The sequence below is a fragment of the Bombella sp. ESL0380 genome (assembly GCF_009725805.1).
GTDB lineage: Bacteria > Pseudomonadota > Alphaproteobacteria > Acetobacterales > Acetobacteraceae > Bombella > Bombella apis.
In genome coordinates this window covers 1-57,671 of the sequence record NZ_WNIH01000001.1, presented here as the reverse complement: position 1 = coordinate 57,671, position 57,671 = coordinate 1, and the positions used below count along the sequence as shown (strand labels likewise).

At 61.1% G+C, this 57,671-nt stretch carries 44 protein-coding genes, 1 tRNA gene and 1 riboswitch (1 of these 46 running past the window's edge); of the genes, 19 read left to right on the top strand and 26 right to left on the bottom strand.

Features of this window, described 5'->3' with window-relative positions; translation table 11 throughout:
* Nucleotides 1–228: the 3' end of a hydrogen peroxide-inducible genes activator gene (locus GM608_RS00225; protein ID WP_043559608.1), read on the top strand. Its footprint begins 720 nt before the window's first position; the window shows 228 of its 948 coding nt (coding positions 721–948); its start codon lies beyond the left edge, outside the window; the stop codon is at nt 226–228.
* A 147-nt stretch (nt 229–375) separates the two neighbouring features.
* On the opposite strand, the gene putA is transcribed toward GM608_RS00225, so the two are convergent.
* From putA to GM608_RS00200, 5 genes are all read right to left on the bottom strand, one after another.
* Nucleotides 376–4,011 carry a bifunctional proline dehydrogenase/L-glutamate gamma-semialdehyde dehydrogenase PutA gene (putA, locus tag GM608_RS00220; protein WP_333644792.1) on the bottom strand — a complete coding sequence of 1,212 codons (3,636 nt, stop codon included), beginning with the start codon at nt 4,009–4,011 and terminating at the stop codon, nt 376–378.
* Nucleotides 4,012–4,300: 289 nt separating this feature from the next.
* On the bottom strand, nt 4,301–5,377 hold the full coding sequence (mnmA, locus tag GM608_RS00215; protein WP_333644791.1) for a tRNA 2-thiouridine(34) synthase MnmA: 1,077 nt from the start codon (nt 5,375–5,377) through the stop codon (nt 4,301–4,303).
* Nucleotides 5,378–5,388: 11 nt separating this feature from the next.
* The gene (locus GM608_RS00210) at nt 5,389–5,703 is read right to left on the bottom strand and encodes a ferredoxin family 2Fe-2S iron-sulfur cluster binding protein (RefSeq protein ID WP_043559617.1); all 315 of its coding nucleotides are present in this window, start codon (nt 5,701–5,703) and stop codon (nt 5,389–5,391) included.
* Between the two features lie 32 nt (nt 5,704–5,735).
* Nucleotides 5,736–6,869, bottom strand: a complete 1,134-nt coding sequence (locus GM608_RS00205; RefSeq protein WP_333644798.1) for a cysteine desulfurase family protein — start codon at nt 6,867–6,869, stop codon at nt 5,736–5,738.
* Between the two features lie 7 nt (nt 6,870–6,876).
* A complete protein-coding gene (locus tag GM608_RS00200; protein ID WP_086431858.1) occupies nt 6,877–8,085 on the bottom strand; it encodes a cysteine desulfurase family protein in 1,209 nt (402 codons plus the stop codon).
* 324 nt (nt 8,086–8,409) lie between these two features.
* Between GM608_RS00200 and GM608_RS00195 the strand changes: the two genes are divergently transcribed.
* Together GM608_RS00195 and tyrS are read left to right on the top strand one after the other, a co-directional pair.
* Nucleotides 8,410–9,102, top strand: coding sequence for an alpha/beta hydrolase (locus GM608_RS00195; RefSeq protein WP_043559620.1), 693 nt, complete (start codon nt 8,410–8,412; stop codon nt 9,100–9,102).
* A 45-nt stretch (nt 9,103–9,147) separates the two neighbouring features.
* The gene (tyrS, locus tag GM608_RS00190; RefSeq protein WP_277129205.1) at nt 9,148–10,398 is read left to right on the top strand and encodes a tyrosine--tRNA ligase; all 1,251 of its coding nucleotides are present in this window, start codon (nt 9,148–9,150) and stop codon (nt 10,396–10,398) included.
* Between the two features lie 72 nt (nt 10,399–10,470).
* Here tyrS and GM608_RS00185 read toward each other — a convergent pair whose 3' ends face one another.
* A complete protein-coding gene (locus GM608_RS00185) occupies nt 10,471–12,114 on the bottom strand; it encodes a heparinase II/III family protein (RefSeq protein WP_052349005.1) in 1,644 nt (547 codons plus the stop codon).
* A gap of 3 nt (nt 12,115–12,117) precedes the next feature.
* A complete protein-coding gene (rpe, locus tag GM608_RS00180; RefSeq protein ID WP_081847690.1) occupies nt 12,118–12,792 on the bottom strand; it encodes a ribulose-phosphate 3-epimerase in 675 nt (224 codons plus the stop codon).
* Nucleotides 12,793–12,951: 159 nt separating this feature from the next.
* Nucleotides 12,952–13,066, top strand: a riboswitch (TPP riboswitch).
* A 250-nt stretch (nt 13,067–13,316) separates the two neighbouring features.
* Between rpe and GM608_RS00175 the strand changes: the two genes are divergently transcribed.
* From GM608_RS00175 to pnuC, 3 genes are read left to right on the top strand one after another with little or no spacing between them, the layout of a single operon-like run.
* Nucleotides 13,317–15,545, top strand: coding sequence for a TonB-dependent receptor domain-containing protein (locus GM608_RS00175; RefSeq protein ID WP_333644790.1), 2,229 nt, complete (start codon nt 13,317–13,319; stop codon nt 15,543–15,545).
* A 2-nt stretch (nt 15,546–15,547) separates the two neighbouring features.
* Entirely contained in the window at nt 15,548–16,672 is a 1,125-nt protein-coding gene (locus GM608_RS00170; RefSeq protein ID WP_333644789.1) for a phosphotransferase, read from the top strand.
* A gap of 3 nt (nt 16,673–16,675) precedes the next feature.
* Nucleotides 16,676–17,251, top strand: coding sequence for a nicotinamide riboside transporter PnuC (gene pnuC, locus GM608_RS00165; RefSeq protein WP_248630867.1), 576 nt, complete (start codon nt 16,676–16,678; stop codon nt 17,249–17,251).
* Between the two features lie 25 nt (nt 17,252–17,276).
* Here the strand turns inward: pnuC and GM608_RS00160 are convergent, their stop codons facing one another.
* From GM608_RS00160 to GM608_RS00145, 4 genes are read right to left on the bottom strand one after another with little or no spacing between them, the layout of a single operon-like run.
* Nucleotides 17,277–17,630, bottom strand: a complete 354-nt coding sequence (locus GM608_RS00160; RefSeq protein WP_052349007.1) for a hypothetical protein — start codon at nt 17,628–17,630, stop codon at nt 17,277–17,279.
* A gap of 26 nt (nt 17,631–17,656) precedes the next feature.
* Nucleotides 17,657–19,144, bottom strand: a complete 1,488-nt coding sequence (locus GM608_RS00155) for an efflux transporter outer membrane subunit (RefSeq protein ID WP_408863020.1) — start codon at nt 19,142–19,144, stop codon at nt 17,657–17,659.
* 2 nt (nt 19,145–19,146) lie between these two features.
* Nucleotides 19,147–22,290: an efflux RND transporter permease subunit gene (locus tag GM608_RS00150; RefSeq protein WP_043559643.1), complete on the bottom strand. Its 3,144-nt coding sequence runs from the start codon at nt 22,288–22,290 to the stop codon at nt 19,147–19,149.
* A gap of 6 nt (nt 22,291–22,296) precedes the next feature.
* The gene (locus GM608_RS00145) at nt 22,297–23,472 is read right to left on the bottom strand and encodes an efflux RND transporter periplasmic adaptor subunit (RefSeq protein WP_081562571.1); all 1,176 of its coding nucleotides are present in this window, start codon (nt 23,470–23,472) and stop codon (nt 22,297–22,299) included.
* 264 nt (nt 23,473–23,736) lie between these two features.
* On the opposite strand from GM608_RS00145, the gene GM608_RS00140 reads away from it, so the two are divergent.
* Together GM608_RS00140 and GM608_RS00135 are read left to right on the top strand one after the other, a co-directional pair.
* Entirely contained in the window at nt 23,737–24,366 is a 630-nt protein-coding gene (locus GM608_RS00140) for a TetR/AcrR family transcriptional regulator (RefSeq protein WP_333644787.1), read from the top strand.
* A 172-nt stretch (nt 24,367–24,538) separates the two neighbouring features.
* A complete protein-coding gene (locus tag GM608_RS00135) occupies nt 24,539–25,957 on the top strand; it encodes an amino acid permease (RefSeq protein WP_043559646.1) in 1,419 nt (472 codons plus the stop codon).
* 108 nt (nt 25,958–26,065) lie between these two features.
* Here the strand turns inward: GM608_RS00135 and phoU are convergent, their stop codons facing one another.
* The 4 genes from phoU to pstC are packed head-to-tail and all read right to left on the bottom strand — an operon-like array spanning nt 26,066 to nt 29,488.
* Nucleotides 26,066–26,791, bottom strand: a complete 726-nt coding sequence (gene phoU / locus GM608_RS00130; RefSeq protein ID WP_081562572.1) for a phosphate signaling complex protein PhoU — start codon at nt 26,789–26,791, stop codon at nt 26,066–26,068.
* Between the two features lie 20 nt (nt 26,792–26,811).
* A complete protein-coding gene (gene pstB / locus GM608_RS00125) occupies nt 26,812–27,618 on the bottom strand; it encodes a phosphate ABC transporter ATP-binding protein PstB (RefSeq protein WP_198027217.1) in 807 nt (268 codons plus the stop codon).
* Between the two features lie 20 nt (nt 27,619–27,638).
* The gene (gene pstA, locus GM608_RS00120; RefSeq protein ID WP_043559651.1) at nt 27,639–28,547 is read right to left on the bottom strand and encodes a phosphate ABC transporter permease PstA; all 909 of its coding nucleotides are present in this window, start codon (nt 28,545–28,547) and stop codon (nt 27,639–27,641) included.
* Nucleotides 28,544–29,488 carry a phosphate ABC transporter permease subunit PstC gene (pstC, locus tag GM608_RS00115; RefSeq protein ID WP_081562574.1) on the bottom strand — a complete coding sequence of 315 codons (945 nt, stop codon included), beginning with the start codon at nt 29,486–29,488 and terminating at the stop codon, nt 28,544–28,546. The genes pstA and pstC overlap by 4 nt, the downstream gene beginning before the upstream one ends.
* Before the next feature lie 255 nt (nt 29,489–29,743).
* Between pstC and GM608_RS00110 the strand changes: the two genes are divergently transcribed.
* Both GM608_RS00110 and dps read left to right on the top strand, forming a co-directional pair.
* Nucleotides 29,744–32,248 carry a glycosyltransferase family 2 protein gene (locus GM608_RS00110; RefSeq protein WP_333644786.1) on the top strand — a complete coding sequence of 835 codons (2,505 nt, stop codon included), beginning with the start codon at nt 29,744–29,746 and terminating at the stop codon, nt 32,246–32,248.
* A gap of 90 nt (nt 32,249–32,338) precedes the next feature.
* Nucleotides 32,339–32,845, top strand: coding sequence for a DNA starvation/stationary phase protection protein Dps (dps, locus tag GM608_RS00105; RefSeq protein ID WP_043559660.1), 507 nt, complete (start codon nt 32,339–32,341; stop codon nt 32,843–32,845).
* 163 nt (nt 32,846–33,008) lie between these two features.
* On the opposite strand, the gene GM608_RS00100 is transcribed toward dps, so the two are convergent.
* From GM608_RS00100 to GM608_RS00070, 7 genes are all read right to left on the bottom strand, one after another.
* Nucleotides 33,009–33,548, bottom strand: coding sequence for a hypothetical protein (locus GM608_RS00100; RefSeq protein ID WP_333644785.1), 540 nt, complete (start codon nt 33,546–33,548; stop codon nt 33,009–33,011).
* Entirely contained in the window at nt 33,545–34,798 is a 1,254-nt protein-coding gene (locus GM608_RS00095; protein WP_197981651.1) for a glycosyltransferase, read from the bottom strand. The genes GM608_RS00100 and GM608_RS00095 overlap by 4 nt, the downstream gene beginning before the upstream one ends.
* A 49-nt stretch (nt 34,799–34,847) precedes the next feature.
* Nucleotides 34,848–35,738, bottom strand: coding sequence for a hypothetical protein (locus tag GM608_RS00090; RefSeq protein WP_103765337.1), 891 nt, complete (start codon nt 35,736–35,738; stop codon nt 34,848–34,850).
* Nucleotides 35,739–35,872: 134 nt separating this feature from the next.
* Nucleotides 35,873–38,854: a glycosyltransferase gene (locus GM608_RS00085; RefSeq protein WP_333644797.1), complete on the bottom strand. Its 2,982-nt coding sequence runs from the start codon at nt 38,852–38,854 to the stop codon at nt 35,873–35,875.
* 2 nt (nt 38,855–38,856) lie between these two features.
* The gene (locus tag GM608_RS00080; protein ID WP_333644784.1) at nt 38,857–40,686 is read right to left on the bottom strand and encodes a tetratricopeptide repeat protein; all 1,830 of its coding nucleotides are present in this window, start codon (nt 40,684–40,686) and stop codon (nt 38,857–38,859) included.
* 22 nt (nt 40,687–40,708) lie between these two features.
* On the bottom strand, nt 40,709–42,199 hold the full coding sequence (locus GM608_RS00075; protein WP_081562579.1) for an HlyD family type I secretion periplasmic adaptor subunit: 1,491 nt from the start codon (nt 42,197–42,199) through the stop codon (nt 40,709–40,711).
* Complete coding sequence (locus GM608_RS00070) at nt 42,196–44,346, bottom strand: peptidase domain-containing ABC transporter (RefSeq protein WP_043559742.1); 2,151 nt, start codon at nt 44,344–44,346, stop codon at nt 42,196–42,198. Before GM608_RS00070 ends, GM608_RS00075 begins: the two co-directional genes overlap by 4 nt.
* A 393-nt stretch (nt 44,347–44,739) precedes the next feature.
* Between GM608_RS00070 and GM608_RS00065 the strand changes: the two genes are divergently transcribed.
* Nucleotides 44,740–46,224 carry a protein adenylyltransferase SelO family protein gene (locus GM608_RS00065; protein WP_333644783.1) on the top strand — a complete coding sequence of 495 codons (1,485 nt, stop codon included), beginning with the start codon at nt 44,740–44,742 and terminating at the stop codon, nt 46,222–46,224.
* A 35-nt stretch (nt 46,225–46,259) separates the two neighbouring features.
* Here the strand turns inward: GM608_RS00065 and GM608_RS00060 are convergent, their stop codons facing one another.
* The 3 genes from GM608_RS00060 to GM608_RS00050 form a co-directional block, all read right to left on the bottom strand.
* Nucleotides 46,260–46,811 (bottom strand): invasion associated locus B family protein, encoded by a 552-nt coding sequence (locus tag GM608_RS00060; protein ID WP_166651599.1) that lies wholly within the window; start codon nt 46,809–46,811, stop codon nt 46,260–46,262.
* A gap of 74 nt (nt 46,812–46,885) precedes the next feature.
* Nucleotides 46,886–47,407, bottom strand: coding sequence for a DUF5384 family protein (locus tag GM608_RS00055; RefSeq protein WP_152332660.1), 522 nt, complete (start codon nt 47,405–47,407; stop codon nt 46,886–46,888).
* 28 nt (nt 47,408–47,435) lie between these two features.
* A complete protein-coding gene (locus GM608_RS00050; protein WP_043559746.1) occupies nt 47,436–47,957 on the bottom strand; it encodes a hypothetical protein in 522 nt (173 codons plus the stop codon).
* A 242-nt stretch (nt 47,958–48,199) separates the two neighbouring features.
* Here GM608_RS00050 and GM608_RS00045 point away from each other — a divergent pair, with 242 nt between their 5' ends.
* From GM608_RS00045 to GM608_RS00010, 8 genes are all read left to right on the top strand, one after another.
* Nucleotides 48,200–49,456 carry an adenosylmethionine--8-amino-7-oxononanoate transaminase gene (locus tag GM608_RS00045; protein WP_154981313.1) on the top strand — a complete coding sequence of 419 codons (1,257 nt, stop codon included), beginning with the start codon at nt 48,200–48,202 and terminating at the stop codon, nt 49,454–49,456.
* Nucleotides 49,453–50,637 carry an 8-amino-7-oxononanoate synthase gene (locus GM608_RS00040; protein WP_086442222.1) on the top strand — a complete coding sequence of 395 codons (1,185 nt, stop codon included), beginning with the start codon at nt 49,453–49,455 and terminating at the stop codon, nt 50,635–50,637. The genes GM608_RS00045 and GM608_RS00040 overlap by 4 nt, the downstream gene beginning before the upstream one ends.
* On the top strand, nt 50,634–51,272 hold the full coding sequence (locus GM608_RS00035) for an alpha/beta hydrolase (RefSeq protein ID WP_333644782.1): 639 nt from the start codon (nt 50,634–50,636) through the stop codon (nt 51,270–51,272). The genes GM608_RS00040 and GM608_RS00035 overlap by 4 nt, the downstream gene beginning before the upstream one ends.
* Nucleotides 51,269–52,048, top strand: a complete 780-nt coding sequence (locus GM608_RS00030) for a methyltransferase (RefSeq protein ID WP_249109845.1) — start codon at nt 51,269–51,271, stop codon at nt 52,046–52,048. The genes GM608_RS00035 and GM608_RS00030 overlap by 4 nt, the downstream gene beginning before the upstream one ends.
* A 5-nt stretch (nt 52,049–52,053) precedes the next feature.
* Entirely contained in the window at nt 52,054–52,743 is a 690-nt protein-coding gene (bioD, locus tag GM608_RS00025) for a dethiobiotin synthase (protein WP_333644781.1), read from the top strand.
* A 122-nt stretch (nt 52,744–52,865) separates the two neighbouring features.
* On the top strand, nt 52,866–54,401 hold the full coding sequence (locus GM608_RS00020) for a glucan biosynthesis protein (RefSeq protein WP_154981317.1): 1,536 nt from the start codon (nt 52,866–52,868) through the stop codon (nt 54,399–54,401).
* Between the two features lie 5 nt (nt 54,402–54,406).
* Nucleotides 54,407–56,569, top strand: a complete 2,163-nt coding sequence (gene mdoH, locus GM608_RS00015; RefSeq protein ID WP_249090413.1) for a glucans biosynthesis glucosyltransferase MdoH — start codon at nt 54,407–54,409, stop codon at nt 56,567–56,569.
* 178 nt (nt 56,570–56,747) lie between these two features.
* Nucleotides 56,748–57,170 carry an organic hydroperoxide resistance protein gene (locus tag GM608_RS00010; RefSeq protein ID WP_043559686.1) on the top strand — a complete coding sequence of 141 codons (423 nt, stop codon included), beginning with the start codon at nt 56,748–56,750 and terminating at the stop codon, nt 57,168–57,170.
* Between the two features lie 377 nt (nt 57,171–57,547).
* Here the strand turns inward: GM608_RS00010 and GM608_RS00005 are convergent.
* A tRNA-Met gene (locus GM608_RS00005) sits at nt 57,548–57,624 on the bottom strand.
* Between the last annotated feature and the right edge of the window lie 47 nt (nt 57,625–57,671).

The following is a 57,671-nucleotide window of genomic DNA, read 5'->3' as shown; positions in this document are numbered from 1 at the left end:
GGAGAAGGTTTCTCCCTCATTCCCCGTCTGGCCCTGAACAACCGGCAGGAATTTGACGGCCTTGTGACAGTCCGGGAGCTGAGTGAGAGCGAAGCCCGCCGGACCATCAGCCTCGTCTGGCGTCCATCCGACCCACGGGCAACATCCTTCCGGGAGCTGGCCAATTTCCTGCGGGCTACCACACCAGATGGCTGCCTGCCGCTGCCCAAAACGAAGATCCCGACCTGAAGGGCTCTTCTCCCCGGGGCAGACTCCATATCCCAACATGAAAGAACGGGTGGAAGAGCATGGCTCCTCCACCCGTTCTTTCATTTACAGACACAACATGCCCGGAACACCGGGCTGACCCTGTCAGCCCGGCTCCCTTTCAGCCTGTCAGCTCAGTGTCATCAGCTCGGCATTGCCACCGGCAGCTGCCGTATTGACGCTGACCACCCGCTCCTGCAACAGGGCTTCCGGCTGCAACGTCACACTGTCAGCCCAATAGACCAGCGGAACAGGTGCATCCGGGTTCTTCAGATGGTCTGCAACGATCTGCCACAGCCCTTCATTGATGGTCTCCGTCAGGATGACGGAACATTTTTCCACATCCCCCAGAGAATCTGCTGGCTTGATCACCTCCCGCAGAACATCAGGCAGCGTATCCAGAGAGGCAATGACCGCAGGAGCAGCCAGCGCCACGACCTCATTCCCGCAGCTGATCGCATAGCTGATCATACGCTTCAGGCCGGTAGGTGTCTCTGCCACAACCAGCACACGGCCACGGGGCTCAAGCCTGTACGTATTCCGCTCACCTACAGGAGAAGGAAGCTCCAGACGGCAATCCAGCAGGCCATGATCCATCCATGGCGTCACCTCACGGACCAGCTCACGGTCATCCGTTCCCAGCCACAACAGCCAGGACCGTGCCATGGCAGGCATGGCGTCCGGTTTGGCCAGCAGCGTACGGGGCGCATGGGCGAGCTGCCGACGCAGGGCCAGAGGACCACCTGCCTTGGGGCCAGTCCCTGAGAGGCCATGACCACCAAACGGCTGGACACCGACAATCGCCCCGACAATGTTGCGGTTGACGTAGATGTTCCCAGCCTCGACACGCTCGACCAGATAGTCGATCCGGGACGGAACACGGCTATGCACGCCGAAGGTCAGCCCATAGCCGCCCGCATTGCTACGGGTGATCAGGGCCTCCAGCTCTTCACGCTGGTAACGCAGCACATGCAGCACCGGGCCAAAGATTTCACCCCCCACATCAGCGATCGCATTGACCTCGATCAGTGTCGGCGGAACAAAGGTGCCGTCAGCCGTTTCGTCCTTCACGACCGGCGCCTGGAAGACCGGATGGTTACGGCCACGCAGCGCCTCAATGTGATCGACAATTCCCTTGCGGGCCACTTCACTGATGACCGGCCCGACATCCGTGGCCAGCTTGGCCGGGATGCCGATCCGCAATTCTTCCATGGCGCCCTTCAGGAGGGAAATGATGCGATCGGCTGCATCGTCCTGCACGCAGAGAACACGCAGGGCGGAACAGCGCTGGCCGGCACTGTCGAAAGCGGAGGCAACGATGTCCTTCACCACCTGTTCCGGCAGGGCCGAAGAATCAACCACCATGGCGTTCAGGCCACCCGTCTCCGCCACGAGCGGCACAGGCTGCCCATTGCGCCCGAGACGGCCAGTCAGCTGGCGGGCAATGATCTGCGCCACAACCGTGGAACCGGTAAAGAGCACACCAGCGATGCGCTTGTCCGCCACCATGGCAGCACCGACATCACCCTCACCCGGCAGGAGTTGCAGGACCTCTTCCGGCACGCCAGCCTCATGCAGAAGTTTGACGGCCTCCATGGCGATCAGCGGCGTTTCTTCTGCCGGTTTGGCCAGAACGGTATTACCAGCTGCCAGAGCGGCAGAGACCTGCCCAAGGAAAATGGCCAGCGGGAAGTTCCAGGGGCTGATGCAGACAACTGTCCCCAATGGGAGGTGGGTCTTGCTGCTGAACTCACGCCGGACCGTCCCGCCATAGTACCGGAGAAAGTCGATCGCTTCCCGTACCTCAGCTACGGCATTGGGATAGGACTTGCCAGCCTCCCGGACAGCCAGCCCCATATAGGCGATGTAGCGTTCCTCAAGCAGGTCGGCCGCACGCTCAAGAATGGCGCCACGGTCATCAGGGGACCGGGCTGCCCACTCCTCGAAAGCTCCCTCAGCAACATCCACAGCACGAGTGACATCCTCTGGCACGGCGAATGTCACTGTCCCGACCTGGTCACTCCGCTCCGCCGGGTTCGTCACCGGGTGGACAGGGCGTTCGGCCTTGCCAAGGCCCGGAACCAGCGGAGCCGCCTCATAATGCTCCGGCAGTCCCTCAAGCCCCTTTCCAAGGCGGGCCAGAACGAGATCATCATTCAGGTCCATGCCCTTCGAATTGTGGCGGTCAGGCTCAAACATGTCGAGCGGCTTGCTGATCTCGGCATGAGGGGCCCCAACCGGAGTGTAGGACCGGGTTGTCTTGACCGGGTCCTCCACCAGCTTCTCCAGGGAAATCTTCGAATCTCCCAGAAGATTGATAAAGGACGAATTGGCTCCATTCTCCAGCAGGCGGCGGACCAGATAGGCCAGCAGCGTGTCATAGGTTCCGACCGGGGCATAAATGCGACAGGGGCGACCCAGATGTTTCTGCCCTACGACGCTTTCATAAAGAGCCTCGCCCATGCCATGCAGGCACTGGAACTCGTACTGCCCCTCGTGGAAGTCCCGGCCAGCCATGGCGTAGATGGACGCCACCGTGCGGGCGTTATGCGTGGCAAACTGGGGGAAAACGGCATCACCAGCGGCCAGCAGCTTGCGGGCACAGGCGATATAGCTGACATCCGTATGACATTTGCGGGTGAAAACCGGGAAATCCGGCACACCATCAATCTGGGCCTTTTTCAGCTCGGTATCCCAATAGGCCCCCTTGACGAGGCGGACCATGATGCGATGGTGCGTCTCACGGCCAAGAGCGATGATGTAATCCAATACGGCAGCGGCACGGCGACCATAGGCCTGCACAACAAAACCGATGCCATCCCAGTCGGCCAGCTCCGGGTCACGGCAGAGTGCGTCCAGAATATCCAGGGACAGATCCAGACGTTCGCTTTCTTCAGCGTCAATGTTCAGGCCGAGATTGTAATGCTTGGCACGTACGGCCAGTGCCTTGACCGTCGGCAGCAGCTCACCCATCACACGCTCACGCTTGGCACGCTCGTAGCGAGGATGCAGGGCAGACAGCTTGATGGACAGACCGGGGCGCTCATAAACCGTGTTGCCCCTGGCCATGGAGCCGATCGCCTCCAGAGCGGCATGGTAGGAGGCCTGATACCTCTCGGCATCGTTACGGTCCAGCGCTGCCTCACCCAGCATGTCGTAAGAGTAGTTGAAGCCCTGGGCCTGCCGCTTGTGGGAATCCTTCAGCGCCCCCTCGATGGTCTGGCCCAGCACGAACTGCTGGCCCATCATCTGCATGGCAAACTGCACGGCTTTGCGGACAACCGGCTCACCCCGTTTGCGCAGCAGGTCATGAATTGCCCCCATGCGCTTTTTGGGGGATACAAGACGGCTCGTGACATCAAGCCCCCAAGAGGCAGCATTGATGATCAGCCCACTGTCACGCCCCATATGGGACAGCCAGTCACCGACACTAACCTGATCCCGGATCAGAGCATCCCGGGTTGCGTGGTCAGGAGTACGCAGCAGGGCCTCGGCCATGCTCATCAGTGCCACACCTTCGGCGGAACCAAGGCTGAATTCCTGCACCAGCGTCTCAACCAGACCGGGCCGACGGTGATCACGCAGATTGCGGGCCAGAGCAAGGGCCACCTTGCCAGCCACGATCTCCTCGTCAGGTTTCAGTTCAGCGGCGGGAAGAAGCGCTTCCACACACTCCTGCTCTGGATACCGGATCTTCTCGGCGATGGCCTTCCGCAGAGCAGAACGTTCCGGCAATGAACCAAAATGACGTGCAAAATAAGCCATAGCAAACCTTCAAGCTGATCGCGTGACAACCACTTCCTGTTGTTAGAGGAGAAGGAACTTCTCTATCTCCAGCCAGACCATGAAACATGGGGTGTTGTCCATATCCAAAAATGCGATTCGCACAAATTATATTCGGGTTACGAAACGTTTCTGAATGCCAGAAAGGCAGCACGGCAAGGAATGTCCGTCCCTCCGCTTCAATCGACCGCTCCCGCGAGACGGAACAACCCTCCCGAAGGGCTGGATAAATATTGTGTGAAGGCTTGGGGAAACAGTGTGTTTCATCCCCTCAGGCAAGGATGAAACCACCCCCCAGAACACGGTCACCCTCATACATCACGCAGGCCTGACCAGGGGCTGGCAGGGCGGGTTCATCCAGCTGCACCTCGGCCCGGTTCCCCTCCAGGGGCCGCACCAGGGCCTGCCGCAGCCCTTCCCGTGCCCGCAGCTGTACACCACAGCGCACACCCTCTGCCGGGGCGTCAATCAACCAGTTCATATCCCGCAGGCGAACGGTCCGGCGGCCTTCATCACTGGTCACCTTCCGGCGGGGGCCAACAATGATGCGGCGGGAGGGCACATCAATGGCCGTGACCATCTGGCGCTCCCCCGTCCCCGTATGAATATCCCCCAGACGACGGCTCTGGCCAACCGTATAACGGGCAATGCCCTCATGACGGCCCAGCACGGTCCCGTCTTCAGCCACAATGTCACCCGGCCCTTCAATCTCCGGCCGCATCTTCTCCACCAGCCCGGCATAGGAGCCGTTCGTGACAAAGCAGATATCCTGGCTGTCCCGCTTGGTGGCCACATCCAACCCCAGCTCCTCCGCCAGAGCACGCACATGGGCCTTGTCGGGCATCTCGCCCAGCGGGAAGCGCAGGAACTCCAGCTGCTCACGGGTCGTGGCAAACAGGAACCAGCTCTGGTCCCGGTCCCGGTCCATCGGGCGGTGCATCTCCACACCTTCCGGGCCTTCCAGCCGACGTACGTAATGACCGGTTGCCATGGCCTCACAGCCGAGGTCCCGGGCCATGTTCAGGAGGTCCGTGAATTTAACCCCCTGATTGCAGGCCACACAGGGAACGGGGGTCTCCCCCCGAGCGTAGGAATCGGCAAAACTCTCGATCACACTTTCCCGGAAGCGGCTCTCCGCATCGATGACGTAATGGGGAAAGCCGATACGCTCGGCGACCATGCGGGCATCCATGATGTCCCGTCCAGCACAGCAGGCCCCGGGTTTCGCCGGACCGCTATGGTCGTAAAGCTGGAGGGTTGCTCCGATGACCTCATGGCCCTGCCGCTTCAGCAGGGCTGCCACCACGGAACTGTCCACCCCACCAGACATGGCCACAAGGATGCGCATGACTGGAAACCTCAGCCAGCCTTGGGAAGATGGACGACGAGACCGTCCAGCTCTTCCGTCATGACGATCTGGCAACCCAGACGGGATGTCTTCTCCAGCCCGAAAGCGAGGTCGAGCATGTCTTCCTCATCATCAGTCGGGCTTTTCAGCTTGTCCGCCCAGGCCGGGTCCACGATCACATGACAGGTCGCACAGGCGAGCGAGCCTTCGCAGGCCCCTTCAAGGTCGATATTATTCTCATGGGCGATCTCCAGCACGGAGAGACCTGCCTGTGCCTCCACCTCGTGGCGGCTACCATCACGCTCAACAAAAACCATCCGGGGCATAAGTCCCTACTCCCTGTATCCATGCAGCGGTCTCACCTCCCGGCAAGGCCCTGCCCAAAACGGGCCACTGCGCACTCCACATCACCTGCCGAGGTAAAACGTCCCACCGACAGGCGCAAGCTCCTGCGTGCCTCCGCCTCTGTCAATCCCATTGCCCTGAGGACATAGGATGGTGCCCCAGATGCCGCTGAACAGGCCGAACCGGATGAAAAAGCAACCCCCGGCACTGCTGCCATGACCTGCTGGGCCTCCAGCCCGGCGGGCAGGCACACATTCAAGACGCCCGGCAGCCGTGGGGCAGGCGCACCATTGAGACGCACCACCGGGAACAGCTGCCGCATACCCTGCCACAGCCTCTCCCGCAAGCCCGCAAGACGGTCAGCCTCCTCCTTCCCGCTCTCCACGGCCAGCCGGACAGCCTTCCCCATGCCGATGATCAGCGGGACCGGCAACGTGCCAGAACGCAGGCTGCGCTCCTGCCCGCCGCCTGAAAACAAAGGTAGCAGCCGCACACGGGGCCGCCGCCGGACATACAGCGCTCCCACGCCTTTGGGACCATATATCTTGTGTGCCGAAAATGAAGCGAGATCGACACCCTCCAGCGTGCAGGGCAGCTTGCCGAACATCTGGGCCATGTCCACATGCAGCAGGGCGCCGGCCTGCTTCACCAGCGGCATGAGGCGGTCAAGGTCCTGCACCACACCTGTCTCGTTGTTCGCTGCCATGATGCTGACCAGCAGCGCGGGTGTCTTCAGGGCCTCTGCCAGACGATCCGGTGACAGGCGGCCATCCGGCTCCACCGGCAGGATGACAGGCTCAAACCCCTCACCCTCCAGTGACAGTACGGCTTCCAGCACACATTTATGCTCCGTTGCCACGGTGACAAGGCGCCGTCGCCCATCACCCTGTTCCTTCAGGAAACGGGCGGCTCCCTTGATGGCCAGATTGTTGGCCTCCGTTGCCCCGGAGGTCCAGATCAGCTCCTGCGGGCTGACGGCGAGAGCCCCGGCAAGCTCCTCCCGGGCCTGCTCCACGGCCGCATTGGCCTTCTGCCCCGGCAGATGCAGGCTCCCTGCATTGGCGGGGTACTGTGTGAACCATGGCAGCATGGTCTCCAGCACGGCTGGATCACACGGAGTCGTAGCAAGGTAATCCAGATAGATCACATCAGCTTCAGGTTGCACGGCCACCTCCCTGGAGAGAACTGCGTTTCAGAAGGCCACGTCCGGCAAAACGCTGGGCCATGAGAGCATAAACCTGCCCAAATGCCCTGACAGCTCCAGCTTCGGCATTCCACGGCAGCGAGACACGGATGGCCTGCCCGGCTGCCTCCCCCTGCCCCATGGCCTCCAGCACATGGGATCGGGCCACCTTGCCGGATGAACAGGCCGAACCGGCTGAAACGCAATATCCCTCGATATCCAGCGCCATGAGCTGCATCTGGGCCGCCACACCGGGCAGGACCGCACTGATGGTATTGGACAGCCGGGCCACACCATGCCCCATGATGAGGGCTCCAGCCTGCACCATGACACCCTCCAGCTCATCCCGCAGCGCCTCCAGGAGGGTCCAGTCCTGCTTCCGGCTCTCCTCAAGGGCGGCGGCCATACCCATGTGGGATGCAAGGGCCGGTGTGCCACCCCGCCGTCCCCGTTCCTGCCCGCCACCGGGCAGCAGGGGAGCCAGGGGCCTGTCCTCCGGCAGCAGCAGGGCACCGGCCCCCTTGGGACCACCCATCTTGTGGGCGGACAGGGCCAGACTGGCCCCCGCCAGGGACCCGTCCTTCAGAGCCAGTGAGAACTCGTCCCGCTCCTGCATCCGGCCTGCAGCCTGTACGGCATCGACATGCAGAAAGGCACCATGCTGGCGACAGAGAGAGGCTACATCCCGCAGGGGAGCGTATACCCCCGTCTCATTATTCGCCGCCATGATGCAGACCAGCGGCCCCGGCCGATCACCTGTTCCGGGAGTATGGGCTGCCAGCATCTCCTCCAGCGCCATGCAGTCGATCACCCCCTGCCCGTCAACCGGAATGAGGGACGCCTCCGGGGCAGCTTTGCGGATGGCATCATGCTCGGTGGCACCAATGAGAATGGCACGGCCTTCCGCCCGACCAAAGCCATGCAGGGCAAGCGTATCCGCCTCCGTTCCCCCTGACGTGAACACACAGCAGTCAGCCTCCCTGCCAAAAGCGGAGGCCATCGTCTGGCGGGCTTCTTCCAGCATGATGCGGGCCCTGCGTCCTGCGGCATGGACAGAAGACGGATTCCCTGTCTGCTCCAGCCCGGCCAGCATGGCAGCCCGTGCAGCAGGCCGCAGGGGTTCGGTTGCATTGGCATCGAGATAGACAGGGCCCTGCTGCACAGCTGTATCCTGAACCATGAAAAAAACCTTCTGCTCCGCTCATGCACATCCGGGACAGTGCCTTTCCCGCAAGCCCCATGACAAACCCTGCCCAAACAGGATGATAGATACAATCTTCTTTACCATTTTGAAAAAACCAGCGCAGAAGAGTCGATTTTGGTAGAAATCACGAGGATGGAACCGATATACAACGCCGGTATGTTCTTCCCGGACTGGGGCCGTGCCTTCTGCCCGGGGCGTAAAATCATGCCCGGGCCCGGACAGGGACCCGGGCATTATCGGTTCGCATAACCGCTCTGGGCCTTCAGCAGGCAACGGGGTGGACAAAGAGATGAGAGACACATGCCTGAAGTCATGTTTGCCGGCCCGGATGGGCGGCTCGAAGGCCATTACCATCATTCTGAAGACCCTAACGCCCCTCTCGCCCTGATCATCCATCCACATCCGCTGCATGGCGGGACGATGAACAACCGCATCGCCTACACCATGTACCGCCGTTTCCAGACCATGGGCTTTTCTGTCCTGCGCTACAACTCCCGTGGGGTTGGCCGCTCCCAGGGGCGGTATGATGGTGGAATCGGGGAAATCTCCGATGCCGCCGCCGCGCTGGACTGGATGCAGATGATCAACCCCAACTCCTCGGAGCTGTGGATCGCCGGTTATTCCTTCGGTGCCTTCGTGGGGATGCAGCTGCTCATGCGTCGGCCAGAAATCCGTGGCTGGATCAGCGTCGCTCCTCCGGCTGACGATTACGATTTCAACTTCCTTGCTCCCTGCCCGTGCAGCGGCCTGATGATCGCCGGTGGAAAGGACAGCATGGCCCCCGAGCCCGTCATCCGCAAGCTGGTGGACAAGCTGAACACGCAGAAGAATGTCACGGTGGATTACCGTGTTTTCCCCGAGGCCGATCATATCTTCTCCCAGCAGGCAGAACTGATTGCCGATGCGCTGGAGGACCATGTAACGACCCGCCAGCGGAATCTCTTCGCCCCTGAAGACGCCATGATCCAGCCTGCGGCAGAGGCCGTGGGCTAAGCCCGCTCCGCCCCGACAGGACAGCCATCAGGAAAGATGCCCTTCATGACCGATACATCACTTAAAAGCCCATTCCTGCGGGAAGCCCAGGCCCGTGGGATGATCTTCCAGTGCACCGATTTCGAGGCGCTGGACGAGCTGATGCTGGCAGGTCCCGTTACGGCCTATATCGGTTTTGACCCCACGGCAGACTCCCTGCATGTGGGCAATGCCATGTCGATCATGATGCTGCGGCTGCTCCAGAAGCACGGGCACAACCCCATCGCCCTGATTGGCGGCGGCACGGCAAAGATTGGCGATCCCTCCTTCCGTGATGAGGCCCGCTCCCTGATGACGGACGAGACCATCACCCACAATCTTGCCGGGCTGCGGGCCTCTCTGGGACAGTTTCTGGATTTTGAGGATGGGGCGTGCCGTCTCGTCAACAATGCGGACTGGCTGGACAGGCTCTCCTACATCAGCCTGCTTCAGGATGTCGGGGTGCAGTTCTCCGTCAGCCGGATGCTTTCCTTCGAAAGCGTGAAGCAGCGGCTGGACCGGGAACAGGGACTGACTTTCCTTGAATTCAACTATTCCATCCTTCAGGCGTTCGACTTCCGGGAGCTGTACCGCCGCCACGGGGCCATTCTCCAGATGGGCGGGTCCGACCAGTGGGGCAACATCGTCTCCGGCATCGACCTGGCCCGCCGCACGGATGGGGCACGCCTGTTCGGGCTGACAACGCCGCTTGTCACCACCTCCTCCGGGGCCAAGATGGGCAAGTCCGCCAACGGAGCCGTGTGGGTCCGCAAAGAGCGGCGGCCTGTCTTCGATTACTGGCAGTTCTGGCGCAACACCGAGGATGCCGACGTGGGCCGCTTCCTGAAGATGTTCACGGACCTGTCCGTGGAGGAATGTGAACGCCTCGGTGCGCTGGAAGGGGCAGAGATCAACGAGGCCAAGAAGATTCTGGCCACCGAGGCCACGGCCATCTGCCACGGCCGTGAAGCCGCCGAGGAAGCTGCCGAAACCGCCCGCAAGGTGTTCGAGCAGGGCAGCGTCCAGGCCGCCCTGCCGGAAGTTGCCGTGCCCGCCAGCCTGTTTGCCGAGGGCGTGCCTGCCTTCAGGCTCTTTGCAGAGGCAGGCCTGGCCGCCAGCGGGGGCGAGGCACGCCGTCTTATCCGTGGCGGTGGTGCCCGGCTGAATGACGTCGTCATCAAGGATGAGAACCAGACCGTCACCCCCGCCGACCTGACGGACGGCACGCTGAAACTGTCCTCCGGCAAGAAGAAGCACATCCTCGTCCGGGTGGGGTAACATCCCCCCGGCAGGCGGAACAGAACAGACACGACAGCACGATACCTGTCGTGTTCAGCGTTCCTGACACCCTTATAGTGGGACATGCTCCAGCACCCAGTCCACCTTCTGCTGGCGTCTGGACGCTTTGGCGGCCCTGCCCCCGGCTTCAGTTGCCTCTTCCTCAGCAGGCGGCAGGGGACGGCCAGGGCAGGACTGGACGACAATCTGGGCTGTCTGTTCCGGCACGCCCCGTCCCATGTAAAGATCATCCTCCAGCATGATCACCCCACCTGTCTGACGGAAACGCCACAGCTCTGAGGGCGCATGAAGCAGGATATCATCATCCTCCCGCTCCACACGGACATCGGGATGGATGTGGAACCGCAGCATGAAAGACACATCCCGCTCCCCCTCCACCGTTTCACTGCCACGCAGCTCCTCCCCGGATGGTTCCAGAAACAGGGAACGGGACCAGAGGACACCGTAGGACGGGTAGTACCCATTATGCGACAGATGGAGTTCCTGAACACGACCCTGCCGTTTCTGTTCGCAGCGTACCTGTGAGGGACGGCGGGTCACGTGGCCATCATTCCCGAAATCGGACGAGGATTCACCATCCACGACCAGAATCGTATGCGCTGCCGAACTGCGCAGGGCCCGCCGCCAGGGGCCGCCCTCCGCTGCCCCACAATTGACGAACAGACGCTGCCGGTCGTGGGAGAACTCAAAAGACAATGTACCGGCATGGGCCATACCATCCATCCCCTGCGGCGGTGGTGCGGCGGCATCCACCAGCAGCAGGGCCCTTCCGGCTGTCAGGCGGGCAAAACCGCCCCGGCTCAGGCTGGAGGCCACTACCTTGTATCGCTCTGCCTGCTCCAGCAGAGCCTGCACGGCTTTCGCACCACGCTCCTGCGACCCATTGAACAGGGCCAGCCCCCCATCCCCATGGCAGAAGGCCCGCAACACGGCACAGGCCCGCCCCAGCATCACCGGGACACAGTCCGGCGGCATCCACTGCAACGTGGTGAACATGCCCTGAATGGCTGTCAGCTCCTGCACGCAACGATACTGGGCCTCCGGGCTGCGCTCGGCCACAATGCCCTCATCACCCAGCAGGCGCTTCAGCTCCAGCGGCAGCTGCTGCTCAAACCGTTTGAAGAACCCATCATAATACGGCACGGCCATATAGACGGCCAGCAAGCCCCGCAGAACAGCCAGCCCTTCCCACCCCATGGGAGGCAGAGGCAGCATGGCCGAAAGACGACGGGCCTCCTTCACGGCGGCATCCAGCACCAGCTGCTGCGTCCCTTCCGTAGCCGTGGAAAGGCAGAACTCATAATGCCCCAGCCAATTGGCCAGCCGCCGCCCCATCACGCTGCTTTCCCGGGCGACAGGGTCAGCCGGGGGGCGGTCTGCCCATGATGCCACCATGGAGCGCGCCAGAAGCCGGGCTCCATTCGTACCAAAGGTCCGCAGGTCCTTCAGCCAGTCAAACCCATAGAACCAGCGCCGGACATCCTCCGGCCAGCTATTGCTCTGCCAGACCCCCCGCAGGGGCAAGCTGTAGGTTTTCTGGGCAAAACGGAACACACCCCCCGTCAGCAGGGCGCCCTGGTCCACATCGCCCTCTTCCCTGTCCTGATAGAGACAGACAGGGCTTGTCCCCTCATGCTGCCGCTGGGGCAGGGAGACGAGCAGCAACCGGAAATACCGCCTGAAGGACCTAAACAACCATCATTCCCCTGATGGGGCCAGTGTGGCAGGCTTGGCCGCCGCACGCAGGCCCCGGATCGCTGCCGCCCGGTCATCCCTGCCGAAAATGGCTGAACCAGCCACCAGCATGGTTGCTCCGGCTTCTGTCACCAGTGGGGTGGTGGTCTCATCAATACCACCATCCACACCCAACACGATGTCACGGCCGCTCTGCCGGATCATCCCGGCAAGGGTCCGTATCTTGGCCAACTGGCCATGCAGGAATTTCTGCCCTCCGAAACCAGGATTGACCGTCATGACCAGAATGATGTCCACCATGTCCATGACCTCGGAGAGAGCCTCCGGCGGCGTGGCAGGGCAGATGGCCACACCTGCCTTGCAACCCAGCGCATGGATGCTCTGGAGAGTACGGTGAAGATGGGCATTCCCCTCCACATGCACGGTGATGTGGTCCACTCCCGCTTCTGCCATGGCAGCCAGATAGGGATCTGCCGGCTCGATCATCAGGTGGGCATCAAAGCGCGCCCTGCTGTGAGGGCGCAGCGCCTTGATGACGGGCATACCAAAGGAAATGTTCGGAACAAAATGCCCATCCATGACATCAAGATGCAGCCATGGTGCCTCCGCCACACTGCCCATTTCATGACGCAGATTGGAGAAATCGGCGGCAAGCAGGCTCGGTGCGATGATGGGCATGTAACCTCTCTCTGAAAACTGAAGATGCATATTTTCATCCGATATTGGCAGAATAAGGCTTTTTTACAAGAGAAGCCCATTTTGCGCCGGTACATGGCCATTCATTTGTACAGAGATGACAGAAAATGGACACGATCTGCCTTCTCTGCTAACAGGGGGCAATGTTCCGAGGGGTGCCTTCACCATACAAGGCTGAGAGGATGGGTCCGGCCCATCCAACCCTTTGAACCTGATCCGGTTCGTACCGGCGAAGGGACAGGAAAACAGCACGGAACGGGATGTCCCCGTCATCTCCCCTGAACTGACGCCTGCACAGCGAACCTTCACCATCGTGCTCCGAAGGCGAAGATTCCATGCGCTTGTTTTTTTCCAGCCACAAAAAGGCCCCTCTCTTTCTGCTCCTGTGCAGCCCCGGCTTGGCACTGGCAGACTCAGGAAAACCGACTCATCCGTCGGCGGCACACCACCACCCGGCCCAACAGCCTTCCCATGCCAGACCGGCCAAAGCCGTACAGGCCAAAAAGGTGGAATACATCACTACCCGGGCGGCCCCGGAAACCATGCAGCGGGGCGGCGGGCTGATCCAGCCCCAGCATGGCACGCAAGCCATCAGCGAGGTGGGCCGGAGCTACATGGACATACAGGCGCCTACGGCCTCGGCCTTCCAGCTCGTGTCCGTCCTGCCGGGTGCCAATGTCATGACATCCGACCCCTTCGGCATCTCGCCCAACACCAACATCAGCGTCCGCGGCCTGAACGGTGATGCCCTGGGCTACGTGCTGGAGGGCATGCCGCTCAACGATGTTGCCTCCTATGGCGGGTACCCCAACCAGTTCGCCGATACGGAGAATTACAGCAAGGTCGGTCTCCAGCAGGGGTCAGCCGATCTGGATAGCCCGGTTCTCAACGCCGCCGGTGGGCTGATGAAGCTCTCTTTCCTCGACCCGTCCCTGAAGCCCGGTGGGCTGGCCTCCTTCTCCTACGGGTCCTTCAATACAAGGCGGGGTTTCATCCGGCTGGAAACGGGTGAGATAGGCCATAGCGGCGTGAGAGGCTTTGTCTCCTACTCCAACACACATGCGGATAACTGGCGCAGTGGCGGCTATGATACCCGCCAGCATATTGATTTCCGGCTGCTCAAAGAATGGGGGCAAGGCAATCAGGCGGGCATTCTGGGATCATGGAACAGGGCCAATACCAGCTATTATCCCTTCACCTCCCTTGAGGACTGGAAAACCTACGGCACCCATAGCGGCAAACTGACCCAGCATTTCGAGCCCGGCGAGAACAGCACCAGTTACTGGCGCCTCTCCCGCGACCCGGAGGAGACGCTTTATGTCGGTGCGCCGGTACATCTGCACTTCAACCAGCGTTTCTCCTTCGACATCACCCCCTATGCCCAGCGGGCTTATGGCAACTTCCCCTCCGGCTCCACACTCTCCAGCACGGGGAACTATTACGGCACCCAGCCCGTCACCTCCCTGCCCGTGACGGACGGCCAGACCGTACGGGCCGACTACACCCAGCGCAGCTACCGCTCTGGCGTGAACATGGCTCTCCATGCCCGATATAAATGGAACGACTTCGTCATGGGCTACTGGTACGATTATTCAGACGATAACGAACCACAACCCTTCACATCTGTCGGAAGTGATGGCTCTGCCGCCAATATCTGGGCGGACAAAAAACGCAGCCGCATCCTCATGCCGGATGGCAACCCCTATCTGGCCGGGAGCTTTCACACCATGTCCCAGACCAATGCCCTCTATGTGGGAGACCACATCTCCCTGATGCAGGACAGGCTGGTGATGGATATCGGCTTCAAAGAGGTCATGCTGCATCGCTGGGGAACCAATGACGTACCCGGGCCGCAGCGCAACATCTCCAGCAACAGGCAGGAGCCCCTGCCACGCTTCGGAATGCGCTGGAACTTCACGAAACAGGATCAACTCTTCCTCAACGTGAACACCAACTTCCGGACACCGGCTGTTCCCACTTATTACAACAGCTATGCCGGTGTGGATGCCAATGGCGTACCCAACGGTTCCATCAGTCAGGCCGGAACCAACCGCCTGAAGAATGAATATTCCGTCTCCGAAGAGTTCGGCTACCGCCGCACGGGAGACTGGCTGACAGCCAGCCTGACCTTCTTCAACTATAATTTCCGCAACCGGCAGGTACAGACCGGGGAAGCGAGCAACCCCAACATCACCACGACCATCAATGCCGGGAAACAGACCTCCCGCGGTGTGGATGTGGAGCTCGGTACACGCCCATGGCACCATATCAGCCCCTATGCGTCCTTCGAGTATCTCCATGCCACCATCGACAACAACATCGCCGCCGGGAGCGACATCCTGCCCACAGCGGGCAAAACAGCCGTCCGCAGCCCCCATTTTCAGGCAGGAGCAGGCCTGCGCTATGATGATGGGCACTTCTTCAGCATGATCTCCATGCATTACATGAGCCATCAATATTCCACCTTCATGAATGACGAGCGCATCCCTGCCATCATGACAGCCGACCTAACCCTTGGTTACCGCTTCAACAATGTGAGCTTCCTGCATCAACCCACATTGCGGCTGAACCTGAGCAACATCAGCAACCAGCGTTATCTCTCGGGCATCAACTCCACCACCCTGAATGCCCATGACACGACCGGCCTTCATGGCGGGCGGATCAGCGGCTCGGCCCCGGGCTATTATATCGGGGCCCCCTTCGCCGCCCTTGCCAGCCTGACGGCTGGATTCTGAGCATGTCGGCACGCCCTCTTGGTCTGGAAAGCGGTTACAATGGCTGCGTCTGGCCTCCCCTGACAGACGGTGACGTCACGGCCCTTCTGCCGCACTGGGGCGTCCGGCCCGCCCGGAATCCCCTCCTCTGGCACAGCCGCCGCCCCTTCTCCGCCTCGGCCATCGTGGCGCTGGAAGATGGGGGGCGGCTGTTCCTCAAACGCCACGGACGTGCCCTGCGCTCTGTGGAAACACTGACGGAAGAACACCGCTTCGCCAGCCATCTGGCAAAGCGGGGCCTGCCAGCCGCCGCCCCACTGCCCATGCTGGATGGCCGGACCGCCCTGGCCACGCCCGAGCATACCTACGAAGCCTTCCCCCTTTACACGGAGCAGGACGCCTATCGGGGGCTGGACTCATGGCGGCCCTATCACGACACGGCACAGGCGGCTTCCAGCGGAACACTTCTGGCACGGCTGCATCAGGCCAGCGAGGGCCATCAGGCCCCACCACGCCATGACCCACCCCTCATTTCCGCCCGGCATCCCCTGCTGGGCGACAGACTGGCGGACAGCCTGATCCCGTGGATCACCCGACAGGAAGGGCTGACAGACACATATCCCCTCTCATCGCTGCAACGGGATGTCCTGCCCCTTCTGACCCCGTTCCATGAAGCCCTGCTCCCCCTGCTGCCAGAAGACCGCCCCCTCTGGGGGCATGGGGACTGGCACGGGGCCAACCTCCTCTGGCACAGGGAGAGTAATGGGCTCGTGGCTGCCCGTGCCTTCGATTTCGGCATGTGTGACCTGACCAGTGCCAGCTTCGACCTCGCCGTGGCCATGGAACGCAGCTTCATCAGCTGGCTGGCCCCGGATGGCTACCCGACCGTGCATGAGGAGCAGCTGAGGGCCTTCCTGCACGCCTATGATGTCCAGCGGCCCCGCAGCCCTGCCGAGAAACGCCTCACCGCCTGCTGGCTGCCCCTCTGCCACGTCACCTTTGCCCTTTCAGAGGTTGCCTATTACGGCCATGTCCTCGGCAACAGGAACGCCGCCGACATATCCCGGCGGGACTACCTCATCGGCCATGCACGCTGGTTCCAGACGGAGCGTGGCCGGGCCCTGCTGGCCATGCTGGAAAGAGACTGACCCATGACGGAACTGATCGCCGCACTGCTCAGTGCCTCCGGCGTCTGGCTGACAGCACAACGCCTCATGATGGGCTGGCCCATCTCCCTGCTGGCAACGCTCTTCTATGGCACGGTATTCTTCCAGGCCCATCTCTATGCAGACACGGTGCTGCAAGGTGTCTTCAGCATCGCCATCCTCTATGGCTGGGCCTTGTGGGCACGAGAAAAACAGGCCGGAGGGAACCTCCGCCACGATAGGCCATCCAGCCCGGCAGATGACCTGCCCGCCCGCCCTCTCGCCTTCAACCGGGCCATATTGGAGACGGGCTTCTTCCTGATTCTCTCCATTCTCTGGATTCTGGCCCTGCAACGCTGGAGTGACGACCCAACTCCTCTTCTGGATGGAGGGCTGAGCGGAGCCAGCCTGCTTGCCCAGCTCTGGACAGCCCGGCGCCACCGTGTGAGCTGGCTGCTCTGGTCCGGCATTGACGTGATCTATACGGGCCTGTTCATCAACCGCTCTCTCACCATCACGGCCCTGCTCTATGCCGGCTATACCGGCCTCGGCCTCTACGGCTACTGGAAGTGGAAACGCTGACCCCCCGAAACAGGCAGGACCGTTCCTACTGGTTCATCCGATCCAGCTCTTCCGGCGTGAGACGCTGGATGCGGACGGGTTTCCCGCTGGAATCATAATAGACGATGGCAGCCCCACGGCGTTCGCCATAGCCATCTGGCTGACCACTTTTCTTGCGGAACAGCAGGCGGTTCCGCTCGGGCTGCACGGTCACCTCATCACCCCGGGGAACAAAATGAAACATGCTATAATCGGCATGTACCCTGGGCAGGGACGAGCCGGGCATCGGCTTTCTGACAACCGAATCAGCCTCATCAGCCTGCGCAGGAGCCAGTCCGGCCACGCCCATCAGCATCATGCCAGTTCCTGCCAGCAGGCCAGCCTGTTTCATAAAACGCATATGCCGTCTCCCCTCGGCCCGACCCCTTACAGATGGCCGGGTGGTGTGTTTGATGTCCCCTGGCTTTTGCGGCTCCAGCCGCCACCCAGGGCACGATACAGCGTTACCATGTTCTGAAACCGTGCCGCCTCGACCATGATGCGGGTCTGCTGGGCCTGATAGAGCTGGCGCTCCTGCACCAGCGTGGTCAGGTAACTGTCGATGCCAGCATGATAGCGCATCCGGGCGAGATCGTAAGCCCGCTGGGCCTGTGTTTCCAGCACGATCATATGACTGTCCTGCCGACGGTATGTCTCCCGTGCTGTCAGCGCATCGGACACTTCCCGGAAGGCCGACTGGATGGCCTTCTGATATTCGGCAATGCCCTGCTTCAGCTTGGCCTTGGCCGTCCGCAGGTTCCCTTCATTGACACCCCATGTCAGCAGCGGGATGCTGATGTTGGGGGAGACGCCCCATGTCTCGGCCAGATGGCTGAACAGGCGGCGGAACTGGAGAGAACTGGTCCCCTCGCTCGCCGTCAGCGTCACACGGGGATAGAAAGCGGCCCGGGCCGCCCCGACAGAGGCATGGGCCCCCAGCAGGCTGTGCTCGGCCGCCATGATGTCGGGCCGCTGCTGCAACAGGTCGGACGGCAGACCGGCTGGCAGGTCGGAAATCATCGTCTGCCGTCCCATCGGGAGGGGCGGCGGCAGGTCTGCAGGCAGGGGCGTGCCGACGAGCAGCTGCAACGCATGTTCGTCATCCGCCACAGCCCTTGTTTCCTTCTCCTCGTCAGAACGTGCCTGCTCCAGCTCGGTCGCACTCTGGGCCAAGGTCAGGGCATCCAGCTCGCCATGATCATATTCCAGCTTGTTGAGACGCCATGTATCCGCCCTCGTACGGGCTGTACGGTGGGCGAGGTCCAGCAGACGCCGATCCGCCAGCCACTGGATGTAGGTGCTTGCCACCTGTGAGACGGTGGTGATCCACAGGTTCCGCAGATTCTCGACCGTGCCCAGCGTCTGTTCCTTCTGGGCCTGGCTCAGATTGCGGATGCGTCCCCAGAGGTCGATCTCATAGGACGAAAACCCGATGGACGTCTGATAGAAACGCAGGGTGGACACCGATGTGCCAGACCCCGGTGCGAAGGCGAACCCGGCCGTATCGGACGGCCCCACATACTGTGCACCACCCCCGACTGAAATGGTCGGAAACAGAGCGGCATTCTGCACCTGATACTGCCCCTGTTCGGCCGCCACGGCGGCCATCTGGGCAGCAAGGTCCCGGTTGTTGGCAAGGGACAGACCAATAAGGGCCTTCAGCCGTGGATCGGTGAAGAAATCTTCCCAACCAAGATCGGACACCTGCTGATGGGCAGGCTGGCCCGGCCTGATCTCTGCATCGGCCGGGTAGATCTGCGAGACGGCCGCATCCGGCCGATGATATTTCGGAGACAGGTTGCAGGAAGTCAGCAGCAGGCTGCCCAGCCCCATCATCCCTGCAAGAACGGCCCTGTTCCTGCCGTGCTGCTTCATGGTCATGCGTGATCTCCTTCCTGCCCTGCATGAGGCTGTTCCGAAAGCCGCCTGACCCTGAAGAGACGCAGCACAACCACAAAGAACAGCGGCACGAAATAGATGGCCAGAATGGTAGCGGTAAGCATACCGCCTACCACACAGGTCCCGATCGCCACACGGGAGGCTGCACCGGCACCCGTGGCAATAGCCAGTGGGAACACACCGCAGACGAAAGCTATGGAGGTCATCAGAATGGGACGCAGACGCTCCTGCCCGGCCTTCATGACAGCATCTTCCAGCGTGTCGCCCTGCTCATAAAAGGCCTTGGCGAATTCCACGATCAGGATCGCATTCTTCACGGCCAGCCCCACGGTTGTCAGAAGCCCGACCTGGAAATAGACGTCATTGCTCAGCCCACGCCAGAGTGTCGAACCGATGGCCCCCAGCACACCCAGCGGCAGCACGAGCAGCACGGCAAACGGGATGGCCCAGCTCTCATACAGGGCAGCCAGACAGAGCAGGATCACAATGGCCGCCAGCGCATAAAGCGGCCCCGTAGCGTTGCCGGACGCCAGCTGCTCAAAGGTCAGGCCCGTCCATTCATGCCCCACTCCCGGCGGCAGGGTCTTGATGATCTTCTCGATTTCCTCCACCGCACGGCCGGAACTGACCCCAACGGCAGGCACACCCTGAATCTCATAGGAATTCAAGCCATTATAGTTTTCCACCTTCTGCGCACCGAGAATCCAGTGGCCCGTGGCAAACGCATTGAAGGGTACCATGTCCCCCAGATTGTTGCGGACATACCAGCGGTTCAGGTCCTCTGGCGTCATGCGGGAGAAAGGCTCACCCTGGATATAGACCTGCTTTACACGGTCATTGCGGGTGAACTGGTTGACGTAAATCGAGCCGAAGGCCCCCTGGATCGTCGTGTTGAGCTCCGCATTGCTGATGCCCTGTGCATTGGCCTTCTCACGGTTGAGGTCCAATACAAACTGGGGGGCATCTTCCAGCCCCATCGGGCGCACAGCGGACAGAAGCGGATTTTTGGACGCCGCTGCCAGAAGCTTGTTCCGGGCGGCAAGGAAGGCCTGATGACCGATATGGCCGTTATCTTCCAGCTCCAGATCGAACCCGGTGGCATTACCGAGTTCCATCACCGCAGGGGGGTTCAGGGCGTAAATCTGCGCTGCCGGATCCCCCCAGAAATGCCCCATGATTCTGTTGGCAATGGCCATGCTGGAATGTGCATAACCAGGCCGCTTGTCCCACGGTTTCAGCCTGATGAAGAACGCACCGGCATTCTGCCCCTGCCCGGCGAAGCTGAAGCCATTCATGGTGAAGACGGATTCCACATCCCGGCCATAGGTCTTCAGCACGTATTCGGTGATGCGGTGGTTGACGGCCCCCATCTGCGCATCGGTTGCCCCAGCAGGCATGCTGACCTGCCCGAAAATGAGGGCCTGATCCTCGTCTGGCAGGAAGCCCGTTGGCACCTTCATGAACAGGAAGCCCACCAGCCCTGTCAGGGCCAGGAAAACGATCATGGCAGGGGTGCGGAAATGCAACATGCGGCGCACGCCACTGACATACCGTTTCGTCAGCCAGTCGAACCGCTCATTGAACCAGACTGCCGGACGGAAATGGACCTCATGTTTCATGGGTTTGAGCATGGTGGCACAAAGAGCCGGCGTCATGACCATGGCCACCAGAACGGACAGCCACATGGCCGCCACCACCGTGATGGAGAACTGACGGTAAATCACCCCGGTGGACCCGCCAAAGGCGGCCATGGGCAGAAACACCGCACTGAGGACCAGCACGATACCCACCAGCGCTCCAGAAATCTCATCCATGGATTCACGGGCGGCGTCCCGTGGGGAAAGGCCCTTTTCGCTCATCACACGTTCGACATTTTCCACCACCACGATGGCATCATCCACCAGCAGCCCCACAGCCAGCACCATGGCCAGCATGGTCAACGTGTTGATGCTATAACCCAGCACCGACAGGATGCCGAACGTTCCCAGCAGCACCACCGGAACAGCGATGGTGGGGATCAGGGTCGCCCGGAAATTCTGGAGGAAGACAAGCATCACGATGAAGACCAGCGCAATGGCCTCCAGCAGTGTCTCGATCACCTCCTCGATGGAGTGGGTAATGAACGGTGCCGTATCCAGCGGGTAGACGACCTTCAACCCCTTGGGAAAGAACTGCGACAGCTGGGCAATCTTCGCCCGGACGGCATCTTCCGTCACAAGCTGGTTGGCACCGGGGGCCAGCTTCAGGGCCATGGCCGTGGCCGGCTTGTTGTTGTAACGGGACGTGAAATTGTAGCTCTGTGCCCCCAGCTCAACGTGCCCGATATCTCTCATGCGGACCTGGCTGCCATCCTGCTGGACCTTCAGCAGCATGTTGCTGAACTGTTCCGGTTCCGTCAGGCGGACAGGGCCGATGATGTTGGCATCAAGCCCGATCCCCTTGCGGGCAGGCAGGCCGCCCAGCTCACCGGATGCCACCTGGATGTTCTGGCTCTGGATGGCACTCTGCACGTCACTCACGGTCAGGCCATATTTGTACAGCTTGTCCGGGTCCATCCAGATGCGCATGGCATATTCGGACCCGAAAAGCGTATGATCCCCCACACCGGAAATGCGGGACAGCGGGTCCATCACGTTGGACGCCACGTAATCCGAAATGTCCTTCCCGTTCATGCTCCCGTCCGTGGAGATGAAGCCGATGACGAGCATGAAGTTCTTGGCTGCCTTGGTGACACTCAGCCCCTGGCTGACCACCTCGGGCGGCAGACGGGGCTGGGCAAGCTGGAGCTTGTTCTGCACCTGCACCTGGGCGATGTCGGGATTCGTCCCCTGCTCGAAGGTCAGGTCAATCTCCATATGGCCGCTGCCATAGGACTGGGCAGACAGATACTCCAGATGGTCCAGACCAGACATCTGCTGGAGGATGGGCCGTACCACCGTGTTGTTGACTGTATCGGCCGAGGCACCGGGATCATCCACACTGACAGCAATCTGCGGCGGAGCAATGGTGGGATATTGGGCGATTGGCATCTGGGTGATGGACACACCACCCACAAGCATGATGATCAGCCCGACCACCCAGGCAAAGATGGGGCGGTCGATAAAGAAACGTGACAGTGACATGGGCCGTTACTCCATCCCCAGATCAGCCAGACTGACCTCATGGGGTCTGACCTCCCCTTCAGGATGAACTTTCTGCAAGCCCTCAACGATCACCCTTTCCCCATCCTTCAAGCCTCTGGTAACCATCCAGCGGGCCCCAACTGTCTGCCCCAGCCCGACCATGCGCAGATGGACGTGATTCTGCCCATCCACCACCATGACATAAGGCTCACCCTTGGGCGTCCGCTGCACGCCAACCTGCGGCAGGAGCAGGGCATTCGGGTCGCTGCCCTCCTTGATGTGGGCATGGACGAACATGCCCGGCAGAAGCAGCTTGTCCGGGTTGGGCATGACAGCACGCATCACCAGCGTCCCCGTACCGGGATCGACCGTCACTTCAGAAAGTTTCAGCTGACCTGTCTGACCATAGGTGGAGCCATCTGGCAGTTCCAGCGTCACGGCGGCCTCGCTGCCGTTCCGCTCCAGCTGGCCAGATGCCAGCTCACGCCGCAGGCGGATCATGTCTTCTGCCGCCAGATTGACATCCACATAGATCGGGTCCAGCCGTGTAACCACGGCAATGGGGGTACTCTGATTGGCCGTGACCAGTGTACCTGCCGTGTAAAGCGTCCGGCCGATGCGTCCATCAATTGGTGACTGCACATGAGTGTAGTTGAGATTGACCTGGGCCGTTTCGACGGCGGCCTGTGCCTGCACCACCTCGGCATCCGCCTGACGGGCCGTAGCCAGCGCATTGTCATATTCCTGACGGCTGATGGCCCTGGGCCCGACAAGAGCCTTGTAACGCTTCAGCTGGGCATGGGCACGGATGGCGCTGGCCTGGGCCTCCATCAACCGCCCGCGGGCCTGGTCATACGCCGCCTGAAACGGTGCAATATAAATCTGATAGAGAGGCTGCCCGGCCTGTACGTCCTTGCCCTCCTCAAAGGTGCGGGAAACGAGCACGCCGCTGACCTGCGGGCGAATCTGTGCCTGTTCGTAGGCATCCGTCCGACCCGGGAGTGATGTTTCCAGCGGAACGCTCTGCCTGTGCAGTGTCATGACGGCAACGGACTGGGGCGGCGGTGCTGGGGGCGTTTTCTTCTGACATCCGGCCAGAACCCCAAAACCCAGCAGGGCCGTACTGCCATAAATGACCGTCTGGGACAGACGCACAGCCAGTTTCGGGCGGAACATGAGCATAAACGTGACGGCCTCTCTGAGGAATGGACATGGGGCAACAAAGCTACAGGCAAAAAAGACCGCCTGCACCATATCACGCCATGAAAAAAACGTAGTGAAAGCGGAAACTATCCAGTTTCCTCCCCGCCGGTCAATCCCATCCCTGCTCTCTTCTCACAAAAAGATCATGAAAACGGTCTCTTTTCATGCAGGGCTTGACAGACCCATGCCGGAATCGGGCACAAGGCAAAACTTCTTCTTCCATCTCGCAAGGAGCGTGGTGCCATGCAGCCTCATGATGACACGGACCGCCGCAGCACCATTCTCCGGGTCGCCTGCACGCTGCTGCAACAGCAGGGCTACCATCACACCACGATGGACCATATCGCCCACCATGCAGGAATGTCGAAAAAGACGCTCTACCTCTTTTTCCCCTCCAAACGGAACCTGCTGGAACAGCTCCTGCTCTCCGAGCTTTTCGTCCCGCTTACCCCCTCCCCCATCCCGGAAACCGGGATGGAAGACCAGCTCCGTGCCATGGTGTTCCAGATGGCGGAAATTCTCCTCTGCGAAAAACGCCTCGGCCTGATGCGCACCATCATCGGTGAAACAAACCGTTCCCCCTCCATCCAGCAGCTCATGGCAGAGCTCTTCCATAACGCCGGCAGCAAGACAAACATCCAGAACTGGCTTGAGGTACAGAAAAAGGCCGGACTGCTGCATTTTGGCAATGCTGCCGATGCCGCAGACCACCTTTTCGGCCTGACCATCGGCGGCCCCATCCTGTCCCGGCTTGCCCATTGCGGGCCGGCACGTGACAGGGAAAACCTGCACCATTATCTGGAAGAAGGAATCCGCATATTCCTGCATGGATGCCGCACCAGAGCCAGCATGACAGGCATGGCAGACCAGTAACCGCAAAATAATAGGTTGTTAAAAGTTTCTTTCCTTCCGCTGCGCATTGGCAAAGCCTTTAGTGTTAGTTATAGAATCTATTCGTAAAACACATGGCAGACCAGACGGAAGCGAAAAGGTATCACCCTGCCGGGCCATGGGCCTTCTAGACCGACCATTGCAGGATCATCGCATGACTACATCTCCCTCCGACCAGACCAGACCCAGACAGGCCAGCGCCACGGATGAAGGTTACCAGAAAGATCTGAGCCGGCGGCATGTGCAGATGATCGCCATCGGTGGAGCCATCGGCACCGGTCTGTTCCTGGGGGCGGGGTCCCGCCTCCAGATTGCTGGGCCGTCGCTGGCCATCACCTATGCCATCTGCGGTATCTGTGCCTTCATGATCCTGCGGGCCATGGGGGAGCTGGTGATGTACCGGCCCAGCAGCGGCAGCTTCGTCACCTATGCCCGTGAGTTTCTTGGAGAAGGCGCCGCCTATGCGGCTGGCTGGTTTTTCTTCCTCAACTGGGCCATGACCGGCATCGTCGACATCACGGCCATTGCGCTTTACATCCATTACTGGCCGATGTTCGGCCATATTCCCCAGTGGCTGATTGCCTTGGGAGCTCTGGTTGTGGTCGGAGCGGTGAACCTCACAGGCGTGCGGTACTTTGGTGAGATTGAATTCTGGTTCTCACTGGTAAAGGTCCTCACGCTGGTCATCTTTCTGAGCGTGGGCGGTTATGTCCTGCTGAGCGGCACGCACGTCGGCTCATACACGCCGGGTCTCCATCTCATTACCGAGTCCGGCGGCATCTTCCCGCACGGAGTCGTTGCCTCGCTGATGCTGATCCAGGGTGTCGTCTTTGCCTATGCTGCAACAGAGCTGATCGGCATTGCCGCCGGTGAGTGTGAAAACCCCCGCAAGGTCGTCCCCAATGCCGTCAACAGCGTGATCTGGCGCATTGTGGTTTTCTATGTCGGGTCTGTCGCCCTGCTGGTCTGCCTCATGCCATGGTCGGCCTACCATGCCGGAGAAAGCCCGTTCGTCACCTTCTTCCACAAGCTGGGCCTGCCTGCTGCTGACAGCATCATGAATTTCGTGGTGCTGACGGCCGCCCTCTCCAGCCTCAACTCCGGCCTGTATTCCACAGGGCGTATCCTGCGTGCCCTGGCCCTTGGTGGCTCTGCCCCACAGGCCATGAGCAAGCTGAACCGCAATGCCGTCCCTTATGTGGGGATCGGGGCAACACTCTTCATCTATCTCATTGGCGTACTGATGAATTATCTGTACCCCACGCAGATTTTCGAGATCGTGCTGAGCATCTCCTCTCTGGGGATTCTGGGGACATGGGCCACCATCCTGCTCTGCCAGCTGCGCCTGCACAGAGCCATAAAACAGGGGCGCATCGCCAGGACGGGCTTCGCCATGCCGGGAGCCCCCTATACAGGCTGGCTGACACTGGCCTTCCTGGTGATGGTCCTGATCATGATGGCTTTTGATTATCCATCCGGCACCATCACGGTTGGTTCCATCCCTGTTCTGGCCCTGATCTTCTATGGCGGCTGGCTGCTCCTGAAACGCAATGATGACGAGGCCGAGTCCTGAGGGACCCGGCATCCCGCCATCACACAAAACCCCCGGCAGAGCCTGAGCCTGCCGGGGGTTTTTCATGTCTGCTGGCTGGCCCTCCCGGGAGCCGGTAGGAGGAGCAGATCAGTCCGTGTCTTCACCCTGCCCGAGTGAGCGGGTTGGGCTTCCTCCGCGAGGGCGGGTTGTGGGCAGGTTCTCACCCGTCACGGCGTAGTAGACCCGCTCGGCCACATTGGTAGCATGATCGCCAATACGCTCCAGATTCTTGGCAATGAAGAGAAGCTCCGTACAGGCACGGATGTTCCGGGCATCCTCGATCATGTAAGTGACCAGCTCACGAAACACGGTCACGTAATGTTCGTCCACGCCCCGGTCGGCGTGCCAGACTTCCATCGCCTGATTGGCATCATGTTCAATGACGGCATCCACAGTCCGGCCCAGATTCTCTTTCACCAGCCGCCCCATGCTCCGCAGGCCGGACAGGGAAATCTGTCCATCACCGGACGCCGCCTTGATGGCCTTGCGGGCAATGGAGGCAGCATAATCGCCGATACGCTCCAGGTCCCCCGTAATCTTCAGGGCCGCAACGATCTCCCGCAGGTCCGCCCCCATCGGGCTGCGCAGGGCCAGCAGACGGATGACCAGACTCTCGACCTCCCGCTCCAGCTCGTCCACCTCCGGGTCCAGCCTCGTGGCCTCTTCAGCGGCGGACTCGTCATGGTTGGAAATGGCACGAAGGGCAAGCCCCACCTGCTCCTCCACGATACGGCCAATCTTCACCATCATGGCCCGGAGCTGTTCCAGCTCCTGCTCAAAACTCGAGACGATATGAGAACGCTCGTGTGGCATGATCTCTCTCCCCTTCCCGCTTATCCGAACCGGCCGGTAATGTAGTCCTGTGTCTGCTTCTCACGAGGGTTGGTGAAGATACGGTCTGCCGTATCCACCTCCACCAGCCTGCCGAGATAAAAGAAAGCGACACGGTCGGCACAACGTGCAGCCTGCTGCATGTTATGCGTCACGATCGCAATGGTGAACTCTTCTTTCAGCTCATCCAGCAACTCTTCAATCCGGGCTGTGGAGATCGGGTCCAGAGCGGAGGTCGGCTCATCCAGCAGAAGAACCTCCGGCCTGGTCGCAATACTGCGGGCAATGCAGAGACGCTGCTGCTGCCCGCCGGAAAGCCCGGTCGCCGGGGCATTCAGCCGGTCTCGCACCTCGTTCCAGAGGGCGACACGGGTCAGCACGTCCTGCACCCGCTCGTCCATCTCCGTACGGTTCAGCTTCTCATGCAGGCGCACGCCAAAAGCGATGTTGTCATAAATGGACATGGGAAACGGCGTCGGCTTCTGGAACACCATCCCGATGCGGGAGCGCAGCATGTCCAGATTGATGGAATCATCAAGGATGTTGCGTCCATCGAACATCACCTCACCCGTGGCCCGCTGGCCGGGGTAAAGGGCGTAAATCTTGTTGAAGACACGCAGCAGGGTGGACTTGCCGCACCCGCTGGGGCCGATCATGGCCGTCACGCAGCGGGCCGGGAAATCCAGCGAAATGCCATGCAGGGCATGGTGCGTCCCGTAATGGAAGTTCAGGTCCCGTACTGAAAGGGCGACATCCTGTACAGGTTCCCTGCCCGACAGGCTGGCAGATGACATCGAGGCAGAAGGCATGAAATTCTCTTCCCTTGATTTCAGTGACGGGATGAAAGCCGCACGGTGATGTTGATGAGCAGTACGCCGAACGTCACCAGCAGGGCACCCGTCCAGGCCAGCTGCACCCAGTCCTCATAAGAGGCACCGGCATACTGGTAGATGGCGATGGGCAGGCTGGCCATGGGCCGGGTCATGTCGGTGGACATGGTCTGATTGCCCAGCGATGTGAACAGCAGCGGAGCCGTCTCTCCCCCCATGCGGGCCAGGGCCAGCAGAATGCCGGTCGTCACGCCCTTGCGGGCCGAACGCAGGCAAAGGGACAGGATGACCCGCCAGCGGGCCGCTCCCAGGGCCGCTCCCGCCTCCCGCATGGCCGTTGGTACCAGGCGGAGCATGTCCTCCGTTGTCCGCACGATGAGGGGCAGGGCCAGCACGGCCAGCGCCACAGCACCGGAGAACCCGGAAAAGTGACCGAATGGCACGACAAGCAGCTGATAGATGAACAGGCCGATCAGAATGGACGGGGCCGACATCAGCATGTCCGCCACAAACCGCACGGCGCTGGCGAAATGATTGCCCTTGCGCCCATATTCGGAGAGATAGATGCCGCACATCAGCCCGACCGGGGCCGCCATCAACAGGGCAAGACCCGTCTGCAAAAGGCTGCCCACGATGGCATTGGCCAACCCGCCACCAGAACCGGGAGGCCCCATCCTGTGCGTCAGTGTTGCCCATGAGAGACCTACCAGCCCACGGCTCAGCAGCGTCCAGAGGATGGAGACCAGAACCAGAAGCAGGACACTCCCCGCCACAATACTGACGCCTGTCGCCACATAATCCAGCATCTGCCGCCGCAGGGCCTTGCGCCCCGGACGCCATCGCCCCGACTCAGAACCGGCCCTGTCGGCCTCGCTGGAAGATGCCGGAGAGATCACAGGTTCCGTCATTGACGTTTCCCTCTGAGACAACGTGCCAGCGCCAGGCTGACACAGGAAAGGAGCATGAGGATGAAGCCCAGCGCCATGAGAGACGAGAGACGCAGGGAGCCTTCCGGGCTTTCCGGGAACTGGAGGGCAATCAGCGAGGCCACGGTGCTGCGTGGCGCAAACAGGGACCAGCCCACGGTCGTCACGTTACCGATGATGAAAGTCACGGCCATGGTCTCACCCAGTGCACGCCCCATGCCCAGCACGATCGCCCCGATCATGCCATTGCGGGACCAGGGCACGACAATCTTGCGCATCATCTCCCAGCGTGTTGCCCCCAGCCCGTAGGCACTTTCCCGCAGCATGGGGGGAACCGCCCCGAACACATCCACCATCACCGCCGTGATGAATGGAGCGATCATCACCGCCAATATGATACCGGCCGTCACAAGCCCCGTACCAACCGGAGGACCGGAGAGCACGGACCCCAGAACAGGCACATGCCGGAAATGATGGTTCAGGAAAGGCTGTACATCACGGGCAATGAACGGGACGATGGTCTGGAACCCCCACATGCCGAAAATGATGGAGGGCACGGCCGCCAGAAGCTGGATGGTCGTCCCGACGATGGAGGCAAACCGCCCCGAGGCGATGTAGGTCAGCCAGAAGGCCGTACCAAACGCCATGGGGACGGCAATCAGCATGGCAATGAGCGTGCTGACGAGTGTCCCCAGCAGAGGGGCCAGAACCCCGTATGTATCCTTGACGGGATTCCACGAGACTGTCGTGAAAAAGGAAAGGCCAAACCTTGTGAAAGCCTGCCAGCCGCCTGTGGCCATCAGCAGGATCAGCCCGCCAAGCATGGCCAGCACCAGCAGTGAGCAGAGCAGGAGCAACCCATGGAAAACGGCGTCGAACCCCGCTCTACGGTGTGATGAACGCAATACGGGCGTCATGCGCATGTATCCGAAGCCTTGACCGTTTCACCTTCAGAGGCCTGCCCTCATGATGAAGGATGCCTCGCCTTCGTGCATTACCGTCCCTGCCCGCAAAGAACAACCGTCAGAAAAAGCGATTGTCCCACTTTGATGGTGGAAGAACCCGCTTTTTTCTGTATTCCTCATTTCGGAATGAAAAATGCCATGTGTCTGGCACGGAAATATTTCACAATTATGAAACAGACCTCTTTCACCAGACCTTGATTTCAGGAGAGGACAATGCCTGCACATCAGTTCCAGGGTTTTGTTGATACGGTGGACAGCCAGAACGGCATCATTGCAGGCTGGGCTGTCAACCTGCACGAGCCGTCCCGTGTTGTCCTGCTGCATGTCCTAGTGGATGGCCAGGAAGTCATGCAGGTTCTCTGCGACCTCAAACGGGAGGATGTCCGCCAGATCCTGCGTATTCCCAGCAACAAGCTGGGCTTCCGCTTCAGGCTCCCCCCGGAAGCCTGTGATGGCGCACAGCACGGCATCTCCATCCGCTTTGATGACCGCACCGCCCTTCTCTTCCCCGATGAGGACCAGCCCGACAGGGCGCATGAGACCCTCACCTTCTCACGCCCGCCCCAGACCGAATATCAGAGCTGCGTTGATGGCATGTTCGAAGGGCTGCTGCGGGGCTGGGTCGTTTCCCGCAATCATCCGGGGGCTGACTGGTCCGGCCATGTTGTCGTGTCTGTCAGGGTGGATGGTGTGCCGGTCGGGACTGTCCGGGCCGACTGCTACCGGGGCGATGTTGTCGAGTTCCTGAAAAGCGCCCCCAACTGCGGATTCGAGCTGCCCATCCCCCAGCGCTATCATGATGGCCTTCCCCACGAGATCACCATTACCAGCCTGCCTGACGAAATCCCGCTTGTCGGCAGCCCGCTGGTCACGGCCCTGGCCGATGACCAGCTGACGGCAAAACTCGTACAGATTGAAAACAGCATCGCCGCCCTGCACCAGCAGCTGACAGCCCTGCGCAACACCACACGCTCGCTGATTCCCCGCAAGCCGCTCAGCCTCCAGCATTATGACCGCTGGGCAAAAAGCTATTACCCCCTCCTGCGGGAACAGACAGCCCTGCTGCACAAGGCCCGTCCGCTGAAGGAAACACCTCTCGTCTCCGTCCTCTGCCCGACATGGCGGCCAGATGAGGCGGAGTTCCGCGCTGCTGTCGAATCCGTCCTGGACCAGACCTATGAAAACTGGGAGCTCATCCTTGTCGATGATGGCAGCCAGTGTGAACGGACCAGAGCGCTCCTCAGGGAATATGCCCGGAAAGACAGAAGAATCCGCACATTCTCACTGAAAGTGAACCGGGGCATTGCCGGGGCAACCAACAAGGCCATCAGCCACGCAAAGGGCGCCTACATTGCCTTCTTCGACCATGATGACCTGCTGGTGGATGTCGCCCTGGAGAACATGGTCCGGGCTGCGCTGGAGACCGGCGCCAGGCTGCTCTACTGCGACGAGGACAAGGTGGATGCTGGAGGGCACTTCCTCGAACCAAACCTGAAACCCGACTATGACTACCGCTACCTTCTGGGTTGCAACTATATCTGCCATCTCACCTTCATGGAGGCAGACACTGTCCGCCAGACCGGCCCACTGGACAGCCGCCATGACGGGGCACAGGACCATGATTTCCTCCTCCGTGCCGTGGAGATCATCCCGCGCGAGGCCATCCACCACGTACCGGAAATTCTGTACCACTGGCGCAAGAGCCCCAACTCCACGTCCAGCAGTGTCAGCAACAAGGGCAATGCCATCCGGGCCGGTGAAGCCTGTATCACCGAGCATCTGAAACGCCGTGGCATCAAGGCGACCGTTTCTTCCGTGGAGCATCTCAGCCTCTATTCCATTCGCTGGCCGTTCCGGAAGCAGCCTGCCGTCAGCATCATCATCCCCTTCCGGGACCAGCTGGACATGACACGGCGCTGTGTTGAATCCCTCCTGGACACCCAGACCTACAGTGCCTTCGACATCATCCTTGTGAACAATTTCTCTACAAACAGGGAAACGCTGGCATGGCTGGACGGAATACGGAACCATGACCGGATCAGCATCCTGCATGTAGAAGAAGCGTTCAACTACGCCCGGCTCAACAATCTGGCAGCCAGACACAGCAACAGCGACCTGCTGCTTTTCCTCAATAATGACGTCATCGTCACCCAGCCGGATTTCCTCAAACGGATGGTGCAGGAAACACAGGCCGCACCGGATGTTGGCGCCGTCGGGGCCCGGCTCCTCTACCCCAATGGCACCATCCAGCATGCTGGTGTGGCTGTCGGGCCAGACATCATCGGGGTCCATGTCCATCGTCTCCAGCCGGCGAAAGCTTTCGGCTACATCGGGCGCCTGTGTATCAGCCACGAGGTGACGGCCATCACCGGGGCTGCCATGCTGGTCTCCCACCCGCTCTTTGATGCCATGGGGGGATTTGATGAAGTCGGCCTGACCGTTGCCTACAATGATGTCGATCTCTGCCTGAAAATCCGCGACAACGGGTACCGCATCCTCTTCTGCGCCGAGGCGGAAGCCGTCCATCATGAGAGCTTCTCCCGGGGGAGTGACGACCGCCCGGAACATGAGGCCCGTTTTTTCAACGAAAAACAGATCATGCTGGAACGATGGAAAGACAATCCGCTCTTTAAAAATGATCCGGCATACCCACATTATTTCCGGCAGGACCTGAGGACCTTCTTTGACCTCCGCAACCCAGAGGATTTATGGTCCTGAGGGTAACGAGGCCCGGAGGAGTCCCTCCCGGTTTCTGAAAAAGTTTTCTCCCCTCCAGTGAAGGACGGGAGAACACGAAGGAGCACTATGATGAGCAAGATCAATCATTATCACACCAGCAACAACACACCGGACAACACGAAGGCTGTTTCCATCGAGACACTGAATGCTCGTCTGGCTGACCTGATCGACCTGGCACTGGTGACCAAGCAGGCCCACTGGAACCTCAAGGGTGTCAACTTCATCGGCGTACACGAGATGCTGGACGGCTTCCGCAGCGGGCTGGATGGCTTTGTCGATACCGCCGCAGAGCGTGCCGTCCAGCTGGGTGGCGTGGCTCTCGGTACCGTGCAGACAGTGCAGAAGAACACCAACTGCGCTCCGTACCCCACGGACATCTACACCGTGCATGACCACGTAAAGGCTCTGGCAGAGCGTTATGGCGTCGTGGCCAACAAGGTCCGTGAAGCCATCAAGGTGACGGCCGAAGCTGGCGATGAAGATACATCCGACATCTTCACCGAGATCTCCCGCGGGCTGGACAAGAACCTCTGGTTCCTCGAGGCTCACCTCCAGGCTGAAGCAGGCCCCCGCTAAGGGTTTGGGCCACACCGGGGCCTTCTGGCTTCGTGCTGACCGGGAAAAGGCATGTCTCCCACAGGGGCATGCCTTTTTCTTTGCCCGACACCCGCATCCCTTTCAGGCATGAAAAAAGGGTGGCCACAGCCACCCTTTCCCGATCTCCGCACCATATCTGCCCTCAGAGGGACAGAGCCAGATGAAGCCGTACGAAATAGAAAGGATCTTCCTTCAGGACATCCCTGACAGCACGACCATCCGGCAGGACGTCGTTTCCGGCCCCCAGATCATCCGGCATGTAATCGGCACGCCAGTCCTTGATGTTGGCATCTGCAGGCAAGGGCTGCAGGACAGGCTGGTCCGGTTCGAACACGGCCTCCGGCTCGGCCTCCACAACAGGTTCAGGCACGGCAGGCGGAACTCTCTCAGGCTTCAGGCTATTCATGATCGCCCTGAAATCCTCTTCCCCCAGAGGCCCCGGTATGCCCCCCCGCTCCCGCTGCACGATCCAGCCCTCGGTCACGCTCTTCAGCATGGCTTTCTCTGCCGGATTCTCCTCAGCCCCAGCCTGCCCGGCCCACCAGCTCCGCCAGGCAGCATCTTCCAGCTGGGCAAAGTCCTCTTCCGTCAGCCGCTGCGGCGCAGAAGACGGGGATTTCTTGACAATCCAGCCAGCCACCAATGCCTGAAAGGCAGCCCTGTCCATCTCCGGCATGTTCATATTCCCTCACGACCTGTCATTCTGCCTATCAAGGCCTCATACTGGGCAAGATACTGCCTTACATCCAGCACATTTTCTGCATGGCGCCGTACATTATGAGCCAGCGTCTCGGCAAGTGTCCTGTTTTCCAGAAGGTGCAGGACAGCATCACCGATGGCATCCGGTTGCAGGAAGGGAACCAGAAGAGCCGTCTCCCCGTGCGTCAGATATTCCCGCACCGGGGCCGTATCACTGGCCACAAGCGGACAGCCCACGGCCATGGCCTCCCTGAGCGACCATGACAGGACAAAAGGGTAGGTCAGATAGATGTGGGCATCCGAACGCTGCAGAACCCGGACCATCTGCTCCCTCTCCAGCCAGCCGACAAAATGGATGCGGGAAAGATCAAGTTTGCCCTCAAGCTCCCTCAGCATGGTCTGCCGCCAGGTGCCGCCACCCGCCGGGGGAAGACCATAGCTGACATCCTCCTGCCCCATCAGAATGACCCGGCAGTCCGGCCGAGCCTTCATCAGGGCGGGAAGAGAGCGCATGAAGCTGTGGAACCCCCGGTATGGTTCCAGATTCCTGGCAGCATAGGTCACCAGCGTCTCATAAGGGGCAACGCTGATGCTTCCCAGCCGGAATGGCTTCTGCCGCAATGAAGGGTCAGGCCGATACTGGGTGAGGTCAACCCCCTCATCCAGCAGGGTGATTTTCTCCTGCGCCCAGGCCGGATACGTTCCCAGCTGGAAACGGGTCGGTGTCTGCCCCTCCCCCGGCCCGGCCAGTGCCTGAAGATTGATGGCATTCTTGCAGCGGATCAGAAGGCCCGCTTCCTGCGGCATGGGGAACTCCGGGTCAAACCCTATGTCCCGGTCTTCCAGACCATAATAGAACTCGAAATAACCCAGCACGGGCACACCGGGAAAGACTGAATCGATATTCAGCAGCTCCCCCCAACCATGATGCCCAATGATAATATCTGGCCGGAACCCAAGATCCCGCAGCGACCGGGCCACTGTCGCAATGGCCTCAGACCGATGGATGGCGTGGTCCATCTCCCGGACGAACGGATGCGCCCCATCCTGCCTCACCTCCGGCGGACGATAGAGCACCCGGCGGACACCGGGAATATCCGGCCCCTTGCCCGCCGTGATGAACACAACGTCATGCTCCGGCCTGCGGGCCAGATGAGCCACCATATGGGCATATTGCGCTGGGAAGCTCTGATGAACAAAAAGAAAACGCACCACTTCCCCCGGCCTGATCATGCCCCTGACGCCCTGTCAGGGCCGTTGCCTGCAACCCCCTTCTACGGCCTTATTTGCGCTTGCCAGAAGCCGCCGCAGCCTGGTTTTTCCCCTGCCCCTTCACCGGGACAAACTCAAGCTGGAACCCTTCCAGCGGGGCCAGACTCTCAGCCTGAAGAGCCTCCTCTCCCCCCTCGATGGGCCCCACCTTCGTACCATCCGTAAAGCTGGCCGCCAGCCTGACCGTCCATTTATGGGCAGCCTCACCCTTCAGGCGGACCCGCAGCCCCAGAATCGGCAGGGACATCCCCCGTGAACCACAGAACTGCCCTCCCTCGGACCAGGGAGACAACCAACCACGCCCCAGAACGGCCTGATATTCAATATCCTTGGCCCGGACAGGCCCCTCGGGACGAACGGCGAAACCCTCGATCCAGCGTTTGCTGTCGACCTGTCCGATCCATTCACCAAGAGCACCGCCCACATCACCACGACGCTGGATATGGGCCACAACATCCCGGGTTGCTCCACCAACAGCACCAGAGACGGAAGCCTTGCTGCCACCAACCCGGTTCCCTTCCGCCATGGCGCCCGCAGCCGGGTCCGCCGGTACCCCACTGATAAGGCTGATCACCTGAAGGCGGGGCGTTTCACTTCCTGCCTGACCATCCTGATAGGTCGTCACCATCACACCGGCAGGACCACGCCTCACCCTTACCAGCGCAGCGCTGTTGGCAGCTCCCATCCAGCCATCGGCAGCAAACGTGACAACCTCGACAGCATCCTCCGGCACACCCGGTGCCCGGGATATCCGCACACCCGGCAGTCCGCTCGGCCCAGCTTCCACCTGGCCCGGGGCGTGAAACACACAAAAAACGCCGGCGTCCAGCGTCATCACGTGGGCTCCCGCCTTCAGGTCCACAACACGATGACGAGGCTGTTCTGTGTCCATCTCTGGCATGCTATCTCCGATGATCATCTTCCATGCGTCAAGCGCAAGGCGCCCACACTGCACAGAACATCTTAAAATGTCCCTGTAATCATAACTGATTTGATAATATTCTGCAAAATGTCATCGTCATATATGGGCACGGTTCACTCCTGGCGACATTTTTCCCGCAGGAAAACACCAGCCAGCCGTTCCACCGGAAGCCCCAGCGGCAGAACCTGTCCCCAGGCTGGCCCCGCCTGCCTGAGACGTTCCGCAGAAGCACCGATATCAAAGCCCACGACCGGCAGCCGGGCCTTCCACAACCAGCCCAGCGCATAGCACCATGTCTCGGGGGCAATGGATGTCACGAAACCAACATCCGCCTTCACATCCTCTATCAGGGGCAGAACATCCCTGTCCTCATAAGAGCCAGTCACCCTGATGCCCGCCGCAAGGCTGGCCGTGTCATCATGTGTACTTCCAACAACTATGAGTTGCAGGGGAAGCCCTTCCCTCTGGATGTGCTGCCCCAGCGCCAGAAGCACATCATGACCTTTCCAGCGGCTGATTCCCCCCAGAACCAGTATTTTCAGAGGCCGCTCCGGCGTTGGGAGGCGCTCACTGCGCAACAGGGGGCCTGATGCCCTGATCTGCCAGTCATCTTCCAGCGGCTCGATGCTGATATCCCCAAGGCCGGGCATGTGCCGCCTCAACCGAGAGGCCGCATCCATGGACGGGGCCACGATCCTGCGGGCCTGACGCAGCTCCCTGTCCGAGCGGGCCAGAAAAGCAGGCAGTGTCAGCCCATCATCCGCCAGCACGCTGCCCCGCCCCAGACATTCCATGCAGCCCGCCATGGAGGGTTCCCCACAATAGCGGCCATGCCTGTCCAACAGTGCGATGCGGGGACAGAACCAGACATGGTCATGCACATGGACATCATACGGCACGCCCAACTGCTGCGGCAGGTCACGCAGGCCCGGCTCATGGCCCAGCATATGGTGCCACACAACAAGACGGACGCCGAGCTGGCGCAGAAAAGCCAGCAGCACGGGCTGTTCTGCTGGCAGGGTGAACACCAGATTGGGGGCCTCCAGCCCTTCCACGGGGCTGACCACCCGGCAGCCTGTTTCCGTGGGCTCCAGAATGATGGGCAGAAGCCCCGCCTGCCCCAGCAGGGCCGCCTGCTCTCTCACAGCACGGGCCACCCCTCCGCCCCCACGATGCTGGAACAGGGCCACCGCTCCGACAAAACGCTCCCTGTGCTGACGCAGCCGCCGCCCGTCCAGCAGCCGGCGGTAATCCCGCAACGGATTCACCTTCTTCCACCGCTGTATGGCCGCATCATAGCCGGGATACAGGCGATTCAGTATGTCCAGATTGCGACGCAGGAGAGGCACTGCCTCCTGCCCGAAAGACCCATGCCCATGGTGCAGGACATAGACATCCACAGCGGCCAGATGGCGGAAGCCAGCCTCGCTAGCCCGAAGGCAGAAATCATTCTCCTCAGCATAACCTTGGGCAAAATAAGCCCTTCTCAGTTGCCCCACCTCGGCCAGACAGGCTGCTGCAATACCCATGCAGAACCCGTTGGCCGTCGGCAGCTCCACCACCGGCCGGACACTTTCCGCCTGTTCCTGCAAAAGCCTGTCCATGGCGGCCAAGGCTGCGGGATCAGGCGCCGGGTTGTCACGCTCATGCGACGGATAGGATGTCAGCCCCCCCGCATTGGAGAAAGGCGTGACCGTCCCTGCCCGCTCAAGACGCAACCAGTGGCACAGGCGCTCCACCCAATTGCCAGAAACGAGCGTATCACTATTGAGCAGGATGACATCCCACCCGGCTGGCACAAGGGCCATTCCAGCATTGATGCTGCTGACAAACCCCTGGTTCGTCATCTGCCGGTGCAGGGTGATACGGCCCGCCACCGCCAGCCTGTCCAGATGATCCCGAATCCCGGCATCCGGGGACGCATCATCCACGATGATGAGGCGACAGGAGTCCGGCATGGTGGCCAGAACGGAGGCCAGACAGGCCCGCACCTCGGCCTCCCCCCGATAGACCGGCACAATGATGGCACAGCCTGTCCCCACAGCGTCTTTCCGCCTGTCGGCCCCGCCGCGCTTCCGGACCATGCGGCACCCCGATTTCGTCCAGCCCTTCCTCCTGTTTCCCCCCTCTTCTGGCGTACGCATCAGCTGTACCAGAGCGGGATCAAGCGGAGCGCCCTTCAGCAGACGGTCATACTGATCCTGAAAACCGGTCGGGCGGTGCAGCAGGCGGGGCCAGTCCGCATAAGGCAGGTAAAAACCCCGGGGCCGTTGCAGCAGGGCCGTACTGCTGAAGGCTTCCGCAGGACGGTCCACCCGTAGCGGATCCTCATGCCCCTCCACCCACAACCATGGCAGAAAGTCCGGCTCACCAGGATACCACAACCAGCCCCGGACACCCTCCGCCTCCGCCATGACCAGCGACTGGCAACGTATCAGGGCCTGTATGTCGATCGGGCTCCCCAATACCGGCCGGTCATGACACAACACGACAAGCTGCTGACCCCGCCACCATGGTCCGGCCTCCTCCGGCACCAGCCGGGCCAGATCATGCACACCGGCTGTCACTGTTCCCAAACGTCGGCCATCCAGCACAAGGTCCACCGGGCCAACTGCACGCAGCCGCAGAGCCCCCGCATTGGACAGCACGGCCCAGCCCGGCACCCCGAGAGGAAAAGACAGGCTGTCCGCCAGGGCATGATGCTCCACCGTCAGACTGTTCCGGGACAGGACCTGCCCCATGATGCGGGCCGCTGGCCCGGTGGCCCCGCATCGCAGATACCCTCCTGCCAGAGCCAGCCCGGCTTCCCGCAGCCCATACCGGGCCCACAGACGTTCCAGCCGCGGCAGGGCCTGCGGAATGGCACCACTCTCCAGCAGAGCCATGGCACAGGTAAAGCTGATATTGTCATCCCGCCCGGACAGCGCTTCGGCCCGCTTCAGCCAGAAGAGACCATCCTCCCGCCTGCCCTGGGTCAGGCAGGCCCGGCCTTCATCAAACGCAGTCTGGATGGCCTGCATATGCCGGGCTGTCCAACGGGCCTCATCCTGTACCCGGAGAAGACGACCATAACCCGGGATGAAGCTGGCCTGCATCTTCACCGGCTGATCCCGGTCTCCACTGCCGCCATGTCCATCAAGGCGGAGTCCTGCGAGGCCTCAGCAGAAGGGTCTGCCAGACTGTCCAGCAGGGTCTGTGCCTGTTCAATTCCCTGCCGTGCAGCCTGCCCCAGCCAATACCGGGCCTGCTCGCCATTCTCAGGCCCACCCAGCCCCCGGAGCAGGTAACGCCCCAGCATCATCTGGGCCAGACCATGCCCCCGTTGTGCGGCCTCCTCGAAACATTCACGGGCCCGCTCCAGATCGACCGGCACATCGTGACCACCCCCATGCATGGCACCAAGGGAGAAATAGGCCTCTGGCAACCCGGCCTCGGCGGCTTTCTGGTACAGCTCCAGCGCCCTTGCATGGTCCCGGCTTCCGCCCACCTGCCCTGTCACGAGCAGCTGCGCCACACTGACACAGGCTTCCGGCATACCCTGGCGGGCGGCCTTGTCCATCCAGAGAAAACCATCTTCCCTGCTCTGTACCACGCCACGCCCTTCAAACAGCATACGGCCGTACCAGTACTGCGCATTGACGACACCTTCCCGTGCCAGACCCAGCCAGTAGAAGGCCTCCGTCTCATCTGCCGTGCCCCCTACACCCTGCGCAAGACAGACGCCCAGATTGAAGGCACCAAGCAGATTTCCGCCTTCCGCCTGCTGCCTGAGACGCTGCTGGAGGCTGCGCTGTTCATCTTCCGGGCGGGTCACACCGGCCAGCACCAGATTGCCAAGGTCTGCATCGGCCATATGGTCCCCCAGCATGGCAGCATGGTTGAACCACTGGGCCGCTTTTCTCTCATCCCGTGGGACGCCGGTTCCTGTCAGATACAGCACGGCCAGCACACGGGCCGCAGGGGTATGATGCTGTTCAGCAGCAAGCTGATACCAGCGGGCGGCCTCCATCGGGCGCCGGAGCAGTTCTTCCCCCCGGATGTACAGGTCTCCCAGCAGGGCCGCTGCCTCGGCATCCCCGCCATAGGCTGCCCGGCGCAGCCAGCTTTCCCCCTGGATGACATTGACCTCTACCCCAACGCCTTTCAGGAGCATCAGCCCGTACCGGGCCTGGGCAGACGGAATGTTCTGCTCGGCGGCTTTCAGATAATGACTGGCAGACTTCCCGGCATCACGGGCCTGACCACTGGCACCATGCTCGTAAATCCACCCCATGGCAGCATTGGCCAGACCGATGCCACCCTCTGCGGCCCGCTGGAGAAGCTCCACAGCCTGCGCCCGCTGACTGTCATCCTCAGCCTCATCCAACAGGATGAGTCCCAACCCGAGCGCCCCCTGCAATGACCCGCCCCGCACAGCTTCGCCATACCAGTGACGTGCAGCCTGCCTGTCCTGCAGGTCATCAGGACCATGATTGAAAATATGCCCCAAAAGGGCCTGGGCCTCGACATGCCCGGCGGCGGCACTTTTTTCCGCCCATATGCGGGCCCGGGCAAAATCCGGCTTGTGGGCATCCATGGCATCCGTATCAAAACGCTCATAGAGGCCACTGCCTGCGGGAACGGTCCTGGCCGGGTCAAATCCGTCCGGCACCCCCATGGCGAACAGCGTGGCCAGCGTAAAACTGGCCTCGCCAAGACCAGCCTCCGCCGCAACAAACGTCCAGCGGGCACCTTCCTCCAACGAAGAAGGCGTCCCCTGACCGGACAGATAACACTGCCCAACCCTGTATGCCGCCTCTGGAACGCCCGCATTTGCAAGTTTTGCGAAGAGGGAAAAAGCCTGTGGCGTTTTCCCCTCTTCCAGCAACCGGGTTGCTCGGGCAAGCCTGCGAGCTTTGGTGTCAAAAATGGCAAGCCTGCGTGCCATGGCCATGAGCCAACCTCCGCCTTTAAGAGGGCTCTCTCATGCCCTCTGTTGCTGCGGGTACAACGCGACTGAACAGATATTTCAGGATCGTCCGCTTGCCGACATCAATATCGGCCGTCACTGGCATACCCGCACTGGGATGGAAGAAAGAAGGCTGACCATGAAGGGTATATTTGTCAATTCTTAGCCGGACACGGTAGAAAATGACAGAATCACCCTGTTTCATCATGGCAGAAGGATCAATCCCGGCCCTGATGTTCCCCTCGACCATTTCAGGTGGCAGGAACGTATCGGCACTGATGATGCTGACCGTACCCTTCGCCCCGCCATACTGGACATAAGGGAAGCTGGCAAACTTGATGATGGCATGATGGCCCTGCCGTACGTAGGCGCTGTCCTGCGGGCTCATGAGAGCCTCCACCTCCAGCCCGCTGTCGGTCGGCTCCAGCGTCATCACCCGCAGGGTGGGTTCCACCGTCGCTCCGACAGAAATGGGGGCTATGGTCAGCACGACACCATCCTGTGGGGCCCGCAGATCGATTTCCTTCTGCTGGACACGCCCCTTGCGGTAGTCACTCCTCAGCTGGTCCAGCCGCCGCTCGCCAACCACGAGCGTTTCATAGATCTTCGTCTTCCATGACTGGATATAGCTTTCCCGCAGGGCCTTGAGGGCGCTCAGACGGTTTTCCGTAGCACCAGCCGTCTGCTGGGCAGAGATCAGCGCCCGCTCCGTATCCATCACGGCGTCCTGTGCCCCGAGGGTGGAAAGACGGGACCCCACGGCTTCTTTCTGCTCCCGTTCCCGCATGTCCAGCACGGCCTGCGTGACCTTCAGCTTGCTGGCATACATGGCCGCACTGGCCCTGGCCGCCTGAAGGTCGTTCTGCATTCCGGCGATGCGACGGTCAAAATCCGCAACGTGGGACTGATAATCCACCTTCATCTGCATGAAGACCTGCGCCTGCTGGATGGAGGCTGGCACGTTCATGTCTGCCTGATAGTCCCCATCGGAGGCCTGCGCCTTGAGCCGGGACACTTCTGCCTGAAGGGACTGCATCTGGGCGGAGAGATTCTCCATGTCCACATTGCTCAGTGTCGGATCCAGACGGGCCAGAACCTGCCCTTTATGGACATATTCGCCAACCCGGGCATTGATCGATCTGACACGCCCCTGGGCCACAGGCTGTACCACCACGATGGGAGCGGTCGAGATGATCCGCCCCGTGACAGTCACGACCTTGTTGAGCGGGAACAGCGCCATGGCCGCCACGCTGGCCAGCACCAGCGACCCCACAAGCCACGTGATGTAGCGTGCCGAGGCCGTCATGGGCAGATTGACCATCCCCAGTGTAGGAGAATGGAACTCCAGCAGGGCTATGGGCATGTCCTCCGGGGCAAACGGATCATCCGCCTTGCGTGGCCCCTTGTGGTTGTCCTCATCCATGTTGGGGGCAGCCTGCTGCTCTGTCTCCTGTGCGGGGCCAGACCCGGTATGCCTGCTCTCGCTCATCATTCCTGCCCTCCTGAAGACGGACCATCACCTGCCTGTGCACCCTGCGAAAGATGCCGGTTCTGCTGGAGCCACAAGGTACGGTACACGTCGCAGCGTTCCAGCAGGACCTCATGCGGAGCAATATCAATGGCCCGCCCCTGATCCATCACGGCAATCTGGTCACAATCCACCAGCGAGGACAGACGGTGCGACACGATCACCATGGTCCGCCCCTTGGCCAGATTCTTCAGGTTGGCATTGACGAGGGCCTCGGATTCCGGGTCCAGCGCAGATGTTGCCTCATCAAGAATCATGAGTTTGGGGTCAGAGATCACGGCACGGGCAATGGCCAGACGCTGCCGCTGGCCACCGGAAATGTTGGTCGATCCTTCCTCGATCCAAGTCTCATACCCAGCGGGCATACGCTCGATGAATTCCTCCGCACCAGCCAGACGGGCCGCCCGGATCACATCATCCAGTGTCAGACCCGGGCGCCCGGCGGTGATGTTGTCATGAATGGTGCCCCGGAAGAGGAAGTTGTCCTGAAGGACCACACCAAAAGACCGCCGCAGGTAATGGAGGTTGATCTCACGCAGGTCGACACCATCAAGACGCAGGTAACCCTGATATTCCCGGCTGACCCCCTGAAGAAGACGGGTGATAGTTGATTTACCGGACCCGGAACGCCCGACAAGGCCGAGCATGGTCCCGGCAGGAACCTCGAACGTCACGTTCGACAAGGCCCTGGTCGAAGCTCCGGGATAGGTGAAATTGATGTTGCTGAAGCTCAGCGCTCCCTTGATGGGCGGACGCATGCCGTGGGTCAGGGCGTAGGTTTCCGTTGGCTGATTGAGCACCTCGCCAGCTTCTCCCAGAGACACGGTCACTTCATTGAGGGACTCCATGATCTTGGCCAGACCGACCAGCGGCGAAGCCACACGGCCGCCCAGCATCATGAAGGCCATGAGCGCACCGCCCTGCATGGTGTTGGCGTCCGTCAGCACCAGATAGGCACCAACCAGGATGATCCCCCGGTTGATGAACATGTTGAGCGGCTGGACCATCGTGCTGACCCAGTTGGCCAGACGCTGGGACGCCAGACGCCAGTGGATGACAACGGCCGTGCGATTGTCCCACGCTGCCCGCCGGGTATTTTCCAGCGCCAGGGTCTTGACGGTACGGATACCGGCCACGGTCTCATACAGTGTGGCTCCCCGCTGCATCTCCGCCCGGACCATCTTGCCCGCCACACGGCTGACCACAGGCAGCATGATGACCACGATCAGACCGATGGCCCCGGCAGCAACGAGTGTCAGCCAGGCCAGGGTGGAGCTCATGTAGAACAGCACCGGCATGACAACCATCAGCATGAACATGTCGAGCATGGTGTTCAGCACCTGCCCGGTCATGAAGTCACGTACCTTGAAGATGGAGTTGAAGCGCCCCAGCACCTCACCAGCCTGCTGGCGCTCATAGAACTCCAGCGGCAGGGCAAGAAGGCGGTTGAAGGCATGGAGGGAGATACGGGCATCCAGCCGGGTACTGACCACCAGTGTCAATTCCTGCCGGGCGTAAGTCAGCAGCACTTCGTACAGGCTTAGAATGACGACAAAACCCGTCAGGGAGACCAGGGTCGCCATGGAGTGATAGTTGATGACCCGGTCCACCACCTGCATGACGATCATGGCCGGGAACAGTCCCAGAACGCTCAGCACCATGGAGGAGAAGACGATGTCCCGCAGGCCCTTCTTCTCCCGCATGACCATTTTGGCGAACCAGTAGAAGTCGAAATTGGCGTCCGCCTCGGATTCATCGCTGCGTTTCTTGATGAGGACGACATCACCCGTCCAGAGCTGCATCAGCCTCAGCTCATCAATCGGAACAGGTGGCTCTCCCTCGCCCTTGAGGGGGTCCCGCAGCCAGACAATACCCTTCTCAGGGTCCGTACGGACCAGCAGGCCAGCAGACCCATCCCTGAACAGAAGCACGACAGGCGGCGTGAAGCCCAGCTTTACGAGATACCGCCACCGCAGGCGCATCCCCTTGGCCACGGCCCCAAAATCCCTGAGCCAACGGACAAGGGTTGCAGGCGACGGAGACGACTCCCCAGGCTCTGCGGCAAAGTCGTGTATATCCAGCTCGATACCATGATACCGCGCCGCTGCCATGACGGCCCGCAGACGAATATAGACCGGGCTCACACGCTGTGGCCTGGCATTGCCATGGTCTGGCCCATGGGTATTGGACTTGTGGCCTCCAGCTTCCTGCCCGGAAGACTGTTCGCCAGTTGGAGGCTGGTTCTCCACAGAATATCCTTACCTTGTCTCTTCACCCGCATCAGGCGTTCTGCTGCCTGATACCCCACTCACATCATGCCAGACGGAAATCTATAGGCAGTTACAGGCCACAAGCAAGGGCACAATATGATTTGCTGTTACTTTTTGCTCATCTTGTGGTGCCTCCCTCTCTCCCCTTCCATTCTCCCAGCCAGCTCCCCATCTGGAAGGCACTGAACGGGGCCACCATGGCCTCCCTCTTGCCCAACAGCAGAAGGCCCCTCCATGCTGACACCTCCGCACCAGGCGGCATCCCTGCCGGATTTCTTTTACCGCCCCCTCACCCTGCCTGTTGCCACAGCCCCCCGCCTCGTTGCCCTGAATACGGACCTGGCACAACAGCTCGGCCTTGATGTGGACTGGCTGCACTCTGCCGAAGGGCTGGCCTTTCTCTCCCGCGGGCTGCTGCCAGGCCGGGATGACACGTCACCAGGGCCTGTGGCGATGGCCTATGCCGGACACCAGTTCGGCCAGTTCGTTCCCTCTCTGGGTGATGGCCGGGCCGCCCTCATTGCCGACTGCCAGATGGAAGATGGCTGTCTGGTGGAGCTCCAGATAAAAGGAACAGGCCCGACGCCCTTCTCCCGCAGCGGTGATGGCCAGAACACGCTGGGGCCCGCCTTGCGGGAATATCTGGTGAGTGAAGCCATGCATGCTCTCGGGATTCCTACCACAAGAGCACTGGCCGTATTGACGACCGGTGACATGGTAGACCGGAGCGAGGGCCCCGTGCCCGGTGCCCAGATCGTACGGGTGGCCCGCAGCCATGTCCGGGTCGGCAGTTTTCAATATGCTGCGGCGCATGGCAGGCTGGAGCATGTCCGCCAGCTGGCGGATTTCACCATCCAGCGCCTGTTCCCCGACCTCGCTGCGGAAGGGCCGGGCCGTTATCTGGCGCTGCTGAAAACCGCCATAAAACAGCAGGCCCAGCTTGTGGCACGATGGATGGAGGCCGGCTTCATCCACGGTGTCATGAACACTGACAACTGCGCCCTCTCCGGGGAAACGCTGGATTATGGCCCCTGCGCCTTCATGGACCGGTTCGATCCCATGAAACGCTTCAGCTTCATCGACAGGGATGGCCGCTATGCCTATGGCCGGCAGCCCGCCCTAGCCCTGTGGAATCTCAGCCGTCTGGCAGAATGCCTGTTTCCACTCTTTGATGACGATGAGGACAGGGCCATCGACCAGGCGCAGGAAGCCCTGCATGATTATGACGGGCTGTTCCACCATCACTGGCTGGCAGGTTTCCGGCGCAAGCTGGGACTGGAAACACGGGATGACCATGACATCCGCCTGCTGGAGCATGTTCTGGAAACCATGCATACCGGGCAGGCCGATTTTACGAACACCTTCCGCATGATGGGCTCCCCGGAAGTCGCCATCGACGGGGATTATTCAGCCCTGCGGGACCTGTTCCCCGGCAACAGGGGCCATTTCGACCTGTGCCGGACAGAAATCCTTCATCGCCTGACGCTGGAAACGCGCCCGCCAGAACTCCGCCAGAAAACCATGCAGGGCACGAACCCCCGCATCATCCCCCGCAACCATCAGGTTGAAGCGGCACTGTCACAGGCCATGACGGGCGATTACCGGCTGTTCCACAAACTTCATGAAGCCCTGAAGACCCCTTTTGCCGAGGCCGATGACGGGCTGGATGCTGCCCCCCGGCCAGAGGAGGAAGTCCACCACACATTCTGCGGGACATGACACTCCCCGCCACTGTCAGGCGGGGAAAGCTCTTTTCACTGCGTCAGGCTGCGGACACGCTGAAGGGCCTGATCCAGCCCTTTCGTCGAGAAAAAGAGCTTCATCGGCTTGCCGGAAAACGTCATGGCCGTGAAAACGGCCTTCGGCTCTTTCAGCAGGCTGGCCCATTGCTGGTCATCAAAGCTCAGGGGAACAAGGCACCCTGTCGGCAGGCAGGTGGAAAAGGAATAGACATCCCCTACAGGCTGGGAGGCGTTGGTCAGTGTCAGGCCACGAACCAGGTCCAGCCCGAAGGGCACCGTAGCCACACCACGCACCTGTGTTCCGTCAGTCTCAAGACGGATGCTCATGACCCGCCTGTGGGACCGGGGCTCCAGCGCCTGCTGCTGCATGGCGCACTGAACATGACCATCCCCCCCTGCCCCATCATCAGGTGCCAGGCAGGCCACATCCCAGTCCTGATAACGCTCCCGCAGGGAGCTAGCCCCGTTGGGCAGGCTGGACGCCGCATAGGCGGACACCCCCGACAGAAGCACACAGCCCCAGAGCCCCCCCAACAGTCGCACCGCCACACCACCTTTTGCCATGGTCTTTTTTCCGTCCCGAGCCATTTCAGTCGTCCGGCCTTATAGACCATAGGACCCTGCTGGTCACCAGCCTGTCAGTTGCTTTCCCACCAATGCCGCTGCGCCATCCGGGCGGCCGTGCCCACATCCGCCTTCAGTTTGGCATCGCCCTGCGAGGTCTGGATCACACGGTCCGTCTCGGCCTGTTTCCGGGCGAGATCGGCCTTGATGACGTCATCCTCCCGGCTGGCCCTGGTCTCCAGCATCTTCAGCTTGAGCTGCTCTTCCTTCAGCTCAAGCTCACGGCTGGCCTCCTTGTAACGCCGGTCATCCTGCCATTCCGCATCACTGCGGGAATTGCGGGCAGCCGCAATGCGGGCGGCACTGTCCGCTGCCTGCCGCCGCAACCTTTCCTGCCTCTGCTGCGTCGCCCGGGCAGCCTGCTGCTGGGCGGCCTCCAACGCCAGACGGCGCTGGTCCTGACTGTCCTGGATGCGCCCAAGTGTCTCGAGCTGGGCAGGGTCTGTCGCCTGTGCAAGGGCGGCACCCCCCATCTCCCAGGGAGCTGCCAGAACCAGAGCCAGCAACATACGATTCCATCCACCTGAACGCATCATTCCATCCTCCTCCGGGAAAGACTCTGCCTCAACGCTTCGGGCAGGCCGCATTGGGCTGGACACGGGTCCCATTCTCACCCGTTGACACCAGCAGTGCCGTACCGGGCCGGTATTCGCAAGTCCGGCCCACCTGTGTGGAGAGCAGGACATCCCCGCCAGCCCGGTCCTGGTAAGCAATCGTCACACCATCAACAAGCGTATGACCACCCACAGCCTGCCCACCCACAAGGGATCCCCCCAGGGCACCACCGGCACCAGCAGCCAGACCACCGCCCCAGCCAGCATGACCAGCACCAACGGCCAGACCACTGCCAAGAGCTGCCCCCAGAATGCCACCGACAATCTTCGCCGTATCGCGGTTACGGGAATTGTCCACGTTCACACGGGCAGCAGACACGGAAATGATCTGCACGGCACGGCCCCGCTGCACGGTATTGACCTGGGACTGGTCATAGACATCCGGCCGTGACTCCTGTCCCGGCGTCACACAGGCACCCAGAGCCAGAAAAGGTACGATCATGACAGCCATCAGGCCACGGGTTTTCAACATGGTCTCTCCACTCTCCAGAACAGCCCACCACAGAATACAGACAGGGCCATGAAAAAAGCCTTCCATTACAGGAACATCCCTCCAGGCAGCACCACCCGGGAAGGCCAACCATCCCTTTTTCCAGAAACAGGAACCCCATCGTCAAGCCGGATTCGTGCAAAATTCTTCCACCTTTACGGGACATCACCGGTCCGATAGTGAACCAGTTCATGTTTCCCTGACTGTCAGACGGACCCAGCCCCATGACCACTGCCAGCACCCTCCCCCATCTCTGGCTGCCCTACAGCCAGATGCAGACCGCCCCCATGCCGGTGGAGGCTGCCGCCACCTCCGGCAGCACCATCACCCTTGCGGATGGACGGACGCTTGTTGATGGCATCGCCTCATGGTGGACGGCCTGCCACGGCTACAACCATCCCCATATCCGGCAGGCCCTCGTCCGGCAGGCAGAAACGATGCCGCATGTCATGTTCGGCGGGATGGTCCACCAGCCCGCCATGACACTGGCCCGGCGTCTGTCAGACCGGCTGCCCGGCGATCTGGAGCGGGTCTTCTTCACCGATTCAGGGTCCGTGGCGATGGAGGTGGCAGCCAAGATGGCCATCCAGTACCAGCTCAACCAGGGGCGGGAAGGGCGGCACAGGCTCCTCTCCTTCCGGGGCGGGTATCATGGGGACACGCTGGCCATGATGGCCGTCTGCGACCCGGAAGAAGGGATGCACCGCCTGTTCGGAGAGGCCCTGACACCGCAGATCATTGCCGACCTCCCCACCACGCCCGGGACGCTGGCGGCACTGGAAACCCTTCTCTCCGAGCGGAGCCACGAGATCGCCGCCATCATCACCGAACCCCTCGTGCAGGGGGCAGGCGGGATGCTCTTCCACGGGCCGGAAACCCTCCGTCATCTCCGCCGTCTCTGCGATGACCACGGCATCCTGCTCATCATTGATGAAATCTTCACCGGGTTCGGCCGGACGGGGACATTTTTCGCCTGCGAACAGGCCGGGATCACGCCGGACATCATCACCCTGTCCAAGGCCCTGACAGGCGGCACCATGCCCCTCGCCGCCACCATTGCCCGGAAACACGTGTTCGAGGCCTTCCTCTCGGATGATCCGCTCCATGCCCTCATGCATGGCCCGACCTTCATGGCCAATCCACTGGCCTGTGCCGTGGCCAATGCCTCGCTGGACCTGTTCGATCAGGAGCCACGGCTGGAACAGGTCCAGTCCATCAGTGCCCAGATGGCAGCAGAGCTGGAACCCTGCCGCTCCCTGCCCGGCGTCAGGGATGTCCGTGTTCTGGGTGCCATCGGTGTCGTGGAGCTGGAAACGCTGGATGACCCGGAGGCCCTCAAGCGGGCCTTCATCGAAAAGGGCGTCTGGGTCCGTCCCTTCCGGCACATCGTCTATCTCACGCCCGCCTTCACCATCACGCCCGATGAGCTGAGCAGACTGACCGGCAGCATCCATCATGTCCTGAAGGACCATCTGGGATGAACACCCTCCAGTCCGCCCTTCAGGCAGCCCTGCATGAGCGGGACCGCCAGCATACCCGCCGCCATCTTGTCCCCGTGGAGCGGCAGGGCGGCTCTCTGCTCCGTCAGGGCCGGAAGCTGGTTGATGTCACCTCCAACGACTATCTCGGCCTTGCGGACCATCCCCTGCTGCGCCAGAGGGCGGCGGACTGGGCGGAACGGTACGGCACGGGCGCACGGGCCTCCCGCCTTGTCAGCGGTACCCTGCCCCTGCACACGCAGCTGGAAGAAAAACTGGCCCGCTTCAAGAAAAGCGAGGCGGCCCTGCTGTTCGCCAGCGGATGGCAGGCCAATGCGTCCCTGCTCCCCGCCCTCAACCACCTGTCCCGCCAGCAGACGGGCCATCCGGCCATCCTCTTCATGGACCGCCTGAACCATGCCAGCCTGCATCATGGCTGTCTGGCGGCCGGGCTGCGGCAGGTGCGCTTCCATCATAACGATCTTGCCCATCTGGAAACCCTGCTGGACCGCCATGCCGACCAGAAGGGCCTGAAATTCGTCATCACCGAGACTGTCTTCTCCATGGATGGAGACCGGGCCGACATCCCCGCCCTGCGGGCACTGGCAGACCGTCACGGGGCCTTCCTTTACGTTGATGAAGCCCATGCCACCGCCGTTCTGGGGCCGGGTGGGTGCGGCCTGTCCAGCGGGCTGGCGGACATCACCATGAGCACGGCCAGCAAGGCCCTGGGTGGAATGGGAGCCTTCGTGACGGGAAGTCGGGCCCTCTGCGACTATCTGGTCAATCAGGCCTCCGGCTTCATTTACAGCACGGCCCTGCCCCCTGCCTGCCTCGGGGCACTGGATGCCGCCCTTGAGATCGTCCCTTCACTGGAGGCTGAACGCCTGCATCTCCAGCATCAGGCCAGCCGTCTGCGCCAGCGACTGAATGATGCAGGGTGGAAGACAGGCCCCTCCAGCACACAGATCATTCCGGTCATGATCGGAGACAGTGAAACGGCCCTGCATGTCGCCCGCTCTCTGGAGGAAAAAGGATTCCTCAGCATTGCCATTCGTCCGCCCACCGTCCCGCCCGGCACGGCCCGCCTGCGGATCGCTCTGGAAAGCCGCCTTTCCGCCACCACCATAGACCAGCTCGGCGACGCCCTGCTGGACAGCCTGCGAAGTGTGACGCCCCGATGATGACGCTCCATTTCCTGCATGGCTGGGGCTATGATGCCAGCTTCTGGACACCACTGCGGCAGCATCTGCCGGAATTCCGGCATGTCTGTGCTGATGCGGGCTATTTCGGAGCGACGACACGGCCAGACCTGCCGGAAACTCCCTTCTGGGCCGTGGGCCATTCCGCCGGGGCCTGTTCCCTGCTGGCCCTGGAAGCACCGCACTGCCTTGGCCTCATCAGCATCAACGGCTTTGCCCGCTTCACCAGAGACGAGGATTTCCCGGACGGTGTGCCGGAACGCATCCTTCACCGCATGATCCGGCAGCTGGACCGTCAGCCACGGGATGTCCTGCGCCAGTTCCGCCAGATGTGTGGAGAGACCGATCCCGTTCTCCCCACCACGCTGGACCATGAAGCCCTGAAAACCGGCCTTGCCGCACTGGCCGGGATGGACCACCGCCCCCTCCTGCCCCGCTGGGAAGGGCGTCTCCACAGCCTGCACAGCCCGGATGACCCGCTCTCTCCTGCCAGAAACGGGCTGGGTCCCGCAGCCAATGGCATCAGCCTGCCCGGCGGGCATCTTCTGCCCCTCACGCACCCGCAGGACTGCGCCATCCTTCTCAGGCGCATCATCAGGGACACCCCTCCAGCATGACATCCCACCGCAAGACCGACATTGCCGCCCGCTTTGATGCCGCCCACGATTATGAACAGGCGGCCTTCATCCAGAAACAATGCGCCCGGATGCTGGCCGGGCGCATCTGCCAGAGCCATCTCCTGCACCCGCCCCGCCGGATTCTGGAATTCGGCTGCGGAACCGGCCTGCTGAGCCGTGAGCTGGTGACCGCTTTCCCGCAGGCGGAACTTCACCTGACCGACCTGGCCCCTGCCATGCTGGACAGGGTCCGCCGGACTCTGGCTCCTCTGCCCGCAACCGTGCATCTTTATGTCATGGATGGGGAACATCCCCAGCCACGGGATGAAACAGGTGGAGGGTTCGACCTCATCACCTCCAGCCTCTGCCTGCAATGGTTCGAGGACCGGGCCGGAGCCTTCCGTGACCTTGTGGCTCTCCTGCGGCCCGGCGGCCGACTGATGGTCAGCACCCTGCTGGCGGGCAGCCTGCATGAATGGCAGGAAAGCTGTGAAGCCGCCGCCATTCCCTGTGGCGTGCCGGACTATCCCACCCTCACGCAGCTTCAGCAGGACTGGCCACCGGGAGGGCATGGCCAATGGGACGCCTGCCCGCTCCATGACCCCAGCCCCTCGGCCCGGCACTTCCTGAAGGGGCTGCGCATGATCGGGGCGTCCCTGCCGAAAAACGGGCATCAGCCGACCCTGGGCCTGCGCAGGGCCATGCGCCATTTTGACAGCCATTTCGACCATGTGACCTATCAGGCCGCCTTCGGCGCCTTCCAGAAAGGACACTGACCACCATGCTCCTCTCCTCCCCCTCTCCTCTGCCACAGGCGGCTCCGCAAGGCGTTTTCGTCACCGGGACGGATACCGGCATTGGCAAGACTCTCACCAGTGCCATCCTGACGAAAGCGTGGCAGGGCACATACTGGAAGCCGTTCCAGACCGGTCTGGCTGAAGAAGAAGGGGATACACCCACCGTCCAGCGTCTGACCGGCCTGCCGGACAGGCATTTCCTGCCCCCGGCCCATGCCTTTCAGGCCCCCCTGGCACCGGCTGCGGCCGGCCTGCTGGAAGGGGTAACGCTGGACCCTGACCAGCTCACCCTGCCTGCTGTCCCGCAGGCTCCGCTGATCGTGGAAGGAGCTGGTGGCCTCATGGTCCCCCTGACAGATACCATGCTGATGATCGACCTCATCGCCCGACTGGGCCTGCCCGTCATTCTGGTCACACGCAGCGGGCTGGGGACGCTCAACCACACGCTGCTCAGCCTGGAAGCCCTGTATCGACGTGATATTCCTGTCCTCGGCTTCATCACCAACGGGCCAGCCTCTCCCCAGAACAGCCAGACGCTGGAACGGCTGGGACGGACCCGGTCTCTCCATCACCTTCCCGCAATTCCCGGCACACCAGAGCCCCATGATATCAACAGGATAACGTGCCAGTTTCCGTCCTGGGAGGAAATATGGAACCTGAACAGTCCCCTTTAATCAGCATTGAGACTACATTTTTTTAATGTAATCTGCCCTGAAATTACCATTCCCTCACCCTTTGATCCCGGGTTAGACAGGGAACAAGACTGTATGGACAGGCGGGGTTTTGAAAGTACATCATGAAACTGCATCGTCGTGAACTTGTAAAAGCAGGTATGAGCCTCGGAGCAGGACTGGCTCTTGCAGGGGGACGCAGCCTGCGGGCACAGACAGTCGACGTCGCTCCGACCCATTTTGATGACGGTACCGTGCGCTCCCTGGCCCAGGCTCTGGCCGGCAGAAGCTACCATGCACCACCGAAGGACCTGCCTGACTCTCTGGCCCACATGACGTTCGACCAGTTTTCGTCCATCCAGTTCAATCCTGAAAAAACCCTCTGGGGACAGGATCATCTGGCCTTCGATGTCCAGTTCTTTCCCCGTGGCTATCTGTACAAACAACAGGTTGATGTTTTTGAGGTCGAAAATGGCGCCGCCCACCCCATCACCTGCACAGCTGACACATTCAGCAGCCGGGATTCCTCTCTGAACATCAGCGCCGGGGAGGGGTTCTCCGGCCTGCGCATCCGCTATGCCCTCAACCGGCCTGATGTCATGGAGGAATGTGCGGTTTTCCTCGGGGCTTCCTATTTCCGTGCCGTGGCAAAAGGGCAGAATTACGGCCTGTCTGCCCGGGGCTTTGCCAAGGATACCGGCACACCGACCGGTGAGGAATTCCCCGTTTTCCGGGCCTTCTGGCTTGAGAAGCCGGCTACGGGCAGCCAGTCCCTCGTCCTGCATGCCCTGATGGACAGCCCCTCCCTGACCGGTGCGTTCCGCTTTACCATCCGTCCCGGGGAGACGACCCTTTTTGATGTCCAGTCCACCTTCTTCCCCCGTGTGGACATCTCGGCAGGCGGTATCGCCCCACTGACAGGCATGTATTATTTCGATGCCAATGACCGGGTGCATGTGAATGACTGGCGACCTGCCGCCCATGACAGTGAAGCCCTCCAGATATGGACGGGCGCTGGCCAGAACATCTACCGCCCGCTGACCAACCCGACCGACCTCCAGCTCTCATCCTTCAGTGATGCCGGGCCCTATGGCTATGGGCTGATGCAGCGCAAACGGTCCTTCCATGATTATGAAGACCTCGCCCTGCATTACGAAAAGCGCCCCTCCTTATGGGTGGAGCCTGTCGGCAACTGGGGCAGGGGCAGTGTCAATCTGGTGGAGATTCCTACCCCCAGTGAAGTCAACGACAACATCGTATCCTTCTGGCGCCCCCAGTCCCCCATGAAGGCCGGGCAGAGCTACAACTTCACGTATCGCATGTACTGGGGCTGGGACACGCCATGGCCGACCCATCTGGCCCGCATCCATGATACCCGTGTCGGTGCCGTGACGGATCACCCCGACAGGGTCCAGTTCGTGCTGGATTTTGATGGTGAGCCGTTCCGTACACTTTCCGATCCGGCTTCCTATCACCTTGTCGCCCAGACATCGACAGGCAGCATCGGAGCCATCACACTCATGCCAAATCCGGACATCAATGGCATCCGGGCCTTCTTCCAGCTGACCCCTGGGGAGACGAAACTCTGCGAGCTTCAGGTCCAGCTGGCCAACATGCAGGGGCCTGTTTCCGAGACATGGCTGTACCGCTGGACCCCATGAGAGAGATGCAACACACGCAGCAGACTGCTTTTCTTCCTCCCGAATCTCCCCTGCCCATGCCCGTGCAGGACCTCCACAAGGCACCGGACCGCCATGGCCGGGCCTTCTGGCGGCTCCCTACGACCCCGACGCTGCTCTGGCTGCGACGCCTGGCCGTGTTTGGGGCTGCTTTCCTCCTGACCGGCTACAGCGTGGTCAAGATCAACGCCGTCTTCAACTCCCTGGGGACAAGCACGCTAGGGATCATCATGCTGGGGCTGTTCAGTATCCTCAGCTTCTGGATCTCCCTGTCCTGCGCCTCAGCACTCGGGGGCTTCTGGGCCATGCTACGTCATGGCGGGCTGGGGCTTGGCATCCGCCGCACCGGCCCACTGCCGCAACTGTCCGGCAAGACCGCCATCCTGCTCCCCACCTACAATGAGCCGCCCCAGAGGGTGATGACCAATCTCCGGGCCATGCTCAAGAGCCTTCAGGAGACGGGACGGGGCGACCATTTCGACATCTTCATCCTTTCCGACACGACTGATCCAGACATCTGGGTGCAGGAAGAGCAGGCCATTCTGGACCTCCACAAACAGGATTACGCCCGCAAGCACCTGTTCTACCGCCGCCGTTTCAAGAACACGGACCGCAAGGCAGGGAATATCGGCGAATGGGTCACCCGTTTTGGCGGGGCCTACCCGGCCATGCTCACCCTGGATGCAGACAGCCTGATGGATGGTGGACTGATTGTCCGCATGGCGGCCGCCATGGAACAGCATGAGCAGGTTGGTCTCATTCAAAGCCTGCCTGTCATCGTGGGGGGACAGACACTCTTTGCCCGGATGCAGCAGTTTGCCGGACGTGTGTATGGGCCACTGATTGCACAGGGGATTGCCTGGTGGCATGGCTCGGAAGGTAATTACTGGGGCCATAATGCCATCATCCGCACGCAGGCCTTTGCCGAGCAGGCCGGTCTGCCACACCTTCCCGGCAAGCCACCTTTTGGCGGGCATATTCTGAGCCATGACTTCATCGAAGCAGCCCTGATGCGCCGTGGCGGCTGGGCCATCCACATGGTTCCGGGTCTGAGTGGTTCCTATGAGGAAAGCCCCCCTTCCCTGACGGACATTGCCGTACGGGATCGCCGCTGGTGCCAGGGGAACCTTCAGCACGCCCGTATCCTCTTCACCAGGGGGATGCACTGGGTCAGCCGGTCCCACATGCTGGTGGGCATCGGTTCTTACATCATGTCACCACTCTGGCTGCTGTTCCTGCTCTTTGGCATTCTCATTGCCTTGCAGGCACATTTCTATCATCCAGAATATTTCAGCACACAGCGCAGCCTTTACCCACATTGGCCGCACGTGGATCCCATTCTGGCCCGGCTGGTCTTCATCCAGACCATGATCGTCCTTCTGGCCCCCAAGGCTCTGGCTTTTCTTGCCATCTGTCTTGACCCCAAAGAGCGGGAACAGGCAGGTGGTGTGGTACGGCTTGGCTGGTCCATTCTTCTGGAAACGCTCATTGGGGCACTCATTGCCCCGATTGCCATGCTGATCCAGACCTCGGCCATCCTGTCCATCCTGCTGGGCCGTGATTCCGGCTGGAAGGCCCAGAACCGTGACGATGGCAGCCTGCCCTGGGCTGATACGGTGCGAAAATACTGGTTCTACAGCCTGTTCGGCCTCATCCTGAGCGCTGCGGCGTGGTCCGTGTCCCTTTCCCTGTTCCTCTGGATGCTGCCTGTCCTGATCGGCCTGCTGCTGGCCATTCCTCTTGTCGGCTTCACCAGCAGCAGCCGGATTGGTCAGGCAATGCGTAAAGCTGGTCTTCTTCTCATTCCTGAAGAAACGGCGCCACCGCCGATCATCCAGAAAGCGCATGAAGAACGGAATCACCCACATCCTGTAATTGTGGAGGCTTTTCACGCTCTTCGCAGCAGTTCAACCCTGAGGCATGCCCACCTGCGGACACTGCCTCCCCCTCGGAAGCCAGGAGACCCCATCTCCGTGCCGCTGCTGACTGGCTCCCTGAAGCTTCAGGAAAGTGCAACTCTGGAAGACGCTCTGGCACAGCTGACACCAGCGGAGAAGGCTGCTGTCCTGAGCTGTGGCCATGACATTGCCATTCTGGCTGACCTCCCTGTCAGCACACCCAACCTTACAGATGCGCCACAGCACCACTGACGGTTATACATCTTGAACAAGAGTTGGGGCTGCCCTGATTTTTTTATGGGGCAGCCCCATTGTCTATAACGACGCAGAGCCCATCTCTACAGGCAGAGGTTTCCAGTCGGTATCCCACGGGACCGGCTGGGACCAACCACCATAACAGGCCCTTCGCATGGGGGGCGGGAGTAGGTTCATGTCCATCAACGTTGTTTACAAAACCACGGCACGCGCAACCGGTGGCCGGGATGGGTTTGCAGAGACCACAGACGGCAGCTTCCGTGTTGACCTTGGTGTTCCCAAAGAAATGGGTGGCAATGGCAAGGGCAATAACCCGGAGCAGCTTTTTGCTGCTGGTTATTCCGCCTGTTTCCTCGGTGCCATGAAATTTGTTGCTGGTGAAGAGAAGATCGAAATTCCTGCGGACACGCATGTTCAGGCTACAGTCGGCATCGGTCCCCGCTCTGACGGCGGTTTCGGGCTGGAAGTTGCCATTGAGGTGTCCCTGCCGGGTATGGACCGGACGAAAGCCGCTGAGCTGGTGAAGAAGACGGAGTTCGTCTGCCCCTACGCCAATGCTACGAAGGGAAATATCAAGACGGTCGTTACGCTGGTCTGATTAGTTGGAACAGGGCGCTGACCCAGCGCCCTGCCCTTCTGTCTTAAGAGATTGCTTCATTGTAGTGTAGCAATAGCCACGCTGACATCATGAAGGTCTCTTCTTGAATGTCGTAATGACAAGCGCCACTGCTGCCAATAGGGTAACCTGGAACCCAAATCCAAACGTAATCTGGGATATCACCTTCTTGGCCAACACGCCCGGGTCAGGCATTGAGAGCGCTTGCTGGGCAGAAAATTGCCCGAACAATCCACCCAAACCATTCATGAGCCCATTTGTAGAGCTCTGCAGGCACGCTTCCCCACAACATAGCTCTACTGTTAACAAGCAATATGCCGATGGTTCCGTATCAACTTGTTTGGGAGTATTCGTGGGTATGGATGCGGGGGTAGGATTTGAACCTACGACCTTCAGGTTATGAGCCTGACGAGCTACCGGGCTGCTCCACCCCGCGTTGGTGGGTGGTTTTTATGGGGGTGGGTGAGCGAGGGGACCTGGCGG

Bases quoted from the DNA above. Each gene is read 5' to 3' on its own strand.
- putA (WP_333644792.1), bottom strand. From the start codon at position 4,011: ATGGCTTATTTTGCACGTCATTTTGGTTCATTGCCGGAACGTTCTGCT.
- mnmA (WP_333644791.1), bottom strand. From the start codon at position 5,377: ATGCGCATCCTTGTGGCCATGTCTGGTGGGGTGGACAGTTCCGTGGTG.
- GM608_RS00210 (WP_043559617.1), bottom strand. From the start codon at position 5,703: ATGCCCCGGATGGTTTTTGTTGAGCGTGATGGTAGCCGCCACGAGGTG.
- GM608_RS00200 (WP_086431858.1), bottom strand. From the start codon at position 8,085: ATGGTTCAGGATACAGCTGTGCAGCAGGGCCCTGTCTATCTCGATGCC.
- GM608_RS00195 (WP_043559620.1), top strand. From the start codon at position 8,410: ATGCCTGAAGTCATGTTTGCCGGCCCGGATGGGCGGCTCGAAGGCCAT.
- tyrS (WP_277129205.1), top strand. From the start codon at position 9,148: ATGACCGATACATCACTTAAAAGCCCATTCCTGCGGGAAGCCCAGGCC.
- rpe (WP_081847690.1), bottom strand. From the start codon at position 12,792: ATGCCCATCATCGCACCGAGCCTGCTTGCCGCCGATTTCTCCAATCTG.
- GM608_RS00170 (WP_333644789.1), top strand. From the start codon at position 15,548: ATGTCGGCACGCCCTCTTGGTCTGGAAAGCGGTTACAATGGCTGCGTC.
- pnuC (WP_248630867.1), top strand. From the start codon at position 16,676: ATGACGGAACTGATCGCCGCACTGCTCAGTGCCTCCGGCGTCTGGCTG.
- GM608_RS00160 (WP_052349007.1), bottom strand. From the start codon at position 17,630: ATGCGTTTTATGAAACAGGCTGGCCTGCTGGCAGGAACTGGCATGATG.
- GM608_RS00155 (WP_408863020.1), bottom strand. From the start codon at position 19,144: ATGAAGCAGCACGGCAGGAACAGGGCCGTTCTTGCAGGGATGATGGGG.
- GM608_RS00150 (WP_043559643.1), bottom strand. From the start codon at position 22,290: ATGTCACTGTCACGTTTCTTTATCGACCGCCCCATCTTTGCCTGGGTG.
- GM608_RS00145 (WP_081562571.1), bottom strand. From the start codon at position 23,472: ATGCTCATGTTCCGCCCGAAACTGGCTGTGCGTCTGTCCCAGACGGTC.
- GM608_RS00140 (WP_333644787.1), top strand. From the start codon at position 23,737: ATGCAGCCTCATGATGACACGGACCGCCGCAGCACCATTCTCCGGGTC.
- GM608_RS00135 (WP_043559646.1), top strand. From the start codon at position 24,539: ATGACTACATCTCCCTCCGACCAGACCAGACCCAGACAGGCCAGCGCC.
- phoU (WP_081562572.1), bottom strand. From the start codon at position 26,791: ATGCCACACGAGCGTTCTCATATCGTCTCGAGTTTTGAGCAGGAGCTG.
- pstB (WP_198027217.1), bottom strand. From the start codon at position 27,618: ATGCCTTCTGCCTCGATGTCATCTGCCAGCCTGTCGGGCAGGGAACCT.
- pstA (WP_043559651.1), bottom strand. From the start codon at position 28,547: ATGACGGAACCTGTGATCTCTCCGGCATCTTCCAGCGAGGCCGACAGG.
- pstC (WP_081562574.1), bottom strand. From the start codon at position 29,488: ATGCGCATGACGCCCGTATTGCGTTCATCACACCGTAGAGCGGGGTTC.
- GM608_RS00110 (WP_333644786.1), top strand. From the start codon at position 29,744: ATGCCTGCACATCAGTTCCAGGGTTTTGTTGATACGGTGGACAGCCAG.
- dps (WP_043559660.1), top strand. From the start codon at position 32,339: ATGAGCAAGATCAATCATTATCACACCAGCAACAACACACCGGACAAC.
- GM608_RS00100 (WP_333644785.1), bottom strand. From the start codon at position 33,548: ATGAACATGCCGGAGATGGACAGGGCTGCCTTTCAGGCATTGGTGGCT.
- GM608_RS00095 (WP_197981651.1), bottom strand. From the start codon at position 34,798: ATGATCAGGCCGGGGGAAGTGGTGCGTTTTCTTTTTGTTCATCAGAGC.
- GM608_RS00090 (WP_103765337.1), bottom strand. From the start codon at position 35,738: ATGCCAGAGATGGACACAGAACAGCCTCGTCATCGTGTTGTGGACCTG.
- GM608_RS00085 (WP_333644797.1), bottom strand. From the start codon at position 38,854: ATGCAGGCCAGCTTCATCCCGGGTTATGGTCGTCTTCTCCGGGTACAG.
- GM608_RS00080 (WP_333644784.1), bottom strand. From the start codon at position 40,686: ATGGCACGCAGGCTTGCCATTTTTGACACCAAAGCTCGCAGGCTTGCC.
- GM608_RS00075 (WP_081562579.1), bottom strand. From the start codon at position 42,199: ATGATGAGCGAGAGCAGGCATACCGGGTCTGGCCCCGCACAGGAGACA.
- GM608_RS00070 (WP_043559742.1), bottom strand. From the start codon at position 44,346: ATGGCAGCGGCGCGGTATCATGGTATCGAGCTGGATATACACGACTTT.
- GM608_RS00065 (WP_333644783.1), top strand. From the start codon at position 44,740: ATGCTGACACCTCCGCACCAGGCGGCATCCCTGCCGGATTTCTTTTAC.
- GM608_RS00060 (WP_166651599.1), bottom strand. From the start codon at position 46,811: ATGGCAAAAGGTGGTGTGGCGGTGCGACTGTTGGGGGGGCTCTGGGGC.
- GM608_RS00055 (WP_152332660.1), bottom strand. From the start codon at position 47,407: ATGATGCGTTCAGGTGGATGGAATCGTATGTTGCTGGCTCTGGTTCTG.
- GM608_RS00050 (WP_043559746.1), bottom strand. From the start codon at position 47,957: ATGTTGAAAACCCGTGGCCTGATGGCTGTCATGATCGTACCTTTTCTG.
- GM608_RS00045 (WP_154981313.1), top strand. From the start codon at position 48,200: ATGACCACTGCCAGCACCCTCCCCCATCTCTGGCTGCCCTACAGCCAG.
- GM608_RS00040 (WP_086442222.1), top strand. From the start codon at position 49,453: ATGAACACCCTCCAGTCCGCCCTTCAGGCAGCCCTGCATGAGCGGGAC.
- GM608_RS00035 (WP_333644782.1), top strand. From the start codon at position 50,634: ATGATGACGCTCCATTTCCTGCATGGCTGGGGCTATGATGCCAGCTTC.
- GM608_RS00030 (WP_249109845.1), top strand. From the start codon at position 51,269: ATGACATCCCACCGCAAGACCGACATTGCCGCCCGCTTTGATGCCGCC.
- bioD (WP_333644781.1), top strand. From the start codon at position 52,054: ATGCTCCTCTCCTCCCCCTCTCCTCTGCCACAGGCGGCTCCGCAAGGC.
- GM608_RS00020 (WP_154981317.1), top strand. From the start codon at position 52,866: ATGAAACTGCATCGTCGTGAACTTGTAAAAGCAGGTATGAGCCTCGGA.
- mdoH (WP_249090413.1), top strand. From the start codon at position 54,407: ATGCAACACACGCAGCAGACTGCTTTTCTTCCTCCCGAATCTCCCCTG.
- GM608_RS00010 (WP_043559686.1), top strand. From the start codon at position 56,748: ATGTCCATCAACGTTGTTTACAAAACCACGGCACGCGCAACCGGTGGC.